Annotated in this window: 41 protein-coding genes, 1 tRNA gene and 2 pseudogenes (2 of these 44 cut by a window edge); 25 read left to right on the top strand and 19 right to left on the bottom strand. The window is 72.5% G+C overall.

Going from position 1 to position 57,671, the window contains the following annotated elements; genetic code table 11:
- Window positions 1–587: the 5' portion of a mycothiol-dependent nitroreductase Rv2466c family protein gene (locus AMK22_RS08635; protein ID WP_073783054.1), read on the bottom strand. The gene continues 64 nt to the left of window position 1, outside the view; only the first 587 of its 651 coding nucleotides appear in the window; its start codon is at window positions 585–587; the stop codon falls past the left edge of the window.
- Between the two features lie 220 nt (window positions 588–807).
- Here AMK22_RS08635 and pepN (AMK22_RS08640) point away from each other — a divergent pair, with 220 nt between their 5' ends.
- The 5 genes from pepN (AMK22_RS08640) to pepN (AMK22_RS08660) all read left to right on the top strand — a co-directional run bounded on the left by pepN (AMK22_RS08640) (window position 808) and on the right by pepN (AMK22_RS08660) (window position 12,510).
- The gene (gene pepN, locus AMK22_RS08640; RefSeq protein WP_073783055.1) at window positions 808–3,441 is read left to right on the top strand and encodes an aminopeptidase N; all 2,634 of its coding nucleotides are present in this window, start codon (window positions 808–810) and stop codon (window positions 3,439–3,441) included.
- 232 nt (window positions 3,442–3,673) lie between these two features.
- Window positions 3,674–4,855, top strand: coding sequence for a hypothetical protein (locus AMK22_RS08645; RefSeq protein ID WP_073783056.1), 1,182 nt, complete (start codon window positions 3,674–3,676; stop codon window positions 4,853–4,855).
- Window positions 4,856–5,126: 271 nt separating this feature from the next.
- A complete protein-coding gene (locus AMK22_RS08650) occupies window positions 5,127–8,438 on the top strand; it encodes a S8 family serine peptidase (RefSeq protein ID WP_199883165.1) in 3,312 nt (1,103 codons plus the stop codon).
- Between the two features lie 273 nt (window positions 8,439–8,711).
- Window positions 8,712–9,743 carry an aspartate-semialdehyde dehydrogenase gene (locus AMK22_RS08655; RefSeq protein WP_073783057.1) on the top strand — a complete coding sequence of 344 codons (1,032 nt, stop codon included), beginning with the start codon at window positions 8,712–8,714 and terminating at the stop codon, window positions 9,741–9,743.
- 190 nt (window positions 9,744–9,933) lie between these two features.
- On the top strand, window positions 9,934–12,510 hold the full coding sequence (gene pepN, locus AMK22_RS08660; RefSeq protein WP_073783058.1) for an aminopeptidase N: 2,577 nt from the start codon (window positions 9,934–9,936) through the stop codon (window positions 12,508–12,510).
- A gap of 169 nt (window positions 12,511–12,679) precedes the next feature.
- On the opposite strand, the gene AMK22_RS08665 is transcribed toward pepN (AMK22_RS08660), so the two are convergent.
- From AMK22_RS08665 to AMK22_RS08695, 7 genes are all read right to left on the bottom strand, one after another.
- Window positions 12,680–13,084: a type II toxin-antitoxin system VapC family toxin gene (locus AMK22_RS08665; RefSeq protein WP_073783059.1), complete on the bottom strand. Its 405-nt coding sequence runs from the start codon at window positions 13,082–13,084 to the stop codon at window positions 12,680–12,682.
- Window positions 13,077–13,379 (bottom strand): type II toxin-antitoxin system Phd/YefM family antitoxin, encoded by a 303-nt coding sequence (locus AMK22_RS08670; protein ID WP_073783060.1) that lies wholly within the window; start codon window positions 13,377–13,379, stop codon window positions 13,077–13,079. The genes AMK22_RS08665 and AMK22_RS08670 overlap by 8 nt, the downstream gene beginning before the upstream one ends.
- Before the next feature lie 110 nt (window positions 13,380–13,489).
- A complete protein-coding gene (gene alc, locus AMK22_RS08675; RefSeq protein ID WP_073783061.1) occupies window positions 13,490–14,665 on the bottom strand; it encodes an allantoicase in 1,176 nt (391 codons plus the stop codon).
- Between the two features lie 43 nt (window positions 14,666–14,708).
- On the bottom strand, window positions 14,709–15,647 hold the full coding sequence (locus tag AMK22_RS08680; RefSeq protein WP_073783062.1) for a LysR family transcriptional regulator: 939 nt from the start codon (window positions 15,645–15,647) through the stop codon (window positions 14,709–14,711).
- A gap of 202 nt (window positions 15,648–15,849) precedes the next feature.
- A complete protein-coding gene (locus AMK22_RS08685) occupies window positions 15,850–16,080 on the bottom strand; it encodes a hypothetical protein (RefSeq protein ID WP_073783063.1) in 231 nt (76 codons plus the stop codon).
- 161 nt (window positions 16,081–16,241) lie between these two features.
- Window positions 16,242–18,470 (bottom strand): 4-alpha-glucanotransferase, encoded by a 2,229-nt coding sequence (gene malQ / locus AMK22_RS08690; protein WP_073783064.1) that lies wholly within the window; start codon window positions 18,468–18,470, stop codon window positions 16,242–16,244.
- Window positions 18,471–18,752: a hypothetical protein gene (locus AMK22_RS08695; protein ID WP_073783065.1), complete on the bottom strand. Its 282-nt coding sequence runs from the start codon at window positions 18,750–18,752 to the stop codon at window positions 18,471–18,473. It lies immediately after the preceding gene.
- Window positions 18,753–19,140: 388 nt separating this feature from the next.
- Here AMK22_RS08695 and AMK22_RS08700 point away from each other — a divergent pair, with 388 nt between their 5' ends.
- A complete protein-coding gene (locus tag AMK22_RS08700; protein WP_073783066.1) occupies window positions 19,141–22,242 on the top strand; it encodes a beta-N-acetylglucosaminidase domain-containing protein in 3,102 nt (1,033 codons plus the stop codon).
- Between the two features lie 170 nt (window positions 22,243–22,412).
- Here the strand turns inward: AMK22_RS08700 and AMK22_RS08705 are convergent, their stop codons facing one another.
- Entirely contained in the window at window positions 22,413–22,949 is a 537-nt protein-coding gene (locus AMK22_RS08705; RefSeq protein ID WP_073783067.1) for an HNH endonuclease, read from the bottom strand.
- Between the two features lie 330 nt (window positions 22,950–23,279).
- Between AMK22_RS08705 and AMK22_RS08710 the strand changes: the two genes are divergently transcribed.
- The 10 genes from AMK22_RS08710 to AMK22_RS08760 all read left to right on the top strand — a co-directional run bounded on the left by AMK22_RS08710 (window position 23,280) and on the right by AMK22_RS08760 (window position 36,044).
- Entirely contained in the window at window positions 23,280–24,347 is a 1,068-nt protein-coding gene (locus AMK22_RS08710; RefSeq protein WP_073783068.1) for a mechanosensitive ion channel family protein, read from the top strand.
- A 312-nt stretch (window positions 24,348–24,659) separates the two neighbouring features.
- Window positions 24,660–25,883: an ROK family transcriptional regulator gene (locus tag AMK22_RS08715; protein ID WP_073783069.1), complete on the top strand. Its 1,224-nt coding sequence runs from the start codon at window positions 24,660–24,662 to the stop codon at window positions 25,881–25,883.
- A gap of 98 nt (window positions 25,884–25,981) precedes the next feature.
- Entirely contained in the window at window positions 25,982–27,319 is a 1,338-nt protein-coding gene (locus AMK22_RS08720; RefSeq protein ID WP_073783070.1) for an ABC transporter substrate-binding protein, read from the top strand.
- A gap of 106 nt (window positions 27,320–27,425) precedes the next feature.
- Window positions 27,426–28,307, top strand: coding sequence for a carbohydrate ABC transporter permease (locus tag AMK22_RS08725; protein WP_073783539.1), 882 nt, complete (start codon window positions 27,426–27,428; stop codon window positions 28,305–28,307).
- Between the two features lies 1 nt (window position 28,308).
- A complete protein-coding gene (locus tag AMK22_RS08730; RefSeq protein ID WP_073783072.1) occupies window positions 28,309–29,220 on the top strand; it encodes a carbohydrate ABC transporter permease in 912 nt (303 codons plus the stop codon).
- A gap of 2 nt (window positions 29,221–29,222) precedes the next feature.
- The gene (locus AMK22_RS08735) at window positions 29,223–30,488 is read left to right on the top strand and encodes a 6-phospho-beta-glucosidase (protein ID WP_073783074.1); all 1,266 of its coding nucleotides are present in this window, start codon (window positions 29,223–29,225) and stop codon (window positions 30,486–30,488) included.
- A gap of 32 nt (window positions 30,489–30,520) precedes the next feature.
- Window positions 30,521–31,492, top strand: a complete 972-nt coding sequence (locus AMK22_RS08740) for an N-acetylglucosamine kinase (protein ID WP_073783541.1) — start codon at window positions 30,521–30,523, stop codon at window positions 31,490–31,492.
- 561 nt (window positions 31,493–32,053) lie between these two features.
- Entirely contained in the window at window positions 32,054–33,457 is a 1,404-nt protein-coding gene (locus tag AMK22_RS08750) for a hypothetical protein (RefSeq protein ID WP_073783078.1), read from the top strand.
- Window positions 33,458–33,474: 17 nt separating this feature from the next.
- Window positions 33,475–34,512: a glutamate ABC transporter substrate-binding protein gene (locus AMK22_RS08755; RefSeq protein ID WP_073783080.1), complete on the top strand. Its 1,038-nt coding sequence runs from the start codon at window positions 33,475–33,477 to the stop codon at window positions 34,510–34,512.
- Between the two features lie 206 nt (window positions 34,513–34,718).
- Complete coding sequence (locus tag AMK22_RS08760; protein ID WP_073783082.1) at window positions 34,719–36,044, top strand: hypothetical protein; 1,326 nt, start codon at window positions 34,719–34,721, stop codon at window positions 36,042–36,044.
- A 294-nt stretch (window positions 36,045–36,338) separates the two neighbouring features.
- Here AMK22_RS08760 and AMK22_RS42260 read toward each other — a convergent pair whose 3' ends face one another.
- A complete protein-coding gene (locus AMK22_RS42260) occupies window positions 36,339–36,470 on the bottom strand; it encodes a hypothetical protein (protein WP_443333279.1) in 132 nt (43 codons plus the stop codon).
- Window positions 36,471–36,480: 10 nt separating this feature from the next.
- On the opposite strand from AMK22_RS42260, the gene AMK22_RS08765 reads away from it, so the two are divergent.
- The 4 genes from AMK22_RS08765 to AMK22_RS08780 all read left to right on the top strand — a co-directional run bounded on the left by AMK22_RS08765 (window position 36,481) and on the right by AMK22_RS08780 (window position 43,315).
- Window positions 36,481–38,922 carry a tetratricopeptide repeat protein gene (locus AMK22_RS08765; protein ID WP_443333280.1) on the top strand — a complete coding sequence of 814 codons (2,442 nt, stop codon included), beginning with the start codon at window positions 36,481–36,483 and terminating at the stop codon, window positions 38,920–38,922.
- A complete protein-coding gene (locus tag AMK22_RS08770) occupies window positions 38,919–40,292 on the top strand; it encodes a protein phosphatase 2C domain-containing protein (RefSeq protein WP_443333281.1) in 1,374 nt (457 codons plus the stop codon). The genes AMK22_RS08765 and AMK22_RS08770 overlap by 4 nt, the downstream gene beginning before the upstream one ends.
- Window positions 40,293–40,462: 170 nt before the next feature.
- Complete coding sequence (locus AMK22_RS08775; RefSeq protein ID WP_073783088.1) at window positions 40,463–41,821, top strand: vWA domain-containing protein; 1,359 nt, start codon at window positions 40,463–40,465, stop codon at window positions 41,819–41,821.
- A 237-nt stretch (window positions 41,822–42,058) separates the two neighbouring features.
- Complete coding sequence (locus tag AMK22_RS08780) at window positions 42,059–43,315, top strand: FHA domain-containing protein (RefSeq protein ID WP_073783090.1); 1,257 nt, start codon at window positions 42,059–42,061, stop codon at window positions 43,313–43,315.
- A 57-nt stretch (window positions 43,316–43,372) separates the two neighbouring features.
- On the opposite strand, the gene AMK22_RS08785 is transcribed toward AMK22_RS08780, so the two are convergent.
- Window positions 43,373–44,356, bottom strand: a complete 984-nt coding sequence (locus tag AMK22_RS08785) for a methyltransferase domain-containing protein (protein WP_073783092.1) — start codon at window positions 44,354–44,356, stop codon at window positions 43,373–43,375.
- A 151-nt stretch (window positions 44,357–44,507) separates the two neighbouring features.
- Between AMK22_RS08785 and AMK22_RS08790 the strand changes: the two genes are divergently transcribed.
- Together AMK22_RS08790 and AMK22_RS40665 are read left to right on the top strand one after the other, a co-directional pair.
- Window positions 44,508–44,912, top strand: coding sequence for a globin (locus tag AMK22_RS08790; RefSeq protein WP_073783093.1), 405 nt, complete (start codon window positions 44,508–44,510; stop codon window positions 44,910–44,912).
- A 606-nt stretch (window positions 44,913–45,518) separates the two neighbouring features.
- Window positions 45,519–45,737: pseudogene (locus AMK22_RS40665) on the top strand (alpha/beta hydrolase); the annotation flags it as partial.
- A gap of 135 nt (window positions 45,738–45,872) precedes the next feature.
- Here AMK22_RS40665 and AMK22_RS08800 read toward each other — a convergent pair.
- The 7 genes and pseudogenes from AMK22_RS08800 to AMK22_RS08830 all read right to left on the bottom strand — a co-directional run bounded on the left by AMK22_RS08800 (window position 45,873) and on the right by AMK22_RS08830 (window position 55,668).
- Window positions 45,873–46,565: a hypothetical protein gene (locus AMK22_RS08800; protein WP_073783095.1), complete on the bottom strand. Its 693-nt coding sequence runs from the start codon at window positions 46,563–46,565 to the stop codon at window positions 45,873–45,875.
- Complete coding sequence (locus tag AMK22_RS08805) at window positions 46,562–46,984, bottom strand: acyl-CoA thioesterase (RefSeq protein ID WP_073783097.1); 423 nt, start codon at window positions 46,982–46,984, stop codon at window positions 46,562–46,564. The genes AMK22_RS08800 and AMK22_RS08805 overlap by 4 nt, the downstream gene beginning before the upstream one ends.
- Window positions 46,985–46,990: 6 nt before the next feature.
- Window positions 46,991–48,655 (bottom strand): energy-dependent translational throttle protein EttA, encoded by a 1,665-nt coding sequence (gene ettA / locus AMK22_RS08810; protein ID WP_073783099.1) that lies wholly within the window; start codon window positions 48,653–48,655, stop codon window positions 46,991–46,993.
- 370 nt (window positions 48,656–49,025) lie between these two features.
- On the bottom strand, window positions 49,026–50,417 hold the full coding sequence (locus AMK22_RS08815) for an LAETG motif-containing sortase-dependent surface protein (RefSeq protein WP_079185994.1): 1,392 nt from the start codon (window positions 50,415–50,417) through the stop codon (window positions 49,026–49,028).
- 720 nt (window positions 50,418–51,137) lie between these two features.
- Window positions 51,138–51,545: pseudogene (locus tag AMK22_RS08820) on the bottom strand (single-stranded DNA-binding protein); the annotation flags it as partial.
- 143 nt (window positions 51,546–51,688) lie between these two features.
- Window positions 51,689–53,986, bottom strand: coding sequence for a GTPase (locus tag AMK22_RS08825; RefSeq protein ID WP_443333282.1), 2,298 nt, complete (start codon window positions 53,984–53,986; stop codon window positions 51,689–51,691).
- Window positions 53,974–55,668: a GTPase domain-containing protein gene (locus AMK22_RS08830; protein WP_073783101.1), complete on the bottom strand. Its 1,695-nt coding sequence runs from the start codon at window positions 55,666–55,668 to the stop codon at window positions 53,974–53,976. Before AMK22_RS08830 ends, AMK22_RS08825 begins: the two co-directional genes overlap by 13 nt.
- A 326-nt stretch (window positions 55,669–55,994) precedes the next feature.
- On the opposite strand from AMK22_RS08830, the gene AMK22_RS08835 reads away from it, so the two are divergent.
- From AMK22_RS08835 to AMK22_RS08845, 3 genes are all read left to right on the top strand, one after another.
- Window positions 55,995–56,067 (top strand) — tRNA-Arg (locus AMK22_RS08835).
- A gap of 365 nt (window positions 56,068–56,432) precedes the next feature.
- Window positions 56,433–56,612 carry a hypothetical protein gene (locus tag AMK22_RS08840; protein ID WP_073783103.1) on the top strand — a complete coding sequence of 60 codons (180 nt, stop codon included), beginning with the start codon at window positions 56,433–56,435 and terminating at the stop codon, window positions 56,610–56,612.
- Window positions 56,613–56,692: 80 nt separating this feature from the next.
- Window positions 56,693–57,052, top strand: coding sequence for a zinc ribbon domain-containing protein YjdM (locus tag AMK22_RS08845; protein ID WP_073783105.1), 360 nt, complete (start codon window positions 56,693–56,695; stop codon window positions 57,050–57,052).
- A 103-nt stretch (window positions 57,053–57,155) separates the two neighbouring features.
- Here AMK22_RS08845 and AMK22_RS08850 read toward each other — a convergent pair whose 3' ends face one another.
- On the bottom strand, window positions 57,156–57,671 hold the 3' portion of the coding sequence (locus tag AMK22_RS08850) for an FG-GAP-like repeat-containing protein (protein ID WP_073783107.1). 990 nt of this gene lie beyond the right edge of the window; 516 of the gene's 1,506 nt are visible here — the last part of the coding sequence; its start codon lies off the right edge, out of view; it ends in the stop codon at window positions 57,156–57,158.

The raw sequence follows: 57,671 nt of genomic DNA on the forward strand, positions 1-57,671 counted from the left end.
ACGAGCAGCGTGCCGTCCCACAGCTTCGCCGCCTCCTCGCCCTTCGGGGCGGGGGTGACGACCGGACCGAAGAAGGCGATCTGCTCGCCGTCCGCGCCCGGGACGGCGATGACAGGGGTGCCGACGTCCTGGCCGACCTTGTCGATGCCCTCCTTGTGGGAGGCGCGCAGCTCGGTGTCGTAGGTGTCGGAGTCCGCGTGGTCGGCCAGCTCGGCGGGCAGGCCGACGTCCTCCAGCGCGCCCACGATCGCCTCGCGGGTGGCGCCCTCGCCCCGGTTGTGGAAGCGGGTGCCGAGCGCCGTGTAGAGCGGGCCGACGATGTCGTCGCCGTACTTCTGCTGGGCGGCGACGACCACGCGGACCGGGCCCCACGCCTGGTTCTCCAGCATGTCCCGGTACTCCTCGGGCAGCTCGTCGAGCTTGTCCTCGTTGAGGACGGCCAGGCTCATCACATGCCAGCGGACCTCGACGTCACGGACCTTCTCCACCTCCAGCATCCAGCGGGAGGTCATCCACGCCCAGGGGCAGAGCGGGTCGAACCAGAAGTCGACGGGGGTCCTGCCGGTCGCCGTGCTGTTCTCGGACATCTCTCTCCTCATCGGGGCCTCATCGCACGTGATGCGGGCGTGCGCCCGTGCCTGCATACGCACATGCGGGCGTGCGCACATCTGCGCACAACGCCGTCGTGCGCACCGCTCATTCCCGCGCGCGGCCGGTCGACGACATGGCCGCCCGGCCGGGCGACGGCATGGGAGGATCAAAGTAATCGAACGTACACAAAGGAACGTGACACAAAGGAGTGTGCCCGTGCCCGGTGAGAACCTGTCCCGCGACGAGGCCCGCGAGCGGGCCGAGCTGCTGAGCGTCGACGGTTACGAGGTCGTTCTCGATCTGCGTTCCGCCACCGGCGGGCCCGACGGGGAGGGCGGGTCCGAGGGGACCGGCGACGGTGCCTCCCCCGGCCCGCTGACCTTCCGCTCGGTGACGACGATCCGGTTCCGCACCGCACGGGCGGGGGCGTCGACCTTCGCGGACCTGGTGGCGCCGAGCGTGAACGCGGTGACGCTGAACGGGCGCCCGCTCGACGCCGCCGCCGTCTTCGACGGCACGCGGGTGGCCTTGGACGACCTCCCCGAGGGCGAGAACCTCCTGGTGGTCGACGCGCAGTGCGCGTACAGCCGGACCGGCGAGGGCATGCACCGGTTCGTCGACCCGGAGGACGGCGAGGTCTACCTCTACACGCAGTACGAGCCGGCCGACTCGCGCCGGGTCTTCGCGAACTTCGAGCAGCCCGACCTGAAGGCCCCCTTCCGCTTCGAGGTTGCGGCGCCCGAGGGCTGGACGGTCTGGAGCAACGGGGCCGTCGAGTCGCAGGACGACGGGGTGTGGCGGTTCGCCGAGACGAAGCCGATCTCGACGTACATCACGGCGGTCGTCGCCGGTCCGTACCACTACGTCACCGACTCCTACACCCGCGCGTTCGACGACGGCACCACGCTGGAGATCCCCCTCGGCGCCATGTGCCGCAAGGGGCTCGCCAAGCACTTCGACGCGGACGACGTCTTCCTGATCACCAAGCAGGGTCTGGACTTCTTCCACGACCACTTCGACTACCCGTACCCCTTCGGGAAGTACGACCAGGCGTTCGTGCCCGAGTACAACCTGGGCGCGATGGAGAACCCGGGCTGCGTGACGTTCCGCGAGGAGTACATCTTCCGCGGCAAGGTGACGCAGGCGTCGTACGAGGCCCGGGCCAACGTCATCCTGCACGAGATGGCGCACATGTGGTTCGGCGACCTGGTCACCATGCAGTGGTGGGACGACCTGTGGCTGAAGGAGTCCTTCGCGGACTTCATGGGCGTCTTCGCGATGGTGGAGGCGACCCGGTTCGAGGACGGCTGGATCACCTTCGCCAACAACCGCAAGGCGTGGGCGTACCGGGCCGACCAGCTGCCGTCCACGCACCCGGTCACGGCCGACATCCGTGACCTGGAGGACGCCAAGCTGAACTTCGACGGCATCACGTACGCCAAGGGCGCCTCGGTGCTCAAGCAGCTGGTGGCGTACGTGGGCCGGGACGCGTTCCTGGAGGGCGCCCGGCGCTACTTCAAGAAGCACGCCTACGGCAACACCCGGCTGGACGACCTGCTGTCGGTGCTGGCCGAGACCTCCGGGCGCGACATGACCGCCTGGTCCCGGTCCTGGCTCCAGACCGCGGGCGTCAACTCGCTGACACCGGTGGCGACCTACGACGCGGCGGGCCGGCTCACGGAGCTGGCCGTCCTCCAGGAGGCGGCCGAGTCCCACCCGGAGCTGCGCCCGCACCGGGTCGCGGTCGGGCTGTACCGGCGGGCGGCCGACGGGAACCTGGTGCGGTACGCGCGCGCCGAGGTGGACGTGGCGGGGCCGCGCACGGTGGTCGAGGAGCTGGCCGGTGCGCAGCGCCCGGAGCTGATCCTGGTCAACGACGACGACCTGACGTACTGCAAGGTCCGCTTCGACGAGATGTCGCTGGCCACGCTGCGGGAGCACCTCGGTGACCTGACCGACCCGCTCGCGCGGGCGCTGTGCTGGTCGGCGCTGTGGAACATGACGCGCGACGGCCTGATGCCGGCCCGCGACTTCGTCTCCCTCGTACTGGCCTTCGCCGGCCGGGAGTCCGACATCGGCGTCCTGCAGATGCTGCACGCCTGGACCCGGACGGCCCTGACCCACTACGCGGCGCCCGAGTGGCGCGAGGAGGGCGGCCGGGCGCTGTCCGAGGGCGCGCTGCGCGAACTGCGGGTCGCCGGTCCGGGCAGCGAGCACCAGCTGGCCTGGGCGCGGTTCTTCGCGTCGGTCGCCGACTCGGAGGCGGACTTCCGGCTGCTGTCGGGGCTGCTCGACGGCTCGGCCGCCATCGACGGCCTGGACGTCGACCAGGAGCTGCGCTGGGCGTTCCTGTCGCCGCTGGCCGCGCACGGGGTGGTCGACGCGTCGGTCCTCGACGCCGAACTGACCCGTGACGACACGGCGTCCGGGGAGCGGCACCAGGTGCGGTGCCTGGCCTCGCGCCCCTCGGCCGAGGTGAAGGCGCGCGCGTGGGCGGACGTCGTGGAGTCCGACGCGCTGTCCAACGCGCTGACGGAGGCCGTGATCGCCGGCTTCGCGCAGTCCTCGCAGCGCGAACTGCTGGCGCCGTACACGGAGAAGTACTTCGCCGCGATCGAGCGGGTCTGGGCCGAGCGCTCGATCCAGACCGGGATGAACGTGGTGCGGGGCCTGTTCCCGGCGCTCCAGGACAACCCCGCGACGCTGGAGGCGACGGACGCCTGGCTGACCGCCCACGCGGACGCGGCACCGGCGCTGCGGCGGCTGGTGCTGGAGGCGCGGGACGACCTGGCGCGGTCGCTGCGGGCCCAGGCGTGCGACGCGGGCACGACCGCGCCGACCGGGATCTGACGGGACCGGCGGCGGCCCGACGGACCCTCCGGGGCGCCCGGAGGTCGTCCGGGGCCGTGCAGAGGGCCGTTCCGGCGGAGGTCTCCGCCGGAACGGCCCTCTGCCGTCCGGCCGCCCGAGGCGTGCTTTTCGGCCGCGGGACACGCATGCTTTAGGACTGCGTTGTCCCGGTTTGCCGACGGGTGTGTAACAGCGGGTTGGCGCCGGGGCCGGGTGCGGGATACCGGGAGACATGACACCGAATTCCCCGTACACCCCGCCCTCCCCCTGCCGCCTCCGCATCACCGACGACGTCCGTCGACGCGTGCTGTCCGCAGCGCAGTTGAGGGCGTACGGCGTGTCCGCGGCGGAGGCCGCCGCGCGATGCGGCGCCGATGGCCCGTGGCAGCAGCCGCTGCCCGGTGTGTACGTCCTGCACCCGGGGCCGCCGTCCGACGAGGAGCGGCTGCGCTCCGCCCTGCTGTACGCGGGCCGCCCACCGGCCTCCCGCCGCCGGGGCACGCACGACCTGCGGCACGGACGGCCGGGCACGGGCGGGCCGTCGGGCACGGGCGAACGGACACGAGCGGCCGGGCAGGCGGGCACGGAGGCGCCGTCGTGCAAGGACGGGCAGGCGCGGCCGGGCCCGGACCCCGGGTACGGGGAGGCCATGCTCACGGGACTCGCCGCACTCGCCCTGCACGGGTTCACGGCGGCGGTGCCGCCCGGCTCGCCGGAGCGGATCGACGTGCTCGTGCCGCGCACCCGCCGGCTGCGCTCGGTACGGAACGTGCGCCTGGTACGGACCGCCGACCGCCCCCGCCCCGAGCAGATCCGCGGGCTGCCCGTGGCACCCGTGGAGCGGGCGCTCGCGGACGCGGTCTCCGGGCTCACGGAAGGCTCGGCCGTCCAGCGGCTGCTCACCGAGGCCGTGCGCGGCGGACACGCCGAACCGACCGCCGTCGTACGTGAGTTGAGTCGGGCCGGGCTGCTGGACCGCCCGCACGTGGCGGACGCGGCCGACTCGCTGCTCACCGAGGGGCGCGCGCGGGCGGAGGACCGGCTGTACGCGCTGGTGCGGTCGTACGGTCTGCCGGAGCCGCTGTGGAACGTGGACCTGCGGCTGCCCGGGGGCCCGCATCTGGGCGCGGTGGACGCCTACTGGCCCGAGCACGCGGTCGCCGCGGTGCTCGAGACGAGAGCACCCCGCCACAGCAGGCTCGACGGCGGGCGGCGCCAGGCGGAGCACGACGCGCGCTGGTCCGCCGACCTCGCCCAGCGGGAGCATCTGGAACGGCTCGGGGTCACCGTCGTCCATCTCTCGCCGAAGAAGCTCCTCGCCGCGGCCGAGCAGCAGGCGGTCGTGGTGCGTACGGCCCTGTCCGCGGCGGCGGACCGCGCACCGGCGGCCCGTGTGATCATCCTGCCCCGCTGACCGTGCGCGCATCGCGTGCCGCGCACCGCGCAGGCAGCACGCGCACGCGCCCCGTTCCGTACGCGTGCCGGACTCCGCCCGCACCATGCCGAACTCCCGCCACAGGCACCGCTATCCACCGTTTCATCCCTGATGGCACATCAGCCCCGATGGCGGGATGCCGCCATGTCCACATCTCACCCCCTACAACTCTCCACAAACCCCTGTCATTTACGAAAGGGTGAGCGGTCATCCGGTACCGAATTTCGGACCTTCTCTTTCACTTTCAGGGATGCTGATGACCACCGAGTCCTCCAGTCTGATACCCGGGGCGAGACGCGCGGCCCGAGTCGCGGCTGCCGCCGGCCTGGTGGCCGCGCTCGCCGCCACCGGCGCGGCCCCCGTCTTCGCCGTCGACAACCCCGCGCCCGGTCCTGTCAAGTCCGCCGCCGAGGACGCCTCGAAGGACAAGCTCGGCGCGAACGACGCCGAGATCCTGGCCAAGGCCAAGGCCAAGGGCGAGAAGAACATCACGATGATGGTCGCCACCGCTCCCGGTGCGACCGCCCAGGTCGCCGAGCAGCTGGACGCCGTCAAGGGCTCCGTGCTCGGGCGCGCGTACGACAAGCTCGGCTACGTACGGGCCACCGTGCCGACCGCGAGCGCCGAGGCGACCATCAAGGCCGCTTCCAAGCTGTCGTCCGTCCACGGCATCGATCTCAAGCAGGAGATCAAGCTGGACGACCCGACGCCCGCGGGCGACCGCGCCGCCGGGGCCTCGGCCAGGACGAAGGCCACCGGCAGCCACCCGGCGCCCGACAAGAAGACCCCGGCGAAGAACCCGTACAACCCGTCCTTCGAGACGGGTGCGGTCGACTTCGTCAAGCAGCACCCCCGGGCCGACGGCCGCGGGATCACCATCGGCATCCTCGACTCCGGTGTCGACCTCGGCCACCCGGCGCTGCAGAAGACCACCACGGGCGAGCGCAAGATCGTCGACTGGGTGACCGCCACGGACCCGGTCAGCGACGGCGACGGCACCTGGCTGCGGATGACCGACTCGGTGTCCGGCCCGTCCTTCACGTACCAGGGCCGCACGTACAAGGCGCCCAAGGGCGACTACCGGATCAGCCTGTTCGCCGAGGCCGCCACCAAGGGCGGCGACATGGCGGGCGACCTGAACCGCGACGGCGACACCACCGACGTGTGGGCCGTGCTGTACGACCCGGCCACCGGTGACGTGCGCGTCGACCTGAACGACAACGCCGACTTCACCGACGACGCGACCCTGAAGCCGTACAAGGAGAAGCACCAGGTCTCCTACTTCGGCAAGGACGACCCGCGCACCGACGTCGCCGAGCGCATCCCGTTCACCGTGGAGACGCGCAAGAACGTCGTCTACAACGCGGCCGGCGCCACGGCCGACTTCGTCAACATCGGCGTCATCGAGAGCGAGCACGGCACCCACGTCGCGGGCATCACCGCCGCGAACGGCCTGTTCGGCGGCAAGATGAACGGTGCCGCGCCCGGCGCGAAGATCGTCTCCTCGCGCGCCTGCACCTGGTCCGGCGGCTGCACCAACATCGCGCTCACCGAGGGCATGATCGACCTCGTCGTGAACCGCGGTGTCGACGTCGTCAACATGTCGATCGGCGGCCTGCCGCCGCTGAACGACGGCAACAACGCCCGCGCGGAGCTCTACAAGCGGCTCGTCGACATCTACGGCGTCCAGCTGGTCATCTCGGCCGGCAACGACGGCCCCGGCGTGAACACCATCGGCGACCCCGGCCTCGCCGACCACGTCATCTCCGTCGGCGCGTCCATCTCCAAGGAGACCTGGGCCGCCAACTACGGCTCGAACGTCACCAAGAAGTACGACATGATGCCGTTCTCCTCGCGCGGTCCGCGTGAGGACGGCGGCTTCACGCCGACCCTGTCGGCCCCGGGTGCCGCGATCAACACCACCCAGACCTGGCTGCCCGGCAGCCCGGTCAAGGAGGCGGGTTACAGCCTGCCGGCCGGTTACTCCATGCTGCAGGGCACCTCGATGGCCTCGCCGCAGGCCGCCGGCGCGACCGCGCTGCTGCTGTCGGCCGCGAAGCAGAAGCACATCGAGCTTCCGCCGGCCGATCTGCGCACCGCGCTGACCAGCACCGCCACCCACATCAAGGACGTGCCCGCGCACGCCCAGGGCGCCGGTCTGATCGACATCGTCGACGCCTGGAAGCTGATCGAGAAGCAGGGCGCCCCGGCGCACGAGTACGCGGTGAAGGCCCCGGTCGACACGGACCTCTCGGACCGCCTCAAGACTCCCGGCTTCGGCACCGGCCTGTACGACCGCAAGAGCGGTCTCAAGGCCGGCCAGACGAAGACGTACGACGTCACGGTCACCCGCACCACGGGCCCGGACAAGGCCGTCAAGCACCAGCTGTCCTGGAAGAACAACGATGGCACCTTCAAGCTGGCCGGTCCTGGCACGGTCTCGCTGCCCCTGGGCGAGCCGGTCACCGTCAAGGTCGAGGCGAAGCCGGGCAGCAAGGGCGTGCACAGCGCGATCCTGCAGGTGGACGACAACAAGACCGCCGGTGTGGACCAGCAGATCCTCACCACGGTCATCGTCTCCGAGAAGCTCGTGAAGCCCGCCTACGCGTTCAAGGCGTCCGGATCGGTGCAGCGCAACAGCAGCACGTCGTACTTCCTGACCGTCCCGGAAGGCGCCAAGACCCTTGAGGTCGCGATGAGCGGTCTGCGCTCCGGAAGCCAGACCCGCTTCATCTCGATCCACCCGTACGGGGTGCAGATGGAGAACAGCTCCACCATCAACTGCTACCCGAACTACGAGAACCCGGCCAACACCTGCCGCCCCGACGTGCGCTCCTACAAGGACCCGCAGCCGGGCGTCTGGGAGATCGAGGTCGAGGCGCGCCGCACCTCGCCGCTGCTGGACAACCCGTACAAGCTGGATGTCTCGCTGCTCGGTGCCACCTTCGACCCGGCGGTGCGGACCCTTCCCGAGGCGAAGATCGGCACCCCCGCCGCGGTGACCTGGAAGGCCACCAACAACGCGGGTGACCTGGTGGGCTCCCTCAAGGGCGGTTCGCTGGGCTCGGCCAAGGTCGCCAAGCCGACGATCAAGACGGGCGACGAGCAGCTGTACACGGTCACCATCGGTGAGGGCGTCGAGAAGCTGGACGTCGCCATCGGCGGCACCTCGGACGCCAACGCGGACCTGGACCTGTACGTCTTCAAGGGCAACACCCAGGTCGCCGCGTCCACCACGGCCGGCTCCGAGGAGGCGGTCAGCATGAAGAAGCCCGCCGCCGGTACGTACACCGTCCTCGTGCACGGTTACAGCGTCCCCGCCGGAACCAGCACCTACGACTACCGCGACGTGTACTACGCGCCGTCGCTCGGCACGATCAAGGTCGACGAGTCGAAGGCCGTGAACCTGGCGGGCGGCGCCTCCACCGAGATCGCCGCCGAGGTGTCGGTCGCCGGGGCGGCCCCCGCGGGCCGGCAGTTCTTCGGCGAGGTGCACCTGGTGAACAGCCGCGGCACCGTCGCGGGCACCGGCAGCGTCGTGATCGAGAAGGTCACGCAGTGACCCGGCGGTCATGCGCCGATCGAGTGAGGGTCACGCGGTGACGGACACCCTGTCCGGCATGTGATCCGTACGACAGTGGGGCGGGCGCTCGGCGGAGCGCCCGCCCCACTGCCATGCGCGCCGGGAACCGCCACGCCCGCCACACACCCCCGGCCGCCCCGGCCCTCGGGCGGGCGCTGTCCACACCCCGGACAATGGATTGGACAAGAAAGCCGTGGACATACGCATCATGGAGCGGCAACCGTGCCAGTTCGTACGTTCGAAGGAGTTCCCGTGAAGGTCGGAATCGTCGGCGCCACCGGTCAGGTCGGCACAGTCATGCGCGGGATCCTGGCCGAGCGGAAGTTCCCGGTCGACGAGCTGCGGCTGTTCGCCTCCGCGCGTTCCGCGGGCTCCACCATCGCGTGGGAGGGCCGCGAGATCACCGTCGAGGACGCCTCGACGGCCGACTACACCGGACTGGACATCGTGCTGTTCTCGGCCGGTGGCGCGACCTCGAAGGCGCTGGCCGAGAAGGTCGCCTCGCAGGGCGCCGTCGTCATCGACAACTCCTCCGCCTGGCGCAAGGACCCCGAGGTCCCGCTGGTGGTCTCCGAGGTCAACCCGCACGCGGTCGCCGACCGCCCCAAGGGCATCATCGCCAACCCGAACTGCACCACGATGGCCGCCATGCCGGTGCTGCGCCCGCTGCACGAGGAGGCCGGCCTGGAGGCGCTGACCGTCGCCACCTACCAGGCGGTGTCCGGTTCCGGGCTGGCCGGTGTCGCCGAGCTGCACGGCCAGGCGTCCAAGGTCGTCGCCGACGCCGACAAGCTCACCCACGACGGCGGGGCCGTCGACTTCCCCGAGCCCGCCGTCTACGAGCGCCCGATCGCGTTCAACGTGCTGCCGCTGGCCGGTTCGATCGTCGACGACGGCTCCTTCGAGACGGACGAGGAGCAGAAGCTCCGCAACGAGTCCCGCAAGATCCTGGAGATCCCGGGGCTGAAGGTGTCCGGCACCTGCGTCCGGGTCCCGGTCTTCTCCGGCCACTCGCTCCAGGTCAACGCGCGCTTCGCCCGCCCGATCGGCGTCGAGCGCGCCTACGAGCTGCTGAAGGACGCCCCGGGCGTCGAGCTCTCCGAGATCCCCACCCCGCTCCAGGCGGCGGGCAAGGACGCCTCGTACGTGGGCCGGATCCGGGTCGACGAGACCGTGGAGAACGGCCTCGCCCTCTTCGTCTCCAGCGACAACCTGCGCAAGGGCGCGGCGCTGAACGCGGTGCAGATCGCGGAGCTGGTGGCGGCGGAGCTGAGGAACGGCTGACGCGTCCGCGCACGGACGACGCACGGACGAGGGGCGGCCACCGGGATGCGGTGGCCGCCCCTTCGTGCGCCCGCGCGCTCGCCCGCGTCCACTCGCGTCCGTCCGGGCTCCACTCGCGTTCCTCCGCACTCCGCCCGCGCGTGCGACGTGGAAGGATGGCCGAAAACGTCACACCCAAGGAGATGACCGCGTGCCTGGCACGAATCTGACCCGCGAAGAGGCACAGGAGCGGGCGCGCCTGCTGACCGTGGACGCGTACGAGATCGATCTCGACCTCTCCGGAGCGCAGGAGGGCGGCACCTTCCGGTCCGTGACCACGGTGCGCTTCGACTCCGCCGAGGCCGGTGCGCAGACCTTCATCGACCTGGTCGCGCCGACCGTGCACGAGGTCGAGCTGAACGGCAGGACGCTGGACGCCGAGGCCGTCTTCCACGACTCGCGCATCGCGCTCCCGGGCCTGGTCGCGGGCTCCAACGAGCTGAAGGTCGTCGCCGACTGCGCGTACACCAACACCGGCGAGGGCCTGCACCGCTTCGTCGACTCGGTCGACCAGCAGGCATATCTCTACACCCAGTTCGAGGTTCCGGACGCCCGGCGCGTCTTCGCGAGCTTCGAGCAGCCCGACCTGAAGGCGACGTTCCGGTTCACCGTGAAGGCCCCGGAGGGCTGGACGGTCATCTCGAACTCCCCGACGCCCGAGCCGCGCGACAACGTCTGGTCCTTCGAGCCGACGCCCCGCATCTCGACGTACATCACGGCCCTGATCGCCGGCCCGTACCACGCGGTGCACAGCAGCTACGAGAAGGACGGCCGGACCGTTCCGCTCGGCATCTACTGCCGCCCGTCGCTGGCCGAGTACCTCGACGCGGACGCGATCTTCGACGTGACGCGGCAGGGCTTCGACTGGTTCCAGGAGAAGTTCGACTACGACTACCCGTTCGCCAAGTACGACCAGCTGTTCGTTCCCGAGTTCAACGCGGGCGCGATGGAGAACGCGGGCGCGGTGACCATCCGCGACCAGTACGTGTTCCGCTCGAAGGTGACGGACGCGGCGTACGAGACGCGCGCCGAGACCATCCTGCACGAGCTGGCCCACATGTGGTTCGGCGACCTCGTCACCATGGAGTGGTGGAACGACCTGTGGCTGAACGAGTCGTTCGCCACGTACACGTCGATCGCCTGCCAGGCGTACGCGGAGGGCTCGAAGTGGCCGCACTCCTGGACGACGTTCGCCAACTCCATGAAGACATGGGCGTACCGCCAGGACCAGCTGCCCTCCACGCACCCGATCATGGCGGACATCCGTGACCTGGACGACGTGCTGGTCAACTTCGACGGGATCACGTACGCCAAGGGCGCCTCGGTCCTGAAGCAGCTGGTGGCATACGTCGGCATGGACGAGTTCTTCAAGGGCGTCCAGGCCTACTTCAAGGCGCACGCCTACGGCAACACCCGCCTGTCCGACCTGCTGGGCGCGCTGGAGGAGACCTCCGGCCGCGACCTGAAGACCTGGTCGAAGGCGTGGCTGGAGACGGCGGGCATCAACATCCTGCGCCCGGAGATCACCACGGACGAGAACGGCCACGTCACCTCGTTCACGGTCGTCCAGGAGGCCCCGGCGCTGCCCGCGGGCGCGAAGGGCGAGCCGACGCTGCGCCCGCACCGGATCGCTGTCGGCGCCTACGATCTCGACGACTCCGGCAAGCTGGTCCGTACGAACCGGATCGAGCTGGACGTCGACGGTGAGCGCACCACCGTGCCGTTCCCGGCCGGCACCGCCCGCCCCGCCGTGATCCTGCTCAACGACGACGACCTCTCGTACGCGAAGGTCCGGCTCGACGAGGAGTCGCTGAGCGTCGTCACCGAGCACCTCGGCGACTTCGCCGAGTCCCTGCCCCGCGCCCTGTGCTGGGCCTCCGCGTGGGACATGACCCGCGACGGCGAGCTGGCCACCCGCGACTACCTCTCCCTGGTGCTCTCCGGCATCGGCAAGGAGTCGGACATCGGCGTCGTCCAGTCGCTGCACCGCCAGGTGAAGCTGGCGCTGGACCTGTACGCGGCGCCGGAGTGGCGCGAGGCCGGTCTGGCCCGGTGGACCGAGGCGACCCTCGCCCACCTGCGCGCGGCGGAGCCGGGCAGCGACCACCAGCTGGCCTGGGCCCGTGCCTTCGCGGCGACCGCCCGCACCCCGCAGCAGCTGGACCTGCTGTCCTCGCTGCTCGACGGCAAGGAGACCATCGAGGGTCTGGCCGTCGACACGGAGCTGCGCTGGGCGTTCGTCGAGCGGCTCGCCGCGACCGGCGTCTTCGAGGAGGACGAGATCGCGGGCGAGTACGAGCGCGACCGGACGGCGGCGGGCGAGCGCCACGCGGCGACCGCCCGTGCGGCCCGCCCCACGGAGGCGGCGAAGGCGGAGGCATGGGCCTCGGTCGTCGAGTCCGACAAGCTGCCGAACGCCGTCCAGGAGGCGGTCATCGCCGGCTTCGTCCAGCCCGACCAGCGCGAACTGCTGGCCCCGTACACGGAGAAGTTCTTCGCGGCGGTCAAGGGCGCCTGGGAGTCCCGCAGCCACGAGATGGCCCAGCAGATCGCCGTCGGCCTCTACCCGGCGGTCCAGGTCGCGCAGGAGACCCTGGACGCCACGGACGCCTGGCTGTCCTCGGCGAAGCCGAACGCGGCCCTGCACCGCCTGGTCTCCGAGTCGCGCTCCGGCGTGGAACGCGCCCTGAAGGCCCGCGCGGCGGACGCGGCGGCGGCCACGGCGTAACGCGGCCCGCACGGAAGAACGAGGTGCCCCGGCCCGCCGCCACGGCGGTCCGGGGCACCGCCGTTCCCCGTTCCCGTCCCGGAGCGTGCCAGGAGCGGCGCCGGTCCCGGGCGCACCGGGGGTGGTGCCGTTCCCGGCAGGCCGGGGCGCCGCGGTTCCCGGACGCGGCTCAGACGGGGACGACCTCCACGCCCTGTTCGAGGTCCTTGAAATCGTCCGGGTTGCGCGTGTGGAGCGGCAGCCCTTCGGCGGCCGCCACAGCCACGATCATCAGGTCCACGCGTCGCGGACGCGGGTTCCGTCCCGACTTGACGACCAGCGCGACCAGCGTGCCGTACCGGCGCGCGGCCTCCCTCCCGAACGGCACCGCGTCGAAGTCCGCCTCCACATCGGCCGGCCGCTGCGCCCTCGCCATCATGTCCACGGGGTCCTTGGCCATGGCGACCCCCTGGGCCGGCTCTGCCAGTACGAGAGCGGGAACGGCCATCTCCACCGGAAGCCGCTCCGGAGCGATGTGCGGCAGTTCGATGACGGTGCAGGTGTCCAGCAACCCCCGCGCGTGACGCTCACCCATGGGCCCGCCCCTGGTCCCGGGACCGCTCCCAGGGGTCGTCGCTCTCAGCGATCCGCTCCTCGCTCCCGAAGAACGCGTCGGACTCCGCGCGCATCCGCGCGGAGTCGACACGCGGCGCGGTCCGCCACTTGCGCTGCATCTCCTCGACCGGGACGAACCTCCGGCGAGTAGTCAGCGGGCGGACCTCGGCGATCTCTGTCCCGTTGCGGGTGATGTGGTAGGTCTCCCCCGCTTCCACGTCATCCAGGACTGCTTTGGACCGGGCCGCGAGTTCGCGCTGGGTGATGGTCTTCATGAGTCCAGCGTGGCGCGCCGTATTACATTGCGACACGGCGAACGGCGCTCCTGGACCGCTGTTCCTGTTTCCCGGCCCGGACCCGCGACGGGCACGGCCCCGGCGGCGGACTACGCCCCGGCCTGCTCGTAGCGGCGGGCCAGATCGGCCGCGCCGGTCTCTGTGAGGCTGCCGTGCAGGCGCATGCGGGCGACGCCGCCGTCGGGGAAGGCGTCGAGGCGGACGTGGGTGACGACCGCCCTGATACGGAGCGGGAAGCGGTGGAGGGTGTCGGGCTGGAGGCGGGTGCGGGGAATGATCTCGAACCATTCGCCCGTCTCGCCGTTCCGGCCGTGCAGGGCGATCCAGCCGGCCGCGTTGCCCTTGAGGCAGGCGGTGTCGATCTCGACCGCCCGGACCGCTCCCTGGGCGGGGAGGCGGAAGCGGACCCAGTCGTTCGTGTCGCGGACCCGGCGGCGGCGGTTCTCCCAGCCGTCGTCCATCTTGCGGGAGGTGCCGGGCAGGATGATCTGGGTCGGCGAGGAGTAGAAGCGGTCCGAGGCGTCCTCGTGACTGCCGCCGTTCAGCACGGATACCAGGTCGAAGGTGCCGAGCGCGGCCAGCCAGGACGGGTCGGGCAGGACCTCGCCGTGGACACGGAGGCGGGCGATGCCGCCGTCGGGGTGCTGGCAGAGGCGCAGGTGGGTGTAGCGGCGGCGGCTGGTGATCTCGAAGCCGTTGGCGGCGTGGCCGCGCACCGGGGTCGGCGGGACGATCTCCTCCCACTTCACGTCGTCCGCGAGGAGTTCCTCGGGGCCGGGGGTACCGTCGACCGCCGTCGCCCGGATCGAGACGCGCTGCGGGTAGTTGCCGCGGAAGTGCGCCGTGTCGACGACGATGCCGCGGATGACGCCGGGGGCGCCGAGGCGGATCAGGGCCCAGTCGTGCTCGTCCGGGGCCGGGAACGGGTGGTGCGCGTCCGCGCCGCGCCGACGGCGGGTCTCCCAGCCGTCCATGACCTTGCCCTTGTGGCCGAAGCGCTCCGGGTCGAAGACCGCGCGTTCCGGGACGAGGAGGTTCTCGCGCTGGGCGAAGAACTCGTCGTTGGCGGCGATCACACCCGCGCCGAGACGGCGGTCGGCGAGGTCGACGAGATCGGTGAACGGGAGGTCGGTGGTGCGGTAGTCGGCGTACGGGTCGCCGCCACCGTACGGGGCCGCGTCGTTGGCGTGGGGGTCCTCGACGGCGTTCTCGTGGTGGTTCTCGTGGGACTTCCCCTGCTGGTTCTCGTTCTGGTCGAAGGTCATGGGGCTACTGTCGCCACCACCGACCCGTCAGGTCCATCGAAAGTTACTGCACTGTCCGTGCAGTGGAAGTGAACGATGCGGCCGTCCCGACGAGCGCCGCGAGGACCCGGGCCACCGCGGGCCCCCGCTCGGCGCCCTGCCGTACCGCCGCCACCACGTGGCGCCGCGGCTGGTCCGCCTCCAGTACGCGCATCACCACGCCGCCCCGGCGGCCGTGCCGTTCCGCGGACGCCATGCGCGGGATCAGCGCCACCCCCATGCCCGCCTCGACCATGGCCAGGATCGCCGTCCAGCCCGCGGCGCTGTGCGCCTGCTCGGGTACGAACCCGGCGGCCTCGCACGCTGCCGTGGTGATCCGCGACCAGGGGCCGGAGCCGCCGAAGATCCAGGGGTCGTCACGGAGGTCGGCGAGCCGGAGACCGGGCGCGGCGGCCAGGCGGTGGCCGACGGGCAGGGCCACGTCCAGCGGGTCCGCGAGCAGCGGCAGCACGGCGAACCGGGGGTCGTGGGAGGTCGGGGCGTGGGCGGCGAGGGACAGCGCGAGGTCCGCGTCACCGGCGGCCAGCAGTTCGTACGCCTGTGCGGCCTCCGCCTCCCGCACCCGCACGTCCGGTCCCGGGCGGTCCTCGGCGCGCAGCCGCCGCACCGCCGGTACGACGAGGGCGGGCACCGCCGTGGAGAACGCCGCGACCCGTACCTCGCCGGCCTCCCCGCGCAGATAGCCGGTCAGTTCCGCGTCGGCGCGCTCCAACTGGGCGAAGACGGCCTCGGCGTGACGCAGCACGAGGTGCGCGGCGTCGGTGAGGCGGACCCGTCGCCCCCGAGCCTCCAGGAGCGGGACGCCGAGCTGCCGGGACAGGTTGGACAGTTGCTGCGAGACGGCCGACGGGGTCATCAGCAGCGCCTCCGCGGTCGCGGTGACCGTGCCCCGGTCGCGCAGCGTGCGAAGGACGCGGAGCTTCTTGACGTCCCAGTCGGTCATGTCCGCGCCCCGGTCATGGCCGCGCCCCGTCCGGCCGTCCGGGGACGGCCCGGGGCCTTCGCCGTCCGGACACACGTGCGCGCCGCTCGGCACGGGGTACCGGCGGCGCACTCGGCGGGAACGGGGCGTCTCCCCGACATGGGTCGACCGCCCGGAAACGGGCCCGTCTCCCGGACCCGTCGGAGCTGTCCCCCGGGGCTCGTCAGGCCTGCTTCTTGGACTTGTCGAAGATCATGACCAGGCCCGCGATGACCACGTACAGGGCGATGGGGGCCACGACGTACAGCCCGATCGTCTCCATCACGCTCAGGCCCGGACCGGGGTCGTCACCGTCGTCGCGGGTGAGCGCGAGCGCGGGGGACGACATGAGCAGCATCATCAGCGTCGTTCCGGCCGCGACGGCGCCGGCGCGCATAGCGTTCTTCTTGTCCACGGTGCAAACGTAGCGAACGCCCCCGACGGGCGCGCGCCCGGGGGTGCCGTACAGGCGTCGCAACCGCGGGCGGGTGGCGTACGAACCGCGTACGGACCGCGTACGGACCGCGTACGAGCCGCCCGCGCGCGGGGCCGGGACGCCTCGGGATCAGGGCGGGGTCACGGCCCCGTGCGCGTCGTCGGCCACTCCGTCCCGTGTTCCTCGCGCGGACGGAAGACCTCCATCAGCCGGTGCAGCCGGGGCGCGGCGGCCAGTTCCTCCAGGGTGACCGCGTCGCCCTCCGTGTCGGCGAGGGGAAGCCGCCAGTTGGGGTACTGGTGCCAGGTGCCCGGAACGTTCTGCGGGCGGCGGTCGCCGAGGGCGTCGGGGAGCCAGACGCCGACCATGCGGGCAGGGGTGCGCAGCAGGAAGCGGTGTACGGCGCGGACGGCGCCCTCCTCGTCGCCCTCGCCCTCCGGGAGCAGCCGGAGCCGGGCGAGGTGGCCGAGCCACTCCGCGGTGTCGTGGGCCTCCGCGGCCCGCTCCTCCGCGAGGCCGCGGGTGAGCAGGCCGAGGCCGTGGCGCAGCGCCACGTGGTCGCCGGTCAGCCGGGCGGCGGTGGGCGGCAGGTCGTGCGTGGTGGCGGTGGCCAGGCAGCCCTCGCGCCACCGCTCGGGGGCGAGCGGGCGGCCGGTGCCGTCCCAGTCCCGTTCGAACCAGAGCACGGAGGTGCCGAGCACACCGCGGCGGGCCAGCGTCTCGCGCACCCACGGCTCGACCGTGCCGAGGTCCTCCCCCACGACGACGGCCCCGGCGCGGTGCGCCTCCAGCACCAGGACGGCGAGCATCGCCTCGGCGTCCTGGCCGACGTACGCGCCCTCGGCGGGCGGGCGCCCCTCGGGCACCCACCAGAGCCGGAACAGGCCCATGACGTGGTCGACGCGCAGGGCCCCCGCGTGGGCGAGGAGCCCGCGCAGCAGTGTGCGGTACGGGGCGTATCCGGACGCGGCGAGGGCGTCGGGGCGCCACGGGGGCAGTCCCCAGTCCTGGCCGCGGGCGTTGAAGGCGTCCGGGGGCGCGCCGACGGACATGCCGTGCGCGAAGGCGTCCCGCAGGGCCCAGGCGTCGGAGCCGCCGGGGTGCACGCCGACGGCGAGGTCGTGGACGATGCCGACGGCCATCCCCGCGTCCCGGGCCGCGCGCTGGGCGGCGGCGAGCTGTTCGTCGGTCAGCCAGGCGAGCCGGCAGTGGAAGTCGACCCGGTCGGCCAGTGCGCGGCGGGCCCGGGCGGTCTCCTCGGAGCGGGGGTCGCGCAGGGCGGTCGGCCAGGTGTGCCAGTCGGGGCCGTGCACCTCGGCGAGGGCGCACCACAGGGCGTGGTCCTCCAGGGCCTGCCCCTGTTCGGCCAGGAAGTCGCAGTAGGCGGCGCGGCGGCCCGGGGTGAGCGGGACGTCCCGGACGAGTTCGAGGGCCCGGCGCTTGAGCTCCCAGACGGCGTCCCGGTCGATCAGGGCGCCCTTGTCCAGGACCGTGTCGCCGAGCGCGGCGGCGCCCTGCCGCAGGTCGTCGAGGGTGGCCCGGTCGGCCACGTGGCCGTACTCGGGGATCGATTCGACGTGCAGATGGACGGGGTCGGGGAAGCGCCGGGACGAGGGGCGGTACGGGGACGGGTCGGTGGGATCGCCGGGTACGGCGGCGTGGAGCGGGTTGATCTGGATGAATCCGGCGCCGAGGGCGCGCCCCGACCAAGCGGCCAGATCGGCGAGGTCGCCGAGGTCGCCCATGCCCCAGGAGCGGGTGGAGAGCAGCGAGTAGAGCTGTACGAGGAAGCCGTGGCAGCGCTCGGGCGGGCCCGGCGCCCGGGCCGGGGCGACGACGAGCGTGGCGCCCGCGCTCCGGCCGCCCGGTGCACGCACGGACAGCCGGTGCACGCCGAGCGGCGGTTCGCTCCACCAGGCGGGGGCCGTCGGTCCGCCCGTGCCGCCGCCCGCCTCCGTGCCCGTACCGGCGGCCCTCGCGCCCGTGCTCGTGGTCCCGCCCGGACGAGCGCCCCGGCCCGGGGCCGCGCCGCCGCCCGCTCCGGCGGGCGTGATCCGCATGGAGAGCGGCGGGGGCGAGCCGGCGTCCTCAAGGGCGATGTCGAGCGTGGTGCCGGGCGGCAGGGCGGTCAGCGCCGCGGGCGGCGGCTCCCCCGACCACACCACGAGCGTCGGCGGGAGGAGCGCGGAGCGGGCGGCGGACTCGGCGGCGAGGAGCGACTCCCGTACCGAGTCGGGGGTGGCGGCGTCCACGCCGAGCGCGGCGAGCACGGCGACGAGGGTGTCGTCGGGGACGGACACCGTGACACCGGCGGACGGGGAGTAGGAGGTGGCGACGCCGTGCAGTGCGGCGAGCCGGGACAGGCCCATTCAGACTCCTGGGGACTCCATGCCCCACGTGCTGCCGGCGGTGGCCGGCTCGCTGGTCAGCGGGGCATTGACGGCGAGCGGGGGTTCGCTGGTCAACGGGGTGGCCTCGGCGAGCGGGGGCTCGCTGGTCAGAGGTATCGCGTCGGCGAGCGGGGGCTCGCTGGTCAGCGGGCCGGGTCCGGGCGCGGGGAACACGCCGGGCGACGACGGGCCGGGGAGCGGATCGGGATCGGATGCCTGTCGGGAGAGGGCGGAGAACAGAAGCTGCGCGGCAGCGGGCATGGTGGCCTCCTGGCCGTGGCGGAACAGGGCACAGCGCGCCTACCCAGCGGGGCCGGCCGCAGACGCAGGCGTTATCGCAACGAGTTCAACGTGCCCCGAGTCACATTCCGTTCCCCTGGGCCCGGTTCTCCGCAAGTCGTCCGTCGATTTCGGCCATTCGGCGTCATCCTTGGTGTCCCACGCCGATGACCGATCCTCCCTCACCACCTCCACCGCATCGGGCATTTGCGGCACAACCGCCCCGTGCATTGACACCCTCGCGCGTGGGTGGTGGGCTCGGAAGCCACCGGTGGGACCACGGAAGCACCATCGGCGAGAACGAGGCGAACGTCGGCCGGGGCGAAGAAAGCGCCGTCGGCGGGAGCCGGGGAAGCGAGGGAGACGGGCGATGCGGCTCAGGTACGGGAAGCGGGCGACGGCCGTCGCGGTCGCCGTGCTCGGCGGGCTGCTCTCCACGGGAACGCCGGCCGCGGTCGCGGCCCCCTCGGCGCCCGGCTCCCCCACCGTCACCACGCCGGACCGCACGGACGAGGGCGCGCCCCCCGCCGTGTGGCCGCGTCCCCAGTCCATCGAGAGGTCCGGCCCGTCCGTCCCGCTCACCGCGGAGGTCACGCTCGTGGCCGACGCGAACGCCGATCCGTACGCCGTGGAGGCGCTCCGGCAGATCCTGCGGGGTGCGGGCGTGCGCACCGTCCACGAGACGCTGCCGGGCCGCGGCCCCGTCGTCCGGCTCGGCGGCGACAGTGCCGGGGCCGCGCTGCGCGCGCTGCGCGTCCCGGACCGCGGCGATCTGCCCTCCGGCGGCTACCGGCTCGCGGTCGGCCGGGTCGCGGGCCGCGACACCGTCGCCGTGGACGGCGTCGGCGAGGACGGCCTGTTCCACGGGGTGCAGACGCTGCGTCAGCTGCTCCGGGACGGCGGTGTCGCCGGGGTCACGGTCCGGGACTGGCCCGGCACCGCCGTGCGCGGGATGACGGAGGGCTTCTACGGGGAGCTGTGGACCCGGGCCGAACGGCTGGCGCAGATCGGCTTCATGGGGCGTACGAAGCAGAACCGGTATCTCTACGCGGCGGGTGACGACCCCTACCGTCAGGCGCGTTGGCGCGACCCCTACCCCGCCGACCGGAGGGCCGACTTCCGGGCGCTGGCCGAACGGGCCCGTGCCGAGCACGTGACGCTGGGCTGGGCGGTCGCCCCCGGTCAGAGCATGTGCATGGCGTCGGACGACGACGTGCGGGCGCTGACGAAGAAGCTCGACGCGATGTGGGCGCTGGGCGTGCGGGCGTTCCAGCTGCAGTTCCAGGACGTCAGCTACAGCGAGTGGCACTGCGGCGACGACGCCGACACGTTCGGCAGGGGCCCCGAGGCGGCGGCCCGGGCGCAGGCGCGGGTGGCGAGCGCGGTGGCACGGCACCTCGCGGAACGCCATCCGGGCGCGGAGCCGCTGTCGGTGATGCCGACGGAGTTCTACCAGGACGGGGCGACCGCGTACCGCACGGCGCTCGCGAAGGGGCTGGACGACCGGGTGCAGGTCGCCTGGACCGGTGTCGGGGTCGTGCCCCGGACCATCACCGGCGGCGAACTGGCCGGTGCGCGGGCCGCGTTCCGGCATCCGCTGGTCACGATGGACAACTACCCGGTGAACGACTATGCGCAGGACCGCATCTTCCTGGGCCCGTACACCGGCCGGGACCCGGCGGTGGCGGCCGGTTCCGCGGCGCTGCTCGCGAACGCCATGGAGCAGCCGTCGGCGTCCCGCATCCCGCTGTTCACCACCGCGGACTTCGCGTGGAACCCGAAGGGGTACCGGCCGCAGGAGTCCTGGCGGGCGGCGATCGACGACCTCGCGGGCGGCGACGCCCGCGCCGGGGACGCGCTGCGCGCGCTGGCCGGGAACAACGCGACGTCCGTCCTGGGCGGCGACGAGTCGGCGTACCTGCGACCGCTGCTGGACGCCTTCTGGCGGTCGCGCACGGCTCAGGACGCCGCGGCGCGGGACGGCGCCGAGCGCGCGCTGCGCGCCGCCTTCACGGTGATGCGCGAGGCCCCGCAGCGGCTGAAGGGGCCGGCCGGCGGGCGGCTCGACGAGGAAGTGCGGCCGTGGACCGAGCAGTTGTCCCGGTACGGCCGGGCGGGCGAACTGGCCGTCGATCTGCTGGGGGCCCAGTCGCGCGGCGACGGCGCCGCCGCGTGGCGGGCGTCCCTGGCGCTGGAGCCGCTGCACCGGGCGACGAGGAAGAGCGGCGCGACGGTCGGTGCGGGGGTGCTGGGCCCGTTCCTGGACCGGGTGCGCCGGGAGGCGGACGCCTGGACCGGCGCGGACCGGAAGGAGGGCACGGTGACCCGGGCGCCGGGCAGTTACACGGTGCGGCTGGACCGGGCCCGTCCGGTGGAGACGGTGACGGCGATGACGGTGCCCGGGAGCGGCACGGCGGCCGGAGCGACGCTGGAGGCGCACGTGCCCGGCGAGGGCTGGCGTCGGCTGGGCCCGGTGTCGGGCACGGGCTGGACCCAGACGCCGGTCCGGGGGCTGCGCGCGGACGCGATCCGGATCGGCTGGCCCGTCGACGGTCCGGCCGCTCCCCCGGTGATCACAGGCGCGCTGCCGCCGATCGTCCCGGAGGGCACGAGCGGGAGCGACACCTCCGGGGTCTCCGGAGGCGATGCGTCCGGGAACGGACTGACCGCCGGCGGACCCTCCGCGTCCGGGAGCGGGAACGGCGCCTCCGGGGACGCGGCGGCTCCGCGCGTACGGGCGCTCGTGCCGTGGTTCGGCGACGAACCGGCCGCCCGGCTCGACCTCGCGCGCGGCGAGACGGACGCCGAGATCGGCGGCGGGCCGCAGCGGGTCCGGGCCCGGCTGGCCGCCCGGCGCCCCGCCGAGGTGCGGGGCAGGCTCACCGCGCAGGCCCCCGAGGGCATCGAGGTGAGCGTGCCGAAGCAGACGAGGGTGCCGCGCGGCTCCCGTACCGACGTCCCCGTCGAGATCACCGTCCCCGCGGGCACCCCGGCGGGCGAGTACGAGGTGCCGATCGGCTTCGGCGAGGAACGCAGCACGCTCACCGTACGGGCGTATCCCCGCACCGGGGGCCCCGACCTGCTGCGCGCCGCCACCGCGTCCTCCTCGGGAGACGAGACCCCGGACTTCCCGGCGTCGGCAGCCTCCGACGGCGATCCGGAGACCCGCTGGTCCTCGCCGGTCGAGGACGGCGCCTGGTGGCAGGCGGAACTGTCGAGTCCGGCCCGGGTCGGCCAGGTGGTGCTGCACTGGCAGGACGCCTACGCCTCCCGCTACCGCGTCCAGGTCTCCCCGGACGGGCGGACCTGGCGCACGGCAGCGACCGTGCGGGACGGTCGGGGCGGGCGCGAGTCGGTGCGGATGGACGCGAAGGACACCCGCTTCATCCGTGTCCAGGGCGATGCCCGGGGCACCGAGTTCGGCTACTCGCTCTGGTCCGTGGAGGCGTACGCGGTCGCCGGGACGGAGTAACGCGGGGACGGAGCGACGCGGAGCGCCGGTCCGCACGCGGAAACGTCATGCGCGGGCCGGGCACGGCTGCGCCGGCCCGCGGCCCCGGTCCCGGCCGCGCGGGCTTCCACCCGCGGGCGCGCCCGACCGCGTCCCCGGGCCCGGCCCCGGGGACGACGAAGGCCCGGATCCTAGGCTGATACGCCGTCGATCCGGGCCATCGCGTCGTCCGCGCCGAAGGGTTGCAAGTACGGCAACCAGCGCGGGTCACGATGGCCCGTACCGATGATGCGCCAGGCGAGGCCCGTGGGCGGGGCGGGCTGCTGGTGCAGCCGCCAGCCGAGCTCGGGCAGGTGCCGGTCGGCCTTGACGTGGTTGCAGCGGCGGCAGGCCGCGACCACGTTGTCCCAGGAGTGCTTGCCGCCGCGGCTGCGCGGGATGACGTGGTCGACGCTGGTCGCGGCGGCGCCGCAGTACATGCAGCGGCCTCCGTCGCGGGCGAACAGCGCCCGGCGGGTCAGGGGTACGGGGCCCCGGTAGGGAACCCGTACGAACCGTTTCAGCCGAACGACACTGGGCGCCGGGACGACCCGGGTGGCACTGTGCATGAAGGCGCCGGACTCCTCAAGACAGATGGCCTTGTTTTCGAGCACGAGGACGAGAGCGCGGCGGAGCGGTACGACGCCGAGCGGCTCGTACGACGCGTTGAGAACCAGGACATGCGGCACGGTGGACGCCTCCTTGTACGCCGGCGGCGCGTGGCTCGCGCCGGGACGATCCGATCCGATTTTCTCCTCACGCCCGGTCGAAGCGCCACCACGTGCGGGTAACGGGCCGGAAGGATTTTTCGTCGTCACCGGCCGCCGGGCCCCGTCGACGCCCGTCGGCACGGGCTCCCCGGGGCCCGCAGCGGCGGAGACGACCGTCCGGTGTGTAATCGGCCACATGTGCGCCCCGGCGCCCCCGTAATGCCTCCGTCCGCTCGGTCGCGACGGTGGTGCTCGTTCGCTGCCCCGTTAGTGTGGTGGGCCTGTCGCACCCCATCCGGAGGTTCCGTCGTGTCCCTGTCCGCCCTGTTGGCCGCAGCCCCGTCACCCGGGACCGGCAGCTCGCTCGACGAGGCCGCCGAGCAGGCCGGGAACGCCGCGAGCTGGGTGGAGGAGAACTGGTCCACGTGGCTGAGCATCGGTCTGCGCATCGTGCTCATCATCACGATCGCGATCGTGCTGCGGACCGCCGTCCGGCGCGCTCTCACCAAGCTCATAGAACGGATGAACCGCAGCGCCCAGGCCGTGGAGGGCACCGCCCTGGGCGGGCTGCTGGTCAACGCGGAACGCCGCCGTCAGCGCTCCGAGGCGATCGGTTCCGTGCTGCGTTCGGTGGCGTCGTTCCTGATCCTCGGCACGGCCTGCCTGATGATCCTGGGCGCGTTCCAGATCAACCTCGCCCCGCTGCTGGCCTCCGCGGGCGTGGCCGGTGTGGCGATCGGTTTCGGCGCGCGCAACCTGGTCACCGACTTCCTGTCCGGCGTCTTCATGATCCTGGAGGACCAGTACGGCGTCGGCGACACCATCGACGCGGGCGTGGCCAGCGGCGAGGTCATCGAGGTCGGCCTGCGGGTCACCAAGCTGCGCGGCGACCACGGCGAGATCTGGTACGTGCGCAACGGCGAGGTGAAGCGGATCGGCAACCTCAGCCAGGGCTGGTCGACGGCCGGTGTCGACGTGATGCTGCACCCCTCGGAGGACCTCGACCGGGTCCGCACGGTGATCGACGAGGCCACCGCCGCGATGGCCAAGGAGGACCCGTGGAACGAGCGGCTGTGGGGCCCGGTGGAGATCCTGGGCCTGAGCGACGTGCTGCTGGACTCGATGACGGTCCGGGTCGCGGCGAAGACGATGCCCGGCAAGGCGGTGGGCGTGGAACGCGAGCTGCGCTGGCGGATCAAGCGGGCCTTCGACGAGGCGGGCATCCGGATCGTCGGCGGCGTCCCGGACCAGGTGGAGGAGGAGCCCGCCCCCGACCCGTCGGCCGCCGTGGCCGCCCCCTCGGCGTTCGCGTCGGCGACCTCGCCGCAGTCCCTGGCCACGAACCCGATCAGCCCGCCGTCGAACCTGTCGAAGTAGCCGGGACTTCCCGGACACGCCCGAAGGGGCACGCGTGGATCCGTCGATCCGTGCGTGCCCCTTCGGCCGTCCCGCCGCCCGCGCTCCGGCTCTCCGGAAGACCGTCCGCCGTCCCGCTCCCCGACCTCGGCTCCACGGTCCCCAGGGGGACCGGAGGCAACCGAACGGCCGCCTCCACGTAACGCTTTGATTGCCGCAGCGATGCTGACCATTGACGACCCGGCCGCGGCGCCATACCGTCCTCTCACCGAATAGGAAAGTTTCCTAACAACTTTCCGAACAACCTTTCCGAACACAGGGCAGGTGGAGCTCATGGCCGGAACCACACCGGGTACCCCCCGCGTTCTGCGAGCCATGAACGACCGGGCCGCCCTCGATCTGCTGCTGGAGCACGGACCGCTCTCCCGCACGAGGATCGGCAAGCTGACCGGGCTCTCCAAGCCCACCGCCTCGCAGCTGCTGGCACGGCTGGAGGCGGCCGGGCTGGTCGTCGCCACCGGGACGGTGGCGGGGCGGCCCGGGCCCAACGCCCAGTTGTACGCGGTGAACGCGCGGGCCGCGCACGTCGCGGGGCTGGACGTGAACGCCCAGCGGATCCTCGCCGCGGTCGCCGACGTGACCGGCGAGACGGTCGGGGAGTTCGAGCTGCGCACCCCGGGCCGGCGCGCCGACTGCGTGGTGCGGCAGGTGGCGGACGCGCTGGACGGGGCGGTCAAGGACGCCGGGCTCGCCCGCTCCGAGATCCACCGGGTCGTCATCGGCACCCCGGGCGCCTTCGACCCCGGCACCGGACGGCTGCGGTACGCCTCGCACCTGCCGGGCTGGCACTCCCCCGCGCTGCTGGACGAGCTGGCCGCGTTCCTGCCGATGCCGGTCGAGTACGAGAACGACGTGAATCTGGTCGCGGTGGCCGAACAACGGCTCGGCGCGGCGCGGGGGCACGACGACTTCGTCCTGTTGTGGAACGAGGAGGGGCTCGGCGCCGCCCTCGTGATCAACGGACGGCTGCACCGCGGCTTCACCGGCGGCGCCGGTGAGGTCGGCTTCCTGCCGGTGCCGGGCGCACCGCTGGTCCGGCAGGTCACCAAGGCGAACTCGGGCGGGTTCCAGGAGCTGGCGGGCGCCCAGGTCCTGGCCCGGCTGGCCCGGGAGCTCGGCATCGACGACGACACCGTCCGCGCCCCCGGCACCCATCACGAGGTGGCGTCCCGGCTGATCGCCAGGGCCGCCGAGGTCGCGGAGGCGGGCGAGGAAGGCCCGTACACGCGGCTCCTCGACCGGTTCGCCACCGCGCTCGCGACCGGGCTGGCATCCATGGTCGCCGTGCTGGACCCGGAACTCGTCGTGCTGTCCGGCGACGTGATCGCGGCCGGCGGGGAACCCCTGCGCGGCCGGGTGGAGTCCGAACTCGCCGAACTGTCCGCCTCCCGGCCCCGGTTGATCGCCGGTGCCGTGACGCATCGCCCCGTCCTGCGCGGCGCACTGGAGAGCGCCCTCGTCACCACCCGCGACGAGGTCTTCGACACCTCGCGCTGACCGCGCACCCCGCTCCGGCGTCCGCCCGTCCCTCCGAATCCGCTCCTCACCCACTCCGTACGTCACCCCTCCGCACCTCGTACTCGGGAGTCACCGTCATGTCCGCAGTCCGCCGGAAGCCGGCCGCCGCGCTCGCCGCGGCCGCCGCGCTCACGCTGTTCGCCTCCGCCTGTACCGGCCAGAGCAACTCCGGTGCCACGGACGACGCGTCCAAGGAAACCACCATCACCTTCTGGCACGGCTGGAGCGCCCCGGGCGAGGTCAAGGCGATCCAGGAGACGGTCGACGCCTTCCGCGAGAAGCACCCCAACATCAAGGTGAACGTCGTCGGCAACATGACCGACGACAAGATCAACCAGGCGCTGCGGGCGGGCGGTTCGAAGGCTCCGGACGTCGTCTCGTCGTTCACCACGAACAACGTCGGGAAGTTCTGCTCCTCGAAGGCGTTCGTCGATCTGAACCCGTTCCTGAAGCGGGACGGCATCGACCCGGACAAGACGTTCCCGAAGGCGATGAACGAGTACACGCAGTTCGACGGCGTGCGCTGCACGGTTCCGCTGCTCGGAGACGCGTACGGCCTCTACTACAACAAGGACGCGTTCAAGGCCGCCGGAATCGCCGGACCGCCGAAGACCTGGTCCGAACTGGCCGCGACCGCCAAGAAGTTGACCAAGACCAAGGGCGACTCGTACGAGCGGCTCGGCTTCATGCCGAACTACCACGGCTACGAGTCGACGACCGAGCACTACCTCGGCGGCTGGGACCCGAAGTACTTCGACGCGGACGGCAGGTCGAACATCGCCGAGGACCCGGCGTTCGCCGCGATGCTCACCACCCAGAAGAAGCTGGTCGACGGCCTCGGCGGGTTCGAGAAACTGGAGAAGTACCGCACGTCGTTCGGTGACGAGTGGGGAGCCAAGCACCCGTTCCACACCGGCCAGGTGGCCATGCAGCTGGACGGCCCGTGGCGGCTCGGGATGGCCGAGGAGAGCAAGCCCGGGTTCGAGATCGGCGTGGCCCCGATGCCCGTCGCCGACGACCAGGCCGACACCTACGGCAAGGGCTACCTCACCGGCACCATCGCGGGGATCGCCGCCACCTCGAAGAAGCAGAACGCGGCCTGGGAACTGGTCAAGTTCATGACGACCGACACGGACGCGGTCGTGAACTTCGCCAACGCCATCCACAACGTGCCGTCCACACTGGCCGCGCTGAAGTCGCCGAAGCTGAAGTACGATCCGCGCTTCAAGACGTTCCTGGACATCGCCGCCGACCCGAACAGCACCACCACCCCGCCCTCGGTGAACGGCGGCGCGTACCTGGTGTCCCTGCAGAACCTCGGATTCGACATCGAGAAGGGCGTGCAGAAGGACATCGGGGCGGGATTGAAGAAGACCGCCGCCGAGATCGACGCGGCGATCGCGCAGGCGAAGTAGCGCCGCGATGAGCAAACGTACGGACACACTCGCACCCCCGGTGAAGCGCCGGGGACCGACCCTCGGCGCGAGGCGCGGAAGAGCGGCACTGTGGGCCGCGGCCTTCATGTCGCCGTGGCTGATCGGGTTCTGCTTCTTCTTCGCCTATCCGCTGATCTCCACGCTCTACTTCTCCTTCACCTCCTACGACGGTTTCACCGCCCCCGAGTTCAGCGGGCTGAAGAACTGGCAGTTCGTCTTCGGCGACTACCCGCTGTTCTGGCCGGCACTGCGCAACACGCTCTGGCTGGTCGTGGTGATGGTGGCCTGCAGGGTGGCGTTCGGCCTCGGCGTCGGACTGCTGATCACCAAGATCAAGACGGGGGCCGGGGTCTTCCGCACCCTGTTCTACCTGCCGTACCTGGCGCCGCCGGTCGCGGCGACACTCGCCTTCGTCTTCCTGCTCAACCCCGGTACGGGGCCGGCCAATTCGATCCTCGGGGCGCTGGGACTGCCCACGCCCGGCTGGTTCACCGACGCCACCTGGTCCAAGCCCGCGCTGACCGCGCTCGCGGTGTGGGGGGTGGGCGACCTGATGGTGATCTTCATGGCCGCGCTGCTCGACGTGCCGAAGGAGCAGTACGAGGCGGCGGAGCTGGACGGGGCGGGTCCGTTCCAGCGGTTCCGCTTCATCACCCTGCCGAACATCGCGCCGATCGTGATGTTCGCCGTGGTCACCGGGATCATCCAGGCGATGCAGTACTACACCCAGCCACTCGTGGCCGGGAAGGTCGCCTCGGGTGTGATGGGCGGCTCCGGGCAGCAGTTCGAACCCGGCTATCCCGACAAGTCGACACTGACGCTTCCGCAGCTCGTCTACAACCTCGGCTTCCAGCGCTTCGACTACGGCTCCGCCTGTGTGACCGCGCTCGTTCTGTTCGTCCTCGCCATGGCGTTCACCGCACTGCTGATGCGGCGCCGCGGCGGGCTGATCCAGGCAGGTGAGTGACGTGGCCCAGGCACTCGACACCCGAGCGACGGCGTCCGACGCGGCACCGGCGCCCGCCCCGGTCACCCCGGCCGGTCGCGCGGCGCGCCGCAAGGCGCTGCTGAACTGGATCGCCGTGCACGCGCTCGGCGTCGCGGCGGCGCTGTTCTTCGTGCTGCCATTCGTCTTCCTGGTGCTCACCTCGCTGATGAGCGACCAGCAGGCGCTGACCCGCGATCTGTGGCCGCACCCCTTCGAATGGGGCAACTACAAGAAGGTGTTCGACACCCCGGGCTTCCTGACCTGGTGGAAGAACACCCTGCTGTACGCGGGGCTGGGCACGGTCCTGACGGTCGTCTCGTCGGTGCCCGTGGCGTACGCGCTCGCCAAGTTCCGCTTCCGCGGCCGGCATCTGTCGCTGATGCTCGTCATCTCGATGATGATGCTGCCGCCGCAGGTCGTCGTCATCCCGATGTACCTGTTCTGGGCGAAGCAGTTGGACCTCTCCGGCACGCTCTGGCCGCTGATCGTCCCGATGGCGTTCGGCGACGCGTTCTCCATCTTCCTGCTGCGGCAGTTCCTGCTGACCATCCCGGACGAGTACCTGGACGCGGCGAAGGTCGACGGCTGCGGCGAACTGCGCACTCTGCTGCGGGTGGTGCTGCCGATGGCCAAGCCGGGCATCGCGGCCGTCGCGCTCTTCCAGTTCTTCTACGCCTGGAACGACTACTTCGGCCCACAGATCTACGCCTCCGAGAACCCGGCCGCCTGGACGCTCAGTTACGGACTGGAGTCCTTCAAGGGGGCGCACCACACCGACTGGAACCTGACCATGGCCGCGACCGTACTGGTCATGGCCCCCGTGATCCTCGTCTTCTTCTTCGCCCAGAAGGCGTTTGTCGAGGGCGTCACACTGACCGGAGTAAAGGGCTGACCATGAAGCTCGCTGTAGTGGGTGGCGGGTCCACCTACACCCCCGAACTGATCGACGGATTCGCCCGGCTGCGGGACACGCTGCCCATCGAGGAGCTGGTGCTCGTCGACCCGGCGGCCGACCGCCTGGAACTCGTGGGCGGCCTCGCCCGGCGGATCTTCGCCAAGCAGGGCCACCCGGGACGGATCGTCACCACCGCCGACCTGGACGCGGGCGTCGCCGACGCCGACGCGGTCCTGCTCCAGCTGCGCGTCGGCGGCCAGGCCGCCCGCAACCAGGACGAGACCTGGCCGCTGGAGTGCGGCTGCATCGGCCAGGAGACCACCGGCGCGGGCGGCCTCGCCAAGGCGCTGCGCACCATCCCGGTCGTCCTGGACATCGCGGAGCGGGTCCGCCGCACCAACCCGGACGCCTGGATCATCGACTTCACCAACCCGGTCGGCATCGTCACCCGCGCGCTGCTCCAGGCCGGGCACAAGGCCGTCGGCCTGTGCAACGTGGCGATCGGCTTCCAGCGGAAGTTCGCCCGGCTGCTCGACGTCACCCCCGACCAGGTGCACCTCGACCACGTCGGACTCAACCACCTGACCTGGGAGCTGGGGGTCCGCCTCGGCGGCCCGGACGGCGAGAACGTCCTGCCGAGGCTGCTCGCCGAGCACGGCGGCACGATCGCGGGCGACCTGCGCATGCCCCGGGCGATCGTCGACCGTCTCGGCGTCGTCCCCTCGTACTACCTGCGGTACTTCTACGCGCACGACGAGGTCGTGCGGGAGCTGGGCACCAAGCCGTCCCGGGCGGCCGAGGTGGCCGCGATGGAGAAGGAACTCCTCGCCATGTACGGCGACCCGGCGCTGGACGAGAAGCCCGCGCTGCTCGCCAAGCGCGGCGGCGCCTTCTACTCCGAGGCGGCCGTGGACCTGGCGTCCTCGCTCCTCGGCTCGGGCGGCTCCCCGGTGCAGGTGGTGAACACCTACAACCGCGGGACGCTGCCGTTCCTGCCGGACGACGCGGTGATCGAGGTGCAGGCCCAGGTCGACGGCACGGGGGCGACCCCGCTCGCCGTGCCGGAGCTGGACCCGCTCTACGCGGGCCTGATCGCCAACGTGACCGCGTACGAGAACATGGCCCTGGATGCGGCGCTGCGCGGTGGTCGGGGCCGGGTGTTCAAGGCGCTGCTCGCGCATCCTCTGATCGGCCAGTTCGAGTACGCCGAGGCGCTCACCGACAAGCTGATCGCGCACAACCGGGAGCACCTGGCGTGGGCGTGAACACTTCGTTCCCCGCGGGCGCCCCGGCCCTCGTGAACGCTTCGGTCCTCGCGATCGACGCCGGGAACAGCAAGACCGACGTGGCTGTGATCGGCACCGACGGAACGATTCTGTCGGCCGCTCGCGGCGGCGGTTTCCAGCCACCGGTGGTGGGTGTGGAGGCGGCCGTCGACGCGCTCGGCGTGATCGTCGGCCGGGCGCTGGAGCTGTCCGGTGTCCCGTCCGGCGGCGTCACGCACGTGTCGGCCTGTCTCGCCAACGCCGACCTCCCGGTGGAGGAGGAGGAATTGGCGACGGCGCTGCGCGCCCGGGGCTGGGGCGGTTCGGTCGAGGTGCGCAACGACACCTTCGCGATCCTGCGCGCGGGTGTGGACGACCCTCGGGGCGTGGCGGTCGTCTGCGGTGCGGGCATCAACTGCGTCGGCATGCTGCCGGACGGGCGGACCGCACGCTTCCCCGCGATAGGCCGCATCTCCGGTGACTGGGGCGGCGGTTCGGGTCTGGCCGAGGAGGCGATGTGGTTCGCCGCGCGGGCCGAGGACGGTCGCGGCGAGCCGACCGAGCTGGCCCGCGCGCTGCCCGCGCACTTCGGGCTCGACTCGATGTACGCGCTGATCGAGGCGCTGCATCTGGGCCGGATCGAGTTCGAGCGGCGCTACGAGCTGACCCCGGTGCTCTTCGCGACGGCCGCGGCCGGGGACGCGGTGGCGGGTGCGCTGGTGGACCGGCTGGCGGAGGAGGTCGTCTCGATGGCGTCGGTGGCGCTGGGCCGACTGGGTCTGCTGGCCGAGGAGGCTCCGGTGGTGCTGGGCGGCGGGGTGCTGGCGGCCCGTCACCCCCGGCTGGACGAAAGGATCGCGGACCTCCTCGCGGTACGGGCCCCGAAGGCGGTCGTCCGGGTGGTGACGGAGCCTCCGGTGCTGGGGGCCGCGCTGCTGGGCCTGGACCGGACGGGGGCACCGGCCGAGGTGCACGAGAGGCTGCGCGCGCTGTACCGCCGCTGACCGACCGGCCCGGCCCCTCTCTCCGAGGGGCGCCCCCGTCCTCCTCCGGGGGACGTCCCCCGGGCTTCCGGGCTTCCGGGCTTCCGGGCTTCCGGGCTTCCGGGCTTCCGGGCTTCCGGGCTTCCGGGCTTCCGGGCTTCCGGGCTTCCGGCAGAGCGTGTCACGCCCTTGTTCCTCGTCCGAGGCGTCCCGCGGTGTTCCGTGCCGCGGGACGCCTCTCGCGTACGGGAACCGATCAGTGGCTCCGGACGTGTTCATGGAAGGGGATCGGTTCGCTCCGGTGTCCGGTTCGGAGTTCGATTCGGAGTTCGGTTCGAGGTCCGCCCCGGAATCCGGTTTCGGGCTGCGGTCCGGGCCCGGTTTCGCGGTCCGGACCCCGATCGGCTTGATCGACGGCGCGCGCCTTGATCGAATGCGGGTGGATCCGACGTGGACCGACGCGGGATCCGGGCGTTCCCGGTGTGGCGGCCGGTCCACACGGCCATACTTCTGGCCGGGTACCAGCTCCCCGACCGATCGGGGGCCGGCCGGTCCACCGTCAGCGACCGAGGGGGAGGTCAAGTGACACACCCGCCGAACATGCGCACCGCCCCGAAGCACGCGCGGGCCCAGCCTTCCGCGCCCACGGCCGTACCCGCGCCCCCGGCCGTTCGGCCGCATCCCGGTGTCTGGGCCGTCGCCTCGCGTCGGCTGCGGGCCGCGGCGACGACCGAGCCGGGCCGGCTCCGGATCATCGGGGCCGTGCTGGCACTGTGCGTCGTCGCGTTCGGGGCCGTGACGGCGTTCGAGACCGGCGACCGGGCAGCCGCCGCCGACGACGTGGTGCACCGCAGCCAGCCGCTGAGCGCGAGCGCGGCCGCCATCTACCGCTCGCTGGCCGATGCCGACACCTCGGCGGCCAGCGGCTTCCTGGCCGGTGCGCAGGAGCCGCGCGCGGTCCTCGACCGGTACGACAAGGACATCGAGGAGGCCTCCCGGCTGCTGGTCCGGGCCGCGACCGGCACCGACCCCTCGTCGGAGTCCGGGCGCGAGATCACCACGCTCAACAAGGAACTCCCCCGCTACACGGGCCTGATCGAGCGGGCGCGCGCCAACAACCGCCAGGGGCTGCCGCTGGGCGGCGCCTACCTCCGGTACGCGAACCAGAAGATGACCGACGTCCTGCTCCCGGCCGCCGAGCGGCTGTACGCGGCGGAGACCGACCGGCTCGACCGGGACGGCGACGAGGCCAGGGCCTGGCCGTTCCTCTCGCTCGGGCTCGGTGTGGTGGCGGTGGCCGCGCTGTTCTGGGCGCAGCGGCGCAACCACCGCCGGACGAACCGGGTCTTCAACCACGGGCTGCTCGTCGCGACCGCCGCGTCGACCGTGGTGCTGCTGTGGCTGGCCGTGGGGCACACGGTGGCCCGCGCCGAGCTGCGCAGCGCCGACACGCACGGGCAGCAGTCCCTGGACGTGCTCAACCACGCGCGGATCAACTCCCTGAAGGCGCGGGCCAATGAGAACCTCACCCTGGTCGCCCGGGGCGCCGTGCTCACCCCGGACGGCAGGAACGACAAGTACGAGACCGATTTCAACACGGGGATGAAGGCCCTCGGCGAGCAGTTGGCGAGGGCCCGGGAGCTCGCCGACGACGACCGGGGAAGCGGGCCGGTGGAGACCGCGATCGGTGCGGTCTCCGAGTGGCAGGACCGCCACCGTGCCGCCCGTACGACCGACGACAGCGGCGACTACGACGGCGCGCTGGAGCAGATCACCGGGCCGGAGAAGTCGACGGGCGAGTCCTTCGGCCGGGTGGACGACGCGCTGGCGCAGGCTCTCGCCCATGAACAGGACCAGTTCACCACGGCCGCGAACGACGGTCTCGGTGCGCTGACCTGGCTGCCGGTCGGTGCCGCCGTGCTCGCCGCGCTGGGAGCGGTCGCCACGATCGTCGGTGTCAACCGCAGGCTCTCGGAGTACCGGTGAGAGCGAGAGGGGGAGCGATGACCAGGAAGCGTACGGGAGCGAGGTCCGCCGGCAGGCTGCGCGGCTGGGGCGGTGTGACGGGCATGGCCGTGGCCTGCGCGGTGACGGCCTCGCTGACGCTGCTGCCGCTCTCCCGCGCCGGTGCCGACGCGTTCGGCGGCTTCTCCGGTCCGGGTACGGCGCACGCGACGCAGACCCGGGCCGAGGACTGCGTCGACCCGGAGGCGAGCCTGCCGCCGTCCGGTGCGGACGGCCCGAACATCGCGAGGATCAAGGCGCGCGGGAAGCTGATCGCGGGCGTCGACCAGAACAGCTTCCGCTGGGGGTACCGCAACCCGGAGAACCGCCGGCTCGAAGGCTTCGACATCGATCTGGTGCGGGCCGTCGCCAAGAACATCCTGGGCGACCCCGACGCCGTGGTCTTCCGGGCCATCCCCACCAACCAGCGGGTCGCCGTCCTCGAGAACGGCAAGGTCGACGTCGTCGTCCGGACGATGACGATCAACTGCGAGCGGGCCCGCCAGGTCTCGTTCTCCACCGCCTACTTCCAGACCGGGCAGCAGGTCCTCGCGCCGAAGAAGTCGACGATCACCGGGTACGACACCTCCCTGTCCGGCAAGCGGGTCTGCACCGCCGAGGGCTCCACCGCCTTCGACGCGCTGAAGAAGCAGTCGTTCGGGGCGGTCTTCGAGGACGAGCACGACGGCACCGGCGCGGACGAGGACCGGCTGACCGTCCCCAACCAGCTCGACTGCCTGGTGCGGTTGCAGCTGGGCGAGGTGGACGCGGTGGTCACGGACAACGCGCTGGCTGCCGGGCAGGCGGCCCAGGACCCGGCGGTCGAGCTCAAGGGCGACAAGCCGTTCACCACCGAGTACTACGGCGTGGCGACGAAGCGGGGCGCGGACGACCTGGTGGCCCGCGTCAACCAGGTGCTGGTGGGCTACCGCAGCGGTGGCGCGAACAGCCCCTGGACGCTGTCGTACCGGAAGTGGCTGGAGGCCGGTCTGCCGGGACTGACGGCGCCGCCGGCGCCCAAGTACCGGAGCCGTTAGTGCCGAGCGGGGCGCTGATGCCGGATGTGGCACCGGTGCCGGGAGGGGCACTGGTGTCGTGAGGGCCGTGAGGGGCATTGTGTGCCGGGAAGGACATCGGTGACGGGGGCGCCGGTGGCAGCAGTGGCAGACGAGACAGTGGCAGGCGAGGAAGCGGCACTGATCCCGGCGGGTCCGTCCCGGCGGGAGGAGCGGAGAGGTGATCGATGAGCGTCGCGGGCCCCTTCCCCGGCTACGCGGAACGGCCCCCCGGACCGGTCATGGACCGGGACGAGGCGGACCGTGCGCTGGACCGGCTGGACGCTGAACACGAGGCGATCGAGACCTCGCTCCTCGCCCTCCAGGACCACGCGGGCCGTCGGCTCCTGGAGGGTGCCGACCTGACGGGCATCACCAAGGAGCGCTGGGCCGCCACCGAGGGTTCGATCGCGCTGCTGTGGCGGTACTTCGACGCGTACGCGGGCACGCTGGCGAGGGCCCGCGCGATACGGTCCCGCCGCCGCCACCCCAACCGGGACGATCTGGTGGCCCTCACCGATCTGCTGCGCGGCCGGAGCGTCACCGTGGCGCACGCCGCGGGTCATCCCGGTTCGTCGGCCGACGGTCCGGCCAGGCTCTCCGAGCGGTTCTCGCTGGAGGAGCTGGTCGCCCGGATGAACGAGCTGTACGCCCGCTCGCTGGACATGGTGGTCGCCTCCGACTCCGTGTGGTCCGCGCTGCCCGCCCGGATCGACCTGCTCTCCGCCGAACTGCACCGCACCCGTTCGCTGGCGCGTTCGGTGGGCGTCCGGCCCGGTGAGCATCCGGCGGGCGACGAACTTGAGGCGATCACCCAGGAACTGGCCACGCTGCGGGTGCAGGTGATCTCCGATCCGCTCGCCTTCTGGCTGTCGGGTCCCGGCAGTGCCGCGCCCGGCGGCGGACGCCCCGACACGACGCGCTACGACCGCGCGGCCCGCGCCCTGGAGGACGTACGCCGCGAGATCGAGGCGGTCCTCGCGGTCCGGCAGGACGCCGAACAGCGGCTGGGGCGGCTGCGCGACGTCCTCTCCCGCGCGGACCGGACCCTGACCGAGGCCAGGGCGGCCCGCGGCGAGGTGCTGGCGAAGATCGCCGCCTCCGAGGTGCCCGCCGTGAGCGGTCCGGCGACCGCGCTCCAGGAGCGGCTGGTGGCGGCCTCGGAATACCGCAGGCACGCCCAGTGGCACCGGCTGTCACCGCTCCTGGAGTCGCTGGAGCAGGAGGCCGAGGAGGAGCTGCTGCGCGCCCGCGAGTCGTTGACCGCCGTCACCGCGCCGCTGGCCGTACGGGCGGAGCTGCGCGGCAGACTGGACGCGTACCGGGCGAAGATGGCCCGGCACGGTCTGGCCGAGGACCCGATGCTGATCGAGCGGTACGACGTGGCGCGCCGGATGCTGTGGAGCGCGCCGTGCGATCTGCGGGTCGCCGCCCAGACGGTGCGGCGCTACCAGGAGACGGCGGCCGAGCTGCTGTCCCAGAGCCGGGCCCCCGAACCGGAGGACGGGCGGTGAACACGAACACGCGCGAGGCGGAACGGACCGCACGGACCGTGAGCACGAGCACGAGCACGCGCGGAACGGAACGGCCGCCGCGACTGCGGGGCGGACAGGGGGACGGAAGATGAGTACGCAGTGCCAGCGCCCCACGTGCGGGGGCGGCTACGAGGATGTGGGCGGCGGTGAGCTGTACTGCGACACCTGCGGTCTGGCCCCGGTCGTCTCCCCGACGGGCATGGTGAGTTCGCCGCCCACCGGGCTCGCGGGCGGCGGCGCGCACGGCCCGGGAAGCTCCGGCAGCCGGGGAAGTCACGGCAGCGGCGGCTCGCGGGCGGCGTCCCGCTCCTCGTCGCGTTCCTCCTCGCGGTCCTCGTCCCGTTCGTCGACGTCCCGGCGGTCCGTCTCGGGCCGGCTCTCGCGTTCGCTGTCCGGGGCGGCCACCTCCCCTTCCGTGTCCGTGCGTTCCTCCGGTTCGTCCTCGGGCGGGTCCGGCCGGGACAAACTGGGCGTGGGTCTGGTGCAGGTGCCGGACGTGCCGCGGCCCGACCCGCACACGGCGGTGATGGCGAACCCGGAGGTCCCGGAACGGAAGCGCTTCTGTTCGCGTTCCGACTGCGGGGCGCCGGTGGGCCGGTCCCGGGGCGAACGGCCGGGCCGTACGGAGGGGTTCTGCACCAAGTGCGGCCACCCGTACTCCTTCGTGCCCAAGCTCGGCGCGGGCGACGTGGTGCACGGCCAGTACGAGGTGGTGGGCTGTCTGGCGCACGGCGGGCTCGGCTGGGTCTACCTCGCGGTGGACCGCGCCGTGTCGGACCGCTGGGTGGTCCTCAAGGGCCTGCTCGACACCGGTGACCAGGACGCCATGGCGGCCGCGATCTCGGAGCGCCGGTTCCTCGCCGAGATCGAGCACGCCAACATCGTCCGGATCTACAACTTCGTCGAACACCTCGACCAGCGCACCGGTTCGCTCGACGGCTACATAGTGATGGAGTACGTCGGCGGCAAGGCGCTCAAGGAGATCGCGAACGAGCGGCGCACCCCGGCCGGGAGGCGCGACCCGCTGCCGGTCGAGCAGGCGTGCGCGTACGGGATCGAGGCGCTGGAGGCGCTCGGGCACCTGCACAGCCGCAATCTGCTGTACTGCGACTTCAAGGTCGACAACGCCATCCAGACCGAGGGACGGCTGAAGCTGATCGACATGGGCGCGGTGCGCCGGATGGATGACGAGGAGTCGGCCATCTACGGCACGGTCGGGTACCAGGCGCCGGAGGTCGCCGAGGCCGGCCCGTCGGTCGCGTCCGACCTCTACACGGTCGCACGGACACTCGCGGTGCTCACCTTCGACTTCCAGGGCTACACGAACGTCTTCGTGGACTCGCTGCCCGACCCGGACCACATCGAGGTGTTCCGGACCTACGAGTCGTTCTACCGGCTGCTGGTACGGGCCACCGACCCCGATCCGGGGCGGCGGTTCGCCTCGGCGGCGGAGATGGCCGAGCAGCTGACCGGGGTGCTGCGCGAGGTGGTGGCACTGCAGACGGGACGGCCGCGACCGGCGCTGTCGACGCTGTTCGGTACCGAAGTACGGGTCACGGACACGCAGTTGTTCGCGAAACCGACGGGCGAGGTGTCGCGGCTGGGCGCTCGGGCCACCGGGCCGGCGCCGTCCGGGCTCCTCGGAAGGCGCCGCCGGAATCGGGCGGGTGCGAGCACGGCCGTCGGCGCGGGCACGGGTACGGGCACGGGCGCACCGGCGGTGGCGGGTGCGGGGGCCTCGGGCCCCGCGATCCCCGGGCCCCGGATCCCGGCCGCCGTTCCGGGAGCGCCGTCGACGGCACCGGCGCCGTCGGCCGCGTTCCCGGCGCCGCACGTCCCGAACGCCCCCCGGCCCGCCGGGCTCGACGCACGGACCGCCTCGCTCGCGCTGCCCGTGCCCCGGGTCGACGCGGGCGACCCCAACGCCGGTTTCCTCGCCGGGCTGATGGCCACCGCCCCCGCCGACCTGATCGCCGCGCTGGGCAACGTACCGGCGCCCTCCCTGGAGACCCGGCTGCGCGAACTGCGGGCCCGCCTGGAGACCGGCGAACTCGACGCGGCCGGGCGCACCCTGACCGAACTGGAGGGGCGGCACCCTGACGACTGGCGGGTCGTCTGGTACCGCGGTGTCACCTCGCTGGTGACCGGCGCGTACGAGAGCGCGGCGCTGTCCTTCGACGCGGTGTACGACGCGTTCCCCGGTGAGCCGACGCCGAAGCTGGCGCTGGGGATCTGCGCGGAGGTGCTGGGGCAACTGGACAACGCCGCCGAGTACTACCGCCTGGTGTGGACGACCGATCCGGGCTTCGTCAGCGCGGCGTTCGGCCTGGCCCGGGTGCAGCTGGCGGCCGGGGACCGGGCGGCGGCGGTGGCGACGCTGGAGTCCGTGCCCGAGGCGTCGATCCACTTCACGGCGGCCAGGGTCGCCGCGGTACGGGCGCGGCTGCGCGAACGGGCCCCGGACGAACCGCTGTTCGCCGACCTCCGGGCCGCCGCCGACCAGGTCTCGGCACTGGCTGGATTCGGCCTGGACCCGGTGCGCCGCGAGGAGTTGTCGACGGAGGTGCTGGGGACCGCGCTCGACTGGGTGCTCTCCGGCAGCCCCATGGCCGGGGGCCCGGCAGCGGGGCCGAACGGCCCCGGCCAATCGTCCGGACCCGCTGCATCCGGCGGACCGAGCGGGCCGAGCGGACCGGACGGGTTGGGGAAGCTGCTCGACAGTGAATGGGACGAGCGCGGCCTGCGGTTCGGGCTGGAGCGTTCGTACCGGATGCTCGCCCGGCTCGCGGAGCCCGGCGACGAGAGGATCGAACTGGTGGAGCGGGCCAACCGTTTCCGCCCCCGGACGTGGGTGTGAAAATGTCGCAGAAGCCCCAGGAGACGGCCCTGTCGAAGTGCCCGGGCTGCGAGGAACCGGCCGAGTCGGGCGACCGGTTCTGCGGTGCGTGCGGATACGACCTGTCGGCCGTGCCCGCGCCACCACATGACCGCCCGACGGTCGCCCTGACCGTACCGACGGCGGAGAACCGGCCCGACGGGGCGGGCGGGTCGGGAGACTTCGAACTGGCCGCGCCCGCGACCGCGGACGCCCCGGGGTCCGATCGGCCACGGGCCCAGACAGAGACACAATCCCCGGCACAGCCACAGCCCCGACCCCAGGCACAGGAAGCGACGGCGCACGCCCCGGCCGCCGGAACATCCGCACCGGCGGGCACAGGCGCCCCCTCCGCCGCGCAGCCCGTGCCCGACCCGCGCACCCGTACCGACGGGCCGTTCGCGACACCGTCGGCCGGCACCAAGCTGTGCGTGGCGTGCCGCGCCGGGCGCGTGGACACCGACGGCTACTGCGAGAACTGTGGTCACGCCCAGCCGCGCGAGCGCGACCACATGGAGCAGGAGCTCGGTTCGGTGGCCGCCGTCAGCGACCGGGGGCTGCGCCACCACCGCAACGAGGACTCGTTCGCCGTCTCGACCACCGCCCTGCCCGGCGGTTCACCGGCCGTCGTCGCGATCGTGTGCGACGGCGTCTCCTCGGCCAGCCGCCCCGACGAGGCGTCGGCCGCCGCCGCGAACGCCGCCAACGAGGCGCTCCTGGAGTCGTTGCCGCGCGGCACCCATCCGCAGCAGGCGATGCACGACGCGATCGTCGCGGCCTCGAAGTCGGTCGACTCCCTTGCCGGGGAGACCGGCCGGGCGACGGAGCACGATCCGGGGCGGCACCAGAACGCGCCGGCGTGCACCCTGGTCGGCGCCATCACGGCGGGCGACCTGCTGGTGGTCGGCTGGGTCGGCGACAGCCGCGCCTACTGGGTGCCGGACGACCGTTCCGTGCAGCCCGCCCGGCTCACCGAGGACGACTCGTGGGCCGCGCAGATGGTGGCGGCGGGTCTGATGAGCGAGGCCCAGGCGTACGCGGACGACCGTGCCCACGCGATCACGGGCTGGCTCGGCGCCGACGCGTACGAACTGGAACCGCACACCGCGTCGTTCAAACCGGACCGGCCGGGTCTCGTGGTGGTGTGCACGGACGGTCTGTGGAACTACGCGGAGTCGGCCGCCGAGATGGCCGCGGTCGTGCCGGCCGACGCACGGTCGCGACCGCTGCACGCCGCGCGGGCGCTGGTGGGTCACGCGCTCGACGGCGGGGGCCACGACAACGTAACAGTGGCGCTGGTGCCGTTCGCGGTGACGCCGCAGGGGGCAGGATCGGGCTGCGACACCCCATGAGTCCCGCTGCGTAACGCTTGGTTCCGGTTCGTTTCCGATTCACTCCCGGCGCGTTCCGGTTCCGTCCGCTCTCGTCCCGATTCCGACCGTTTCCCTTCCGCCCCTTCCTTGTCTCGTCCCCCTCACAGCTGTCCTCATCCGACACCTGGAGTTCCCGAGGAGCCGATCAGATGGCCAACTTCTCCAAGTCGAACGTGCCGCAGTTCTCGGTCGAGGTGTACCAGAACGAGTTTCTCCCGCAGGGCGGTCGCGAGGTCAACGCCATCGTCACGGTCACCTCGACCGGGGGCGGCACCACCGGCGGAGTTCCGCTGTCCGGGGCGGCTTCGACGGACCTGTCCGGATCGGTCCGGGCGGCGGGCGCCGGCGTGGTGATCATGGTCGACTGCTCCAGGTCCATGGACTATCCGCCGACGAAGATGCGCAACGCCCGCGACGCGACGGCCGCGGCGATCGACACCCTGCGCGACGGCACCGCGTTCGCGGTGGTCGGCGGCACGCATCTCGCCAAGGAGGTCTACCCGGGCAACGGAAGGCTCGCGGTGGCCGACGAGCGGACCAGGGCCGGGGCCAAGGAGGCGCTGCGTTCGCTCGCCGCCGGCGGCGGTACGGCGATCGGCACCTGGCTGCGGCTGGCCGACCGGCTGCTCGGCGCGGCCGACGTGGGGATCCGGCACGGGATCCTGCTGACCGACGGCCGCAACGAGCACGAGGCCCCGGAGGATCTGCGGGCCGCTCTCGAATCCTGCGCGGGCCGCTTCACCTGTGACGCCCGGGGGGTCGGCACCGACTGGGAGGTGAAGGAGGTCACGGGCATCGCCTCCGCCCTGCTCGGTACGGCCGACATCGTCGCCGACCCGGCGGGCCTGTCCGCGGACTTCCGGCGGATGATGGAGAACGCGATGGGCAAGGAGGTCGCGGACGTCGCGCTGCGGCTCTGGACGCCCGTCGGGACCGAGATCATGTTCGTGAAACAGGTCGCGCCGACGGTCGTCGACCTGACCGGACGCCGCACCGGGGCGGGACCCCGGGCCGGGGACTACCCGACGGGTTCGTGGGGCGACGAGTCGCGCGACTACCACGTGTGCGTACGGGTGCCGGAGGCCGCGATCGGCCAGGAGATGCTGGCGTCCCGGGTCTCGCTGGTCCTCCCCGACCCCGCGGGCGGGGCGCCCCGGACGCTCTCCCAGGGCCTGGTGCGGGCGGTGTGGACCGACGACATGGCGGCGTCCACCTCGATCAATCCGCAGGTCGCGCACTACACGGGCCAGGCGGAACTGGCGCAGGTCATCCAGCAGGGGCTGGACGCCCGAAAATCGGGCGACTTCGACAGCGCGACCGCGAAACTGGGCCGCGCGGTACAGCTGGCGTCGGCGTCCGGGAACGAGGACACTGCGAAACTGCTTTCGAAGGTGGTGGACGTCGTCGATGCGGCGACCGGTACTGTGCGACTGAAGGCGAAGGTCGCGGAGGCCGACTCGATGACGCTCGAAACGCGCTCCACCAAGACCGTCCGCGTCAAGAAATAACCGCACAGGACAACCGCACACCGAAACACCCGCACACCGAAGCGCCCGCACGGCGCGTCCGCACGGACGCGAGAGACGGCGCGGGGGCCGGGCGCGCAGACACGGCGCCGCGCGGGGCACAATCGCACAGCCGTACAGTCAGGCCGCCCGGCCGGAGCGAAATGGTCCGCCGGGCAGCGAAGAGCACGAGGAATGACGGCCCCGCGGGGCCGGACGAGGAGAGGGGGAAGCGCCGACATGCCGACCTGCCCGAACGGACACCAGTCGGGTTCCGAGGACTGGTGCGAGGTCTGCGGCCATCGCATGACCGGCGCGGGCGCTCCCGCGGGCTCGGTCCCTCCGCCGCCTCCCCCGCCGCCCGCTCCCGGGTACGGCCACCCCCAGGGGCCGTCCGGCACCGACCCGACCCAGCAGGCCGAGCTCTGCCCGCAGTGCCGCACGCCCCGCGAGGCGATGGCGCCGTTCTGCGAGGAGTGCCGCTGGAACTTCCTGACGAACACGGCGACGTCGTACACGCCGCTGGCCCCGCGCCCCAGTTCCGCCACCGGCCCTCCGCCCGGTCTGAACCTGCCGCCGGGCTTCCAGGCGCAGCAGCCGTCGGGGCCCCAGCGGATGCCCGATCCGTTCGAGTACCAGGGCTCGCGGCCCTCGCAGGTGAACCGCCCGGCCGAGCCGCTCTCCCCCGAGCAGGGGAGCCGCCCCGAGCCCCCGGCCCCCGCGCCCGGCCCGGGTCCCGCGCCGACGCCCGGCCCGGCGTCCGCGCCCGGCCCGGGTCCGCAGGCACCGCAGCCGCCGCAAGTACCGCAGGCGTCACAGCCCCCGCAGCACTTCCAGCAGCAGGGGCCTCCGCCGCCGCCGTTCCAGCAGCAGTCCTCGTCGCCGTTCCAGCAGCAGTCGGCGCCGCCCTCGTTCGAACAGCCCGCTCCGCCCGCGTCCTCGGCTCCCCAACCGCCCGCACCGCAGCCGCCCCGGTCCGCCGACGACGACGACTGGATGCTGTCACCGCCGTCCCGGCCGCAGGCCCCGCAGCCGTCGGCCCCGGCGCAGCAGCAACCGCCGTCGCCGGGCGGGAACCAGAACCAGCCGCCCGCGAGCTGGACCGCCGTCATCGCCCCGGACCGCGAGTACTTCCTAGCGATGATGCAGCGCAGCGGTCCGGAGGCGACCGGCCTCAACCTGCCCGCGTACTCCCCGGAGCAGCGGGTGGCGCTGACCGGCAACCAGATCACCGTCGGCCGCCGCAGGCACAGCACCGGCGAGTCCCCCGACATCGACCTGTCCGTGCCTCCGGAGGACCCGGGCGTCTCGCACCAGCACGCGGTGCTGGTGCGGCAGCCCGACGGCGGCTGGGCCGTGGTGGACCAGAACTCCACGAACGGCACCACGCTCAACGGCACCGAGGACCCGATCCAGCCCTACGTCCCCGTCCCGCTCAAGGACGGTGACCGCGTGCATGTCGGGGCATGGACGACGATCACGATCCGCCAGGACTGACGGGCCGCGGGAGCCCCGCCAGGACCGCCGAGGCACCCGGGCCGGCCGGGGCAGGGGCTACCCCTCGGGCAGTGGCCAGGCGTACGGCCCTTCGGGGTCGTCCAGCCAGGCCCACTGCCGCCCGTCCCGGACGGTGATGCCGAACCTCTCCCTCCCTGGGCACCCCTCGCGCTGCCAGAGGGAGAGGGCTTCGTGCGGGTCGAGGCTGGATCCGGTCAGCTCCAGCAGGAACCGGAAGCGTTCGTCCTCGCTGAAGCGCCTGGGGAGCGCGCCGGTGTGCGGGCGCCGGGCGGGTCCCGTCGGACTGCCCCGCAGCGGTACGAAATAGGCGGGCGTGCGCAGGAAGCGTCCCTCGGCGTACCTGCGGCGCGCGGTCCCCCGCACCTGGAGCACGATCAGTCCGGTGGCGAGCGGTGCCAGTATCCGCGCGTCCGGAGCGCACTGGTCCAGCCAGGCCGGTGGGACGCCCGGCAGGGTGCAGGTCGCGATGATTCGGTCGTACGGGCCGCGCCGCGGCCAGCCCCGGGTCCCGTCGCCGGTGATCACCACCGGGTGGTGACCGGCCGCCGCCAGGTGCCGACGGGCCGACTCGGTGATCTCCGGGTCGAGGTCGACGGTGGTCACGGCGTCGTCGCCGAGCCGGTGCGCGAGGAGGGCCGCGTTGTAGCCGCTGCCCGCGCCGATCTCCAGCACCCGTTGTCCGTCGCGCACGTCCAGTTCGTCGAGCATCCGGGCCATCAGCGACGGCTGGCTGCTCGACGAGATCAGCTCGCCGTCCCTGATCCGGGTGGCCAGTGCCTCGTCCGCGTACGCCCCGCGCAGCCACCGGGCCCGGCGGACCGGGTCCGGGTCCTCGCACCACAGGCGGTCCGTTCCACCGGCCACGAAGTAGTACGGCACGAACAGATGGCGCGGCACCTCCTCGAACGCGGCCCGCCAGCGCGGGTCGCCCAGTCCCCCGCGGGCCACGATGCCCCGCACCATCGCCCACCGTTCACTGGTGGCGGCCTCGGCGAACCGGTCCGGATGTGTGTCGTCCATCTCTCCGTCTTCCCGTTCTCCCCGTTCTCCCCGGTCTCCACCTTCCTGCGTGCGGCCCCCGGTGGCCAGGACCCGGGCCGTGGCAGGCCGCAGTTCGAAGGCAGGGCCTAGGCCTCAGGTACTCGGCCGGTGCGTCTGCGACGATGGACGGGTGACTGAGATTCCGCGCGACACGCTGCAGGAGCAGACCTTCTACGAGCAGGTCGGCGGCGAGGAGACCTTCCGGCGCCTGGTGCATCGTTTCTACCAGGGGGTCGCCGAGGACCCGCTGCTCAAGCCGATGTACCCGGAGGAGGATCTGGGCCCGGCCGAGGAACGGTTCAGGCTGTTCCTGATGCAGTACTGGGGCGGCCCCCGTACGTACACCGAGCGGCGCGGGCACCCGCGGCTGCGGATGCGGCACGTCCCGTTCCGGGTGGACCGGGCGGCGCACGACGCATGGCTGGGCCACATGCGGACCGCCCTGGACGAGCTCGGGCTGGCGCCGGAGCACGAGCAGCGGCTGTGGGACTACCTCACGTACGCGGCGGCCTCGATGGTGAACACCGAGGGCTGAGCCGCCACCGGGGCCGCGGACCGGTCCTGTGCCCGGGACCGAGGACGGATCCTGTGCCCGGGACCGATCCGAAACCGACAGCCGAACCGGGCCGGGACCGTCCGGGGCCGGGCACGGAGCCGGCCCTCCTCGTCTCGCCCCCCGGTGTGACCGGTGGTGCTGGCCCCAGGCCGTGCCGACCGGGTGGCCGGATGTCCCTCGGCCGCGTGCGCGCCTAACTTCGTGCGGGGTTCGGCGCTGCTGGACGGGGCCGAGCAACACCCGGTCACCGTCTCGGGCGTTCGCCTCGACGCACCGCTGCTGCGGCTGATCCTGCGGCAGTTCGTCCAGCACGAGGAGCACGACCCGGCGCTCGCCGCCACCGTGCGCGACCTGGTCGACGCCGCCGCGGGCCGACCCATCGAACCGGGCCCGGAACTCGCAGCCCTGCTGGAGCTGTTGGCCTCGCCCGAACTGGCCGATTCCATGCTGGGCGGGGCACTGTTCATGTGCGGCGACCGCGGTTGGCCGGCCGGTGGCTGGCCGAAGGACCCCGAGACGTACTGGCGGAACATGGAACGCAGCCGGGCGGCCCAGCCCGTGTTCGGTCCGCTCGTCAACGGCATGATGGCCCCGTGCGCGTTCTGGACGAGCACGTCCCGCGAGCCCGCCACGGTCGTCGGCAACGCCGTGCCCGTACTGATGCTTCAGGCCCGGTACGACAACAACGTGCCGTACGAAGGAGCGTTGGCGCTGCACCGCCGTCTGACGGGTTCACGGCTGGTGACGGCGGACGTCCGCGCGCACGAGGTGTTCGGGCGCGGGCTCGACGGGCTCACGCCGGTCCCGTGCGCCGACCGGGCCGTCGTCGGCTATCTGCGGGACGGCGTCCTGCCCGCCGCCGACCTGGACCTGCCGACGCGCCGGGGAGGCCCGGTGAGCGGGCGCCCGGCCCTCGACCCACGGGTTCGGACCGGGCTCTCAGCCCACCGAGACCGCGAATCCGCCGCCGAGCCCGCTGTCGTGGCCGCGCAGGGCGATCGAGCCGAACGGGGTGCGCAGCCGCAGCCAGGACCCGGCCGCGAGCAGGGCGACCGGGAAGTCCGGCGCCGGGCGCAGGAAGCCCAGGGACAGCGCGGCGTGGACGGCCCGCAGCGGGAGGGCGGTGGTGCCGATCGTGCGCGACCAGATCTCGCGGCCGATCCGGTCCCGTTCGGTCCGGGTACGACGGGCCTCGGGCAGCGCCTCGTCGCGGGTGCGAAACTCCGCCACCGCGGCGGTGACCGCCTCGCGCAGGGAGACCGGGTCGGGCAGGCCCGGCAGTTCGCGCCAGCCGCCGCGCGGCGGGAGCACCCCCGTCCACGGCGGTCCGGTGACTGCGGCGGGCAGGGGGCCCGGATCGGCCCCGCCCTCGGTGTCGAAGGAGCCGAGGAACTCCAGGAGCTCCCCGGCGGACACCGTGATGTCGAACGCGTGGCGCTCGGCCAGTCGGGCCGTGCGGATCGCCAGCACCTCGAACGACGGCGGTCTGCCGAACACCGCCAGCGCGCTGCCGCCCGCCTGCATCCGCACCGCGGCGGCCCGGTCGTAGTGGAGGAGCCGCGCGAGGAAGGCCGCGAGATCCGCGGTCTCCCTCGCGTCGGCGAACTCGAGCGGCAGCACGGGTACGGTCATGCCGCCGCAGGCTCCTCGGCCAGGTACTGCTGGAGGAAGAGCTTCTCCTCGGCGCTGATCCGCCGGGGCCGCTCCGCGGCCAGGTCGTACGGGACGACGACGGTCGTGGCCCGTACGTAGACCTGGTCCGGGTCCTTGATCTCGTACGAGATCGTCAGCGACGCGGCGCCGATCCTCGTGACCCACGACTCGATGGTCACCGGCTCGTGCCGGTGGACCAGCGGGCGCACGTAGTCGATCTCGTGCCGGGCCACCACGGAGCCGCCCGAGAAGGACGGCGAACCGTCACCCGGCGCCAGCCGGAACATGAAGTCGATGCGCGCCTCCTCCAGATAGCGGAGGAAGACGACGTTGTTGACGTGCCCGAAGGCGTCCATGTCCGACCAGCGCAGGGGGCACTGGTAGATGTGGCGTGCCAAGACGGATCAGCCTCGCGTCAGCTTCTTGTACGTGGCGCGGTGCGGACGGGCCGCGTCCGGACCGAGGCGCTCGATCTTGTTCTTCTCGTACGACTCGAAGTTGCCCTCGAACCAGTACCACGTGGAGTCGCCCTCGTACGCCAGGATGTGCGTGGCGACGCGGTCCAGGAACCAGCGGTCGTGGGAGATGACCACCGCGGCGCCCGGGAACTCCAGCAGGGCGTTCTCCAGCGAGGACAGGGTCTCGACGTCGAGGTCGTTGGTGGGCTCGTCGAGGAGCAGCAGGTTGCCGCCCTCCTTGAGCGTCAGTGCCAGGTTGAGGCGGTTGCGCTCACCACCGGACAGGACACCGGCCGGCTTCTGCTGGTCCGGTCCCTTGAAGCCGAACGCGGAGACGTACGCCCGCGAGGGCATCTCGACCTGGCCGACGTTGATGTAGTCCAGCTCGTCCGAGACGACGGCCCACAGGGTCTTCTTCGGGTCGATGTTGGCCCGGCCCTGGTCGACGTAGGAGACCTTGACCGTGTCACCGATCTTGATGGAGCCCGAGTCGGGGATCTCCAGGCCCTGGATCATCTTGAACAGCGTGGTCTTGCCCGCGCCGTTCGGACCGATGACGCCGACGATGCCGTTGCGCGGCAGCGTGAACGACAGGTCTTCGATGAGGACCTTGTCGCCGAAGGACTTCGAGAGGTTCTCGACCTCGACGACGACGGAACCGAGCCGCGGGCCCGGCGGGATCTGGATCTCCTCGAAGTCCAGCTTCCGCATCTTCTCCGCCTCGGCCGCCATCTCCTCGTAACGGGCCAGACGGGCCTTGGACTTGGTCTGCCGGCCCTTGGCGTTGGAGCGGACCCACTCCAGCTCCTCCTTGAGCCGCTTGGCGCGCTTCTCGTCCTTGCGGCCCTCGACCTTGAGGCGCGCGGCCTTCTTGTCGAGGTACGTGGAGTAGTTGCCCTCGTACGGCAGGGCGCGACCGCGGTCGAGCTCCAGGATCCAGTCGGCGACGTTGTTCAGGAAGTAGCGGTCGTGGGTGACCGCGACGACGGCGCCGGCGTACTTGGAGAGGTGCTGCTCCAGCCAGTTCACCGACTCGGCGTCGAGGTGGTTGGTGGGCTCGTCGAGGAGCAGCAGGTCGGGGGCCTCGATGAGCAGCTTGCAGAGCGCGACGCGGCGCTTCTCGCCACCGGAGAGGTTGACGACCGCCCAGTCGCCGGGCGGGCAGCCCAGCGCGTCCATGGCCTGCTCCAGCTGAGCGTCCAGGTCCCAGGCATTGGCGTGGTCCAGGTCCTCCTGGAGCTTGCCCATCTCCTCCATCAGCGCATCGGAGTAGTCGGTCGCCATGAGCTCGGCGACCTCGTTGAAGCGCTTGAGCTTGCCCATGACCTCGGCGGCGCCGTCCTGCACGTTCTCCAGGACCGTCTTCGACTCGTCGAGCTGCGGCTCCTGCATGAGGATGCCGACGCTGTAACCGGGCGAGAGGAACGCGTCACCGTTGGACGGCTGCTCCAGGCCCGCCATGATCTTCAGCACCGTGGACTTGCCGGCGCCGTTGGGACCCACGACACCGATCTTCGCGCCCGGCAGGAAGTTCAGGTTGACGTCATCGAGGATCACCTTGTCGCCGTGCGCTTTGCGCGTCTTGCGCATGGTGTAGATGTACTCAGCCAAGAGAAACCGTCCGGCTATCGATGTGTGGGCAGATACACCCCATCTTGCCTGACGTCCGTCCCCGGACGGAAACCAGCCTGTTGGACGCCGCCCATGTCCCGGACCCGCGCCCCGGGCCCGCGCCCCGGGCCCTCCGGGCCCGCCCCTCAGGGCCTGCCCGGCCCCTCCCCGCCCCCGTTCGCCGGTGGCGCCCCGGGCACGCCGACGGCCCCGGCACGCGTACACGTACCGGGGCCGTCACCGAGCGGGCGTGACGCCACGCTCGCCGTTCGCCGCTCCGCGATCATCGAATCACCGGGGTCACCCGGATCACTGGAATCACGGGATCGCGGGGGATCACTCGAATCGCGGAGTCATAGGCTTGCCGCAATCACTGCGCGGAGGGCTGGGCCTTGCGCTTGCGGAGGAGGAAGACCGCGCCGCCGCCGACGACGACGAGGGCGATCGCGACACCGGCGATGACCGGGGTGGCGCTGGAACCACCGGTCTCGGCGAGGTCACCCGCGGAACCGGTCGAGCCGCCGCCGGAGGTGGCGGGGGCCGGCTGTCCCTCGGTCTGGGTCTCGTGGCCGCCGTTGCCGCCGGCACCACCGGTGCCGCTGCTGCTGGTCTTGCAGTCCAGGACGCCCTTGAACGTCTTCGAGAAGCCCCCGGGGCCGGTGACCGTGATGTCGTACGCCTGGTCCTCGGCGACCGGGACGGTCACGGTCTCGGACTTGCCCGCCTCGACGGTGTACTCCTTCCCGGCAAGCTCGAAGGTGAAGGCCTCGTCGCCCTTGTTGCTCGCGGTGACGTCCACGCCACCCTTGGCGCAGTTCTTCTCCGCCGAGACGGCCGGGATCGCGCCCTGCTTGGCCCAGGTCGCGGTGGCGGTCGCGGAGACCGTGGAGTCGCTGGATCCGGCCAGGATCATGGTCTGGCTCTTGGTCGCGCTGGCGAAGGCCCGGCCCACCGGCACCGAGGTGGTGGCCTGGACGGTCAGCGAGGCGGAGCCGTCGGCGGTGCCCGCCGGGACGTCGAAGTACAGCTCGCCGCCGTTGACCGCGGAGGTGAGGGGCTTGCCGCTCTTGTCGGTGACCTTGACGCCGCTGGCGGCGTCCACGGGCGGGGTCACGGTGGCCTGGCCCGCGTTGGTGTGGACGGTGATCGGGCCGAGGCGCCGGCCGGACTTGCCGGAGACCGCGGCCGGGTCCAGGACGAGGGACGCCTTGGGCTCGGCCTGGTCGACGGCGCTCTTCTCCAGCCAGTCGGCCAGCTTCTCGGCCGCGGCGTCGCTCGCCTCGACGTCCACGTTGTCCGAGTAGCGCCAGATGGCGACCTGGGTGCCCGCAGCGGCGGTCTTCTCCGTGAGCGGGCCGGTGCCGGCTTCCTCGGCCAGTGCCGCGAGGTTGTCGACCTTCGGGTAGGAGTGCTCGAGAATCCAGCGGATCTTGCCGGCGTTCTTGTTGGCACCGAGCGAGGTCTGGCCCCAGGGCGTCTCCAGGTACTTCGCCCGGTCCTGCGTGGGGTTGTGGATGTCGATGCAGTACGTCTTGAGCTTGCCGCCGCCATCGACGGTCATCTCGAAGACCCCGGCGGGCAGCTGCTGGTTCCTGCCACCCTCGTGGAGCACGGCACGGTCGTAGGTCTTCAGACCGTCCAGGACCGCGGCGGCGCCGCCTTGATGCTGCGGCGCTTCGTCGGCGACCGCGCTGCCGGCGCCGACGAAGGCTCCTGCCAGGACCAGACCGGATGCCACCACCGATGCGGCCAGTCGGGCCATGCCCCGCCGCCGCGCGGAATCAGGTGCCTTCAAGGAAGACGAAACGGTCGCTGAATCAGCAGAAAACACAGAATTCCCCTCCGGGCGGAACCCTCCGCGCCTGCTGCGCGTGTGGGGATTGTCCCGCCAGTCGACTCAAGTGCCCCGTGAGTACGGGGGAATCCTAAGGACGAAGCGATGAACAGTCCCCCGTCACGACGTCATATAACCATTCCGACTCGGAATCGTTATGGCCGGTGCGCCTCTTTGACGCCCCGCCCGCCCCCACACACACCACGTCCGAACCCGCCGCCCCATCACCATACGAACCGTTCACGTCACCAACACCAGCGTGTCACTGTCTTTTTGACTGCTGGCCACACGCTTGCCCCGCTGTCGCACGGCTCGCCCGCCGCCCTCTCCGCGCACAGTACGCCGAGTCCGTTCGGCCCGTTCGGCCCGCTCACCCCCTTCGGTCCGTTCGGCCCGCTCTTCCGGCCCGACCGGCCCTTCCCGACCGGCCGCCGCTCCCGATACGGGTGCCTCTTCCGATACGGGGGCCTCTGTCGAACCGGCCGCCCGTCCCGGCCCGGGCGCCCCTCCCGATCGGGACCACTCTTCCAGCCCGGGGGCCGCCTCGGCCCCGAAGGTCGTTTCCGCCCCGGGCACCGCTCCCGCCCTGAGCGCCGCTCCCGACCAATCCGGTTCGTCCGCGCGCGCCGAATCACCACCCACGCCACCCGCACCGCCCGGCACCGCACTCCCCGTACGCGCGTCGCTCCCCGGCCCACCCCTCATCACCCGCCGGAACGCCGACGTCCCCCGCGTCAGATCGTGCCCCACGGCGACCGCCTCGACGTCCACGAACGTCCTGTGCCGGCCTTCCCGTTCCTCCTCGCGCACCTTCAACCTTCCGTGCACGACGAGTGGTTCCCCCACGGCGACGGAACCGGACAGATTCGACGCCAACGCCCGCCAGGCCCACACGGTGTAGAAGCTGGTGCGCCCGTCCGTCCAGAGTTGCTTCTCACGATCCCAGCGGCGCGGTGTCACCGCGAACCGGAAACGTGCCATTCCGCCGGTGGCGGTCTCCCGGTACTCCACCGCCGTCGCCGCGTTGCCCACCAGCGTCACCAAGGTGTCGTTCATGACTCCGCCTCCCCTTCGGTCCTCGGTCCACGGGGCCGCGGTCATCGACCACCGGTCGTGGGCCGTCGGCTCCGGCGACCGCGTCCGCGCGGTCACGGATCCCAGGTTGAAGGAGAGGCGGAGATCCCGCTGACGCCTGTGGACTACCGAACAGTTGTGGAAAACTCCGTCACCGCCACGTACCGCTCCCGCACCTCGCGGTATCGCACGAGCTCAGCCGCCACCGGGTCGAGCACCCTCACCCGCCCGCAGGCCGCCGCCGCCTCCCGCAACCGCCGCTCGGCCTCCTGCCCGTACCGCCGCGCGGGCCCCCGCGCGGCGGCCGAGCACGACCACTCCACCAACGGCCCCCCGACGACACCCGCCAGCGTCACCAGGGCGGGTGCGAGGAATCCGGGGTCGAGCACACCGGCGATCCGGCCCATCAGCCAGAGAACACCGATGACCTGCAACAGCGTCATCGACACCTGCGCCAGCACGGCGGCGGGCCACCACCCGGGCCGTGGCGGCCTGGGCCGTGTCGTCAGAGTTCCGCCTGCCCCCGCGCGACCACCGTGCCCGGCTCCGGACGCGCCGAGCACTCCGGCCGCCCTCGTCATCGCGGCTCTCAGCACCCCGGTCGAACCACCCGCACAACCCGCACCGCCTGCACCATCCGCACTCCTCCCATCACCCACGCGGCCGACCCCGCTCGCACCGTCCGACGCACCACGCGCACCAGCGGATTCAGCCGAACCACCCGCATCCCCGCCGCCCCCGTCGGCGCAGCCGGCACCGTCCGCGCCGACCACCCCGACCACCCCGACCACGCCACCGGAGCCGCCCGGCCCCTCCTCTCCCATGACGCCCGTGACACTCGTGACGCCCGTGACACTCGTGACCAGTTCGTCCAGTGCCTCCGGCAGACCCTGCGCGCCGGTCACCGCCGCCTCGCGGACCGCCTGTGCCCAGGGGGCCGGGAGCCCGCGGGCGGCCTCGTCCGCCAGGATCCGTACCGCCTGCTCGACACCCTGCCGGGCGGTGAGCCGTTCCTCCGGCGAGGCGGGCCCCGCCGGGCACTCCGGACGTCCCGGCCGCCGCGTGGACTCGTACCGGCGCCACAGCCGCAGCCACGGCGTGCCGCATGCCCGCCCCGCGTTCCCGCGCCACTCCCGCTCGGCCGCCTGGCCCGCCGCTGCCGCCCCGACGGCCTCCGCGAGCCGGTCGGTGAACTCCTCCCGCGCCCGTTCCCCGAGACCGGTCCGTCCCTCGGTGACGTACAACGGACGGAGCCTGGCCGCGGCGGCGTCCAGGTCCGCGGAGAGACGGAGCGCCGCCGCCCTGCGCTCCTGGACGAACCGGCCGAGCAGGTCGCGCAGTTCGCCCACGCCCTCACCGGTGAGCGCGGACAGGGGCATGACGGTGGCACCCGGTTCACCGTGTTCGCCCAGTGCCATGCCGTCCTCGTCCAGCAGCCGGCGCAGATCGTCGAGGACCTGATCGGCGGCGTCGCCGGGCAGCCGGTCGATCTGGTTGAGGACCACGAAGGTGACCTCGGCGTGCCCGGCGAGCGGCCGCAGATAGCGCTCGTGCAGGGCCGCGTCCGCGTACTTCTCCGGATCGACCACCCAGATCACCGCGTCGACCAGGGCGAGCACCCGGTCGGCCTGTTCGCGGTGCCCGGCCGCCGCGGAGTCGTGGTCGGGCAGGTCGACGAGGACGAGCCCCTGAAGCGCCTCGTCGGCGCCCGCTGCGCCCTGCTGCGGGCGCCGCCTGAGCCGGCCGGGAATGGCGAGCCGGTCGAGCAGCCCGGCAGCCCCGTCGGTCCAGGAGCAGGCGAGGGGGGTGGAGGTGGTCGGCCTGCGCAGCCCGGTTTCGGAGATCTGGGCGCCCGCGAGCGCGTTGAACAGGGTCGACTTGCCGCTGCCGCTCGCCCCGGCCACGGCGACGACCGTGTGCCGGGAGGAGAGCCGACGCCGGGCCGCCGCCTCGTCGAGCACGCGCCCCGCTTCGGCGAGGGCGTCCGCGTCGATCCGGGCCCGGGACAGCCCGACGAGTTCGCGCAGCGCGTCGAGCCGTGGCCGCAGCGGCCCGCCGGACGGTACGTACGCCTCGACCTGGGGCGCCCGCATGTCGTCGTCCGGGCCGGTGCCGGGCTCGTCGGACACCGTCCTGACGTCCGCGCGCCGGGCGATCAGCCCGTCGTTCCAGCCCGCCGTCACGTCCGGGGCGTCCACACGCCCCTCGATCGGACGGCCCGGACTCGATCGGCCCTGATCGGCGCCCGGTCGGCCCTGGCCGTCGTGCGGGCGCTCCCGATCGGTGTCCGCGCCATGAGAACGGTCGGGACCGGGACGGCCGAAACAAGAACGGTCGGGGTGAGAACGCTCGTGGTCGTCGGGGGACGCGGTACCGGCGCCCCGGCTCGCCCCCTCGTCGATGACGGCAGTCAACGCTGCCACCTCTCCTTCTGCAGTACGGACAGCGCGGCGATGAGTTCGGCCTGTGGTTCCGGGGCGACGTCGAGGGCGTCGAGCGGGGCGAGCCGCCGGTCGCGTTCCCCGTCGAGCACCCGGCCGAGGCAGTCGGTGAGCAGTGCGCCGCCCCTGTCGCGCAGCCGCAGCGCGCCCCGGGCCCCGATCCGCTCGGCGAGCTGCTCCCCGGCGGCTCTGGTACGCCGACCGCCGAGCAGGGCGGCGGCCAGGAGCACCGCCACCGTCTCGGCGTCCGGCGCGGTGTTGCGTTCGAGCCGGCGCACCTCCTCCTCCGCCAGTTCCTCCAGCACGCGCCACCACCGCCGTACGGCCACGGCGATCCGGCCCTCGACGTCCTCGTCCGGCCCCCACCCCCCGGCCTCCCGACCGACGTCCCCGTGGCCGAACGCTCCGGCCGCGGGTTCGCGCCGCCAGGCCGTGCGGATCTGCTCGTCGGCGGCGGCGACGGCGCACCGCAGAAGCGCGGCGAGGCTTTCCACCAGCGATTCGAGGAGTTCCTCGGAGGTGCTGTACAGGGGGTATCCGCGCCACCGGGTGCGAGCCTCCCCGGCGAGCACGCCGCCGTCGCGCAGCCGTCGTTCGACCCGCTCCGCCTCGGCGCGGTACGCGTCCTCGACGACCGCGGTCAGTCGCACCGCCGCCGCGTACTGTGCCGCGACGGCCCCGGCCAGCGCGGGCAGCCGTACGTCCAGCGAGGCGATGACCCCGGCCGCGGTGCGCCCGACGGCCTGCTGGCGGGCCGCCCGGTCCTGGGCGCGGTGGCTGAGCCAGGCCCGGAGCGGGGCGACGGCGGTGGTGGGCAGCAGCCCGCTGCCGCCGCCCGCCGATTCGGGCAGTTCCGGGATGGTGAAGCGCGGCACCTCGCCGAGGCCCGCCCGGGTGAGCAGCGCCCCGTACTGCCGCGACACCTCGGCGATCACCTGGTGCGGCACCCGGTCGAGGACGGTGACGAGCGCGGCGTCGTACTCCTTGGCGGTACGCAGCAGATGCCAGGGCACCGCGTCCGCGTAGCGCGAGGCCGTGGTGACCATCACCCACACGTCGGCGGCGCAGATCAGCTCGGCGGCCAGCACCCTGTTCCGTACGACGAGCGAGTCGATGTCGGGCGCGTCGAGCAGCGCCAGCCCGCGCGGCAGCCCGGTTGCGGTCTCGACACGCAGCGTGGTCCCGTCCTCCTCGTCGTCCTCGGCGTCGTCGAACCCGTCGAGGTCGTCGGCCCCGGCGAGGCCGCCGAGTCCGCCGAGGCGTTCGCGTCCGCCGACGCTCCGCGCCTCCTGGGGCGGCAGCCAGACCCTGGTGAGCTGCGGCAGCACGCGGGTCCCCGCGAACCAGTGGTGATCGTCCGGGTGGCAGACGAGCACGGGCGTGCGCGTGGTCGGCCGCAGCACCCCGGCCTCGCTGACCAGCCGCCCCACCAGCGAATTGACCAAGGTCGACTTCCCGGCCCCGGTGGACCCTCCGATCACGGCGAGCAGGGGCGCTTCGGGATCCTTGAGCCGGGGAAGCAGATAGTCGTCGAGCTGGGCCAGCAACTCGCTCCGGGTCCGGCGGGCACGAGCGGCCTCCGGCAGCGGAAGCGGAAGACGCACGGCGGCGACACGGTCGCGCAGGGCGGAGAGTGCGTCGATGAGCTGAGGCCGTACGTCCAAGGTCACCACATGCGAAGAATGCCCAATTTTGGAGCCTTTTTGAAGCGTATAGCGACTCCTGCGCGCCGGTTCCTCCGCAGAATTCAAGTCAGGACAGAGGGGACGAGTGGGGCGCAGGCATAACGAGTGCACAACACCCGGGGCGTGAGGCGTAAAAAGCGATGCGCAAATCCGGTCCACCTGCGATTATCGGTTCGCTTCACCGAACCTCCACATCGTGCCACGCAGGTGAAGCAACCGGTACGAGGCGATCGGAGCCCTATCCTTGATCCGGCAGGTCACCGACCGGCCCGGCCCAGGGCTCCAGGCCACCGAGGCCACCACCGGCCCCCGTAGCTCAGTGGATAGAGCAGGTGCCTTCTAAGCACTTGGCCGCAGGTTCGAGTCCTGCCGGGGGCGCACCAGGACAGACCCTCCTTCGGGAGGGTCTTTTTTGTCGATCAGGAGCGATTTTCGGCCGAGGACGGGATCGGCGGGGCACGAGCCACGGGCGGCTGAAAATATACGGCTGAAACTGGTTGTGGACGGCCCCTGCGGGCCCCGGCGACCGTTCGGCCCGAAAGCGGCCCGGCGGCGATCCGCGCCGGGACCGGCGCCGGAACCGGAGGACCTGGGCCGGGGCGAACTCACCCGACCGGGGGCCGGCCGCCGTCCGGTCGGGCGCCGGACGTCTCCGGCGAGCGGGCGTCCGCGGTGTGCAGATAGTGCCGGGGCGTCGTGCCGATGGCACGGCGGAAGGCGGCGAGGAAGGCGCTGGGCGTGGCGTGTTCCGCGGGGTGGACAGCCGGCCCAACCTGCGCTTCCGGCTGCTGCACATCGGCGACACCATGGTCGTGCTCGACCCCGTGACACTGCCCGGCCGCCTGCACCGGGCCGGCTTCGAGGAAGTCGCGTCGCAGCACCGGCCCGGTCGGCAGATCCGTTTCCTGGCCCGCAAGGCCTGACCCCGCGGCCGGTGCCCCGGCCGACGGCCACCCAGTTGCGAAGTTTCGCAATTCAGATATCCGACAGTTACCGTACCGGGGTGATCGAGAATCTGCCGCCCTGTCCCAAGTGCTCGTGCGAGTACACCTACGAGATGAACGCCCTGGTGGTGTGCCCCGAGTGCGGCCACGAGTGGGTCCCCGCCGAGGGCGACGCCCAGGACGAGGGCGCCTCCGGGGAGCGGGTGATCAGGGACTCCGTCGGCAATGTGCTGAAGGACGGGGACTCCGTGGTCGTGGTCAAGGCGCTCAAGGTCAAGGGCAGCCCGTCCGGGATCAAGGCCGGTACGAAGGTGCGCGGCATCCGGCTCGTCGACGGGGTCGACGGGCATGACATCGACTGCCGGATCGACGGGTTCGGAGCCATGCAGCTCAAGTCCGGCGTGGTCAAGAAGGCCTGATCCCGCTGCGCGACCGGTCACGCCGGGGAGCGGCGGGACCGGTCGCGTCCGGGGACGGGGCCGGTCGCGTCGACGGGCGACCGGTCATGTCGACGAGCGGTCGTCAGCGGTTGAACGACGAGCCGAGCCCCGCATTCGTCGGGGTGGTGCCCAGCGTCCCGTGGCCGAAGGTGAACGACCCCTTGGCGGTCGGGCCGGAGGCCGTGGTCGGAAACACCCAGAGGGAGCCCGCGTCGGCGTTCTCGCCGGGGGCGCCGACGAACAGTTCCGCGCGGCCGTCGCGGTTGGCGTCGACCAGGGTCGCGGCGGCGCCGAAGCGGTCGTTCGGCTCGGCGACGCCGGGGACGTCCGCCGTGTCCTGGTTGAAGCCCACCGTGCCCTTTCCGGTGGGGCCGGACGCGGTGCCGGGGAGGACCAGGACCGAACCCGCGTTCTTCGTCGTGCCCAGGTCCTCACCGGGTACGCCGACGGCGATGTCGCCGTAGCCGTCGCCGTTCACGTCCCCGATGGAGACGGAGGCTCCGAATCCGTCGGACCGTTCGGCGGCGCCCGGGACGCCGGGGCTGTCCTGGTTGAGGACCCGGGCCCGGTCCCCCCGCGGGCCGGTGGGACCGCCCGG

The organism is Streptomyces sp. CB01580, assembly GCF_001905795.1.
GTDB lineage: Bacteria > Actinomycetota > Actinomycetes > Streptomycetales > Streptomycetaceae > Streptomyces.

Coding starts and splice junctions, on each gene's coding strand:
- AMK22_RS08785 (WP_073783092.1), bottom strand. CDS start 44,356: ATGGACGACACACATCCGGACCGGTTCGCCGAGGCCGCCACCAGTGAA.
- AMK22_RS08645 (WP_073783056.1), top strand. CDS start 3,674: ATGACACCGAATTCCCCGTACACCCCGCCCTCCCCCTGCCGCCTCCGC.
- AMK22_RS08760 (WP_073783082.1), top strand. CDS start 34,719: ATGAGCGTCGCGGGCCCCTTCCCCGGCTACGCGGAACGGCCCCCCGGA.
- AMK22_RS08665 (WP_073783059.1), bottom strand. CDS start 13,084: ATGGGTGAGCGTCACGCGCGGGGGTTGCTGGACACCTGCACCGTCATC.
- AMK22_RS08815 (WP_079185994.1), bottom strand. CDS start 50,417: ATGGCCCGACTGGCCGCATCGGTGGTGGCATCCGGTCTGGTCCTGGCA.
- AMK22_RS08800 (WP_073783095.1), bottom strand. CDS start 46,565: ATGACCGTACCCGTGCTGCCGCTCGAGTTCGCCGACGCGAGGGAGACC.
- alc (WP_073783061.1), bottom strand. CDS start 14,665: ATGACCTTCGACCAGAACGAGAACCAGCAGGGGAAGTCCCACGAGAAC.
- AMK22_RS08735 (WP_073783074.1), top strand. CDS start 29,223: ATGAAGCTCGCTGTAGTGGGTGGCGGGTCCACCTACACCCCCGAACTG.
- AMK22_RS08650 (WP_199883165.1), top strand. CDS start 5,127: ATGCTGATGACCACCGAGTCCTCCAGTCTGATACCCGGGGCGAGACGC.
- AMK22_RS08775 (WP_073783088.1), top strand. CDS start 40,463: ATGGCCAACTTCTCCAAGTCGAACGTGCCGCAGTTCTCGGTCGAGGTG.
- AMK22_RS08670 (WP_073783060.1), bottom strand. CDS start 13,379: ATGAAGACCATCACCCAGCGCGAACTCGCGGCCCGGTCCAAAGCAGTC.
- AMK22_RS08700 (WP_073783066.1), top strand. CDS start 19,141: ATGCGGCTCAGGTACGGGAAGCGGGCGACGGCCGTCGCGGTCGCCGTG.
- AMK22_RS08780 (WP_073783090.1), top strand. CDS start 42,059: ATGCCGACCTGCCCGAACGGACACCAGTCGGGTTCCGAGGACTGGTGC.
- AMK22_RS08680 (WP_073783062.1), bottom strand. CDS start 15,647: ATGACCGACTGGGACGTCAAGAAGCTCCGCGTCCTTCGCACGCTGCGC.
- AMK22_RS08725 (WP_073783539.1), top strand. CDS start 27,426: ATGTCGCCGTGGCTGATCGGGTTCTGCTTCTTCTTCGCCTATCCGCTG.
- AMK22_RS08755 (WP_073783080.1), top strand. CDS start 33,475: ATGACCAGGAAGCGTACGGGAGCGAGGTCCGCCGGCAGGCTGCGCGGC.
- AMK22_RS08720 (WP_073783070.1), top strand. CDS start 25,982: ATGTCCGCAGTCCGCCGGAAGCCGGCCGCCGCGCTCGCCGCGGCCGCC.
- AMK22_RS08695 (WP_073783065.1), bottom strand. CDS start 18,752: ATGCCCGCTGCCGCGCAGCTTCTGTTCTCCGCCCTCTCCCGACAGGCA.
- malQ (WP_073783064.1), bottom strand. CDS start 18,470: ATGGGCCTGTCCCGGCTCGCCGCACTGCACGGCGTCGCCACCTCCTAC.
- AMK22_RS08715 (WP_073783069.1), top strand. CDS start 24,660: ATGGCCGGAACCACACCGGGTACCCCCCGCGTTCTGCGAGCCATGAAC.